General features: G+C 42.5%; 50 protein-coding genes, 6 tRNA genes, 1 rRNA gene, 3 pseudogenes and 1 riboswitch. Of the genes and pseudogenes, 52 read left to right on the forward strand and 8 right to left on the reverse strand.

The window, feature by feature from the left end:
* From ACTNBR_RS09875 to ACTNBR_RS10005, 27 genes and pseudogenes are all read left to right on the forward strand, one after another.
* A 23S ribosomal RNA gene (locus ACTNBR_RS09875) occupies positions 1 to 113 on the forward strand; the annotation flags it as partial.
* 277 nt (positions 114 to 390) lie between these two features.
* Positions 391 to 462 (forward strand) — tRNA-Asn (locus ACTNBR_RS09880).
* Positions 463 to 671: 209 nt separating this feature from the next.
* A complete protein-coding gene (locus ACTNBR_RS09885; protein WP_441018900.1) occupies positions 672 to 2,102 on the forward strand; it encodes an MFS transporter in 1,431 nt (476 codons plus the stop codon).
* A 258-nt stretch (positions 2,103 to 2,360) separates the two neighbouring features.
* Positions 2,361 to 2,591, forward strand: a complete 231-nt coding sequence (locus ACTNBR_RS09890; protein WP_427808766.1) for a hypothetical protein — start codon at positions 2,361 to 2,363, stop codon at positions 2,589 to 2,591.
* Complete coding sequence (locus tag ACTNBR_RS09895; RefSeq protein WP_441042700.1) at positions 2,561 to 3,649, forward strand: HAD hydrolase family protein; 1,089 nt, start codon at positions 2,561 to 2,563, stop codon at positions 3,647 to 3,649. Before ACTNBR_RS09890 ends, ACTNBR_RS09895 begins: the two co-directional genes overlap by 31 nt.
* A gap of 153 nt (positions 3,650 to 3,802) precedes the next feature.
* A tRNA-Glu gene (locus ACTNBR_RS09900) sits at positions 3,803 to 3,874 on the forward strand.
* 93 nt (positions 3,875 to 3,967) lie between these two features.
* Positions 3,968 to 4,041 (forward strand) — tRNA-Ile (locus tag ACTNBR_RS09905).
* Between the two features lie 19 nt (positions 4,042 to 4,060).
* Positions 4,061 to 4,134, forward strand: a tRNA-Asp gene (locus ACTNBR_RS09910).
* 35 nt (positions 4,135 to 4,169) lie between these two features.
* Positions 4,170 to 4,242, forward strand: a tRNA-Val gene (locus ACTNBR_RS09915).
* A gap of 23 nt (positions 4,243 to 4,265) precedes the next feature.
* Positions 4,266 to 4,351 (forward strand) — tRNA-Leu (locus ACTNBR_RS09920).
* Positions 4,352 to 4,589: 238 nt separating this feature from the next.
* The gene (locus ACTNBR_RS09925; RefSeq protein WP_441018896.1) at positions 4,590 to 4,736 is read left to right on the forward strand and encodes a hypothetical protein; all 147 of its coding nucleotides are present in this window, start codon (positions 4,590 to 4,592) and stop codon (positions 4,734 to 4,736) included.
* Positions 4,672 to 4,833, forward strand: a pseudogene (locus ACTNBR_RS09930) (AzlD domain-containing protein); the annotation flags it as partial. The gene ACTNBR_RS09925 and the pseudogene ACTNBR_RS09930, both read left to right, overlap by 65 nt.
* A 102-nt stretch (positions 4,834 to 4,935) precedes the next feature.
* Positions 4,936 to 7,278 (forward strand): ferrous iron transport protein B, encoded by a 2,343-nt coding sequence (gene feoB / locus ACTNBR_RS09935; protein WP_427808764.1) that lies wholly within the window; start codon positions 4,936 to 4,938, stop codon positions 7,276 to 7,278.
* Between the two features lie 47 nt (positions 7,279 to 7,325).
* Positions 7,326 to 7,478, forward strand: coding sequence for a FeoB-associated Cys-rich membrane protein (locus ACTNBR_RS09940; protein ID WP_427808763.1), 153 nt, complete (start codon positions 7,326 to 7,328; stop codon positions 7,476 to 7,478).
* A gap of 103 nt (positions 7,479 to 7,581) precedes the next feature.
* Positions 7,582 to 8,730, forward strand: a complete 1,149-nt coding sequence (locus ACTNBR_RS09945; RefSeq protein ID WP_441018894.1) for an aminotransferase class V-fold PLP-dependent enzyme — start codon at positions 7,582 to 7,584, stop codon at positions 8,728 to 8,730.
* A gap of 152 nt (positions 8,731 to 8,882) precedes the next feature.
* Positions 8,883 to 10,157, forward strand: coding sequence for a double-cubane-cluster-containing anaerobic reductase (locus ACTNBR_RS09950; RefSeq protein WP_427808761.1), 1,275 nt, complete (start codon positions 8,883 to 8,885; stop codon positions 10,155 to 10,157).
* A 22-nt stretch (positions 10,158 to 10,179) separates the two neighbouring features.
* Positions 10,180 to 10,440: a DUF3343 domain-containing protein gene (locus ACTNBR_RS09955; RefSeq protein WP_427808760.1), complete on the forward strand. Its 261-nt coding sequence runs from the start codon at positions 10,180 to 10,182 to the stop codon at positions 10,438 to 10,440.
* Positions 10,441 to 10,453: 13 nt separating this feature from the next.
* Entirely contained in the window at positions 10,454 to 11,218 is a 765-nt protein-coding gene (locus ACTNBR_RS09960; RefSeq protein WP_427808759.1) for an acyl-CoA dehydratase activase, read from the forward strand.
* Between the two features lie 125 nt (positions 11,219 to 11,343).
* Positions 11,344 to 11,532: riboswitch (cobalamin riboswitch) on the forward strand.
* Positions 11,533 to 11,761: 229 nt separating this feature from the next.
* Complete coding sequence (locus ACTNBR_RS09965; RefSeq protein WP_320813787.1) at positions 11,762 to 12,970, forward strand: sirohydrochlorin cobaltochelatase; 1,209 nt, start codon at positions 11,762 to 11,764, stop codon at positions 12,968 to 12,970.
* A 299-nt stretch (positions 12,971 to 13,269) separates the two neighbouring features.
* Positions 13,270 to 13,986 carry an ABC transporter ATP-binding protein gene (locus ACTNBR_RS09970; protein WP_320813788.1) on the forward strand — a complete coding sequence of 239 codons (717 nt, stop codon included), beginning with the start codon at positions 13,270 to 13,272 and terminating at the stop codon, positions 13,984 to 13,986.
* 14 nt (positions 13,987 to 14,000) lie between these two features.
* Positions 14,001 to 15,878 (forward strand): ABC transporter permease, encoded by a 1,878-nt coding sequence (locus ACTNBR_RS09975; RefSeq protein WP_441018892.1) that lies wholly within the window; start codon positions 14,001 to 14,003, stop codon positions 15,876 to 15,878.
* Positions 15,823 to 16,152 carry an FtsX-like permease family protein gene (locus tag ACTNBR_RS09980; protein WP_441042701.1) on the forward strand — a complete coding sequence of 110 codons (330 nt, stop codon included), beginning with the start codon at positions 15,823 to 15,825 and terminating at the stop codon, positions 16,150 to 16,152. The genes ACTNBR_RS09975 and ACTNBR_RS09980 overlap by 56 nt, the downstream gene beginning before the upstream one ends.
* Before the next feature lie 221 nt (positions 16,153 to 16,373).
* On the forward strand, positions 16,374 to 16,679 hold the full coding sequence (locus ACTNBR_RS09985) for a DUF2325 domain-containing protein (RefSeq protein WP_427808755.1): 306 nt from the start codon (positions 16,374 to 16,376) through the stop codon (positions 16,677 to 16,679).
* Entirely contained in the window at positions 16,664 to 17,215 is a 552-nt protein-coding gene (locus ACTNBR_RS09990) for a DUF3793 family protein (RefSeq protein ID WP_427808754.1), read from the forward strand. The genes ACTNBR_RS09985 and ACTNBR_RS09990 overlap by 16 nt, the downstream gene beginning before the upstream one ends.
* Before the next feature lie 31 nt (positions 17,216 to 17,246).
* Positions 17,247 to 17,669, forward strand: a complete 423-nt coding sequence (locus ACTNBR_RS09995) for a flavodoxin (RefSeq protein ID WP_427808753.1) — start codon at positions 17,247 to 17,249, stop codon at positions 17,667 to 17,669.
* 305 nt (positions 17,670 to 17,974) lie between these two features.
* A complete protein-coding gene (locus ACTNBR_RS10000; protein ID WP_427820802.1) occupies positions 17,975 to 18,424 on the forward strand; it encodes a MarR family winged helix-turn-helix transcriptional regulator in 450 nt (149 codons plus the stop codon).
* Positions 18,425 to 18,476: 52 nt separating this feature from the next.
* A pseudogene (locus tag ACTNBR_RS10005) lies at positions 18,477 to 19,756 on the forward strand (MATE family efflux transporter).
* Positions 19,757 to 19,851: 95 nt separating this feature from the next.
* Here the strand turns inward: ACTNBR_RS10005 and ACTNBR_RS10010 are convergent.
* Together ACTNBR_RS10010 and ACTNBR_RS10015 are read right to left on the reverse strand one after the other, a co-directional pair.
* Positions 19,852 to 21,546, reverse strand: a complete 1,695-nt coding sequence (locus tag ACTNBR_RS10010) for an AAA family ATPase (protein WP_441018888.1) — start codon at positions 21,544 to 21,546, stop codon at positions 19,852 to 19,854.
* 107 nt (positions 21,547 to 21,653) lie between these two features.
* A complete protein-coding gene (locus ACTNBR_RS10015) occupies positions 21,654 to 21,956 on the reverse strand; it encodes a hypothetical protein (protein ID WP_441026904.1) in 303 nt (100 codons plus the stop codon).
* Here ACTNBR_RS10015 and ACTNBR_RS10020 point away from each other — a divergent pair.
* The 7 genes and pseudogenes from ACTNBR_RS10020 (at position 21,944) to ACTNBR_RS10050 (ending at position 28,552) form a co-directional block, all read left to right on the forward strand.
* Entirely contained in the window at positions 21,944 to 22,717 is a 774-nt protein-coding gene (locus tag ACTNBR_RS10020) for a glycoside hydrolase family 3 protein (RefSeq protein ID WP_441042702.1), read from the forward strand. The genes ACTNBR_RS10015 and ACTNBR_RS10020 overlap by 13 nt on opposite strands.
* A 36-nt stretch (positions 22,718 to 22,753) precedes the next feature.
* Positions 22,754 to 23,323, forward strand: a complete 570-nt coding sequence (locus tag ACTNBR_RS10025) for an MFS transporter (RefSeq protein ID WP_441018671.1) — start codon at positions 22,754 to 22,756, stop codon at positions 23,321 to 23,323.
* Positions 23,324 to 23,368: 45 nt separating this feature from the next.
* Positions 23,369 to 24,280 (forward strand): 1-phosphofructokinase, encoded by a 912-nt coding sequence (gene pfkB / locus ACTNBR_RS10030; RefSeq protein WP_441018669.1) that lies wholly within the window; start codon positions 23,369 to 23,371, stop codon positions 24,278 to 24,280.
* An 11-nt stretch (positions 24,281 to 24,291) separates the two neighbouring features.
* Positions 24,292 to 25,858 (forward strand): annotated as a pseudogene (locus tag ACTNBR_RS10035) (PTS fructose transporter subunit IIABC).
* Complete coding sequence (locus tag ACTNBR_RS10040) at positions 25,845 to 26,102, forward strand: HPr family phosphocarrier protein (RefSeq protein ID WP_427820896.1); 258 nt, start codon at positions 25,845 to 25,847, stop codon at positions 26,100 to 26,102. The pseudogene ACTNBR_RS10035 and the gene ACTNBR_RS10040 overlap by 14 nt, the downstream one beginning before the upstream one ends.
* A gap of 26 nt (positions 26,103 to 26,128) precedes the next feature.
* Positions 26,129 to 27,775, forward strand: coding sequence for a phosphoenolpyruvate--protein phosphotransferase (ptsP, locus tag ACTNBR_RS10045; RefSeq protein ID WP_441018667.1), 1,647 nt, complete (start codon positions 26,129 to 26,131; stop codon positions 27,773 to 27,775).
* A gap of 36 nt (positions 27,776 to 27,811) precedes the next feature.
* Positions 27,812 to 28,552 carry a DeoR/GlpR family DNA-binding transcription regulator gene (locus ACTNBR_RS10050; RefSeq protein WP_427808863.1) on the forward strand — a complete coding sequence of 247 codons (741 nt, stop codon included), beginning with the start codon at positions 27,812 to 27,814 and terminating at the stop codon, positions 28,550 to 28,552.
* A 121-nt stretch (positions 28,553 to 28,673) separates the two neighbouring features.
* Here ACTNBR_RS10050 and ACTNBR_RS10055 read toward each other — a convergent pair whose 3' ends face one another.
* From ACTNBR_RS10055 to ACTNBR_RS10070, 4 genes are all read right to left on the reverse strand, one after another.
* On the reverse strand, positions 28,674 to 28,811 hold the full coding sequence (locus tag ACTNBR_RS10055) for a hypothetical protein (RefSeq protein WP_320813288.1): 138 nt from the start codon (positions 28,809 to 28,811) through the stop codon (positions 28,674 to 28,676).
* A gap of 142 nt (positions 28,812 to 28,953) precedes the next feature.
* A complete protein-coding gene (locus ACTNBR_RS10060; protein WP_320813287.1) occupies positions 28,954 to 29,139 on the reverse strand; it encodes a hypothetical protein in 186 nt (61 codons plus the stop codon).
* Positions 29,140 to 29,313: 174 nt separating this feature from the next.
* Entirely contained in the window at positions 29,314 to 29,478 is a 165-nt protein-coding gene (locus ACTNBR_RS10065) for a hypothetical protein (protein WP_320813286.1), read from the reverse strand.
* Between the two features lie 179 nt (positions 29,479 to 29,657).
* Positions 29,658 to 30,782, reverse strand: coding sequence for an AraC family transcriptional regulator (locus tag ACTNBR_RS10070; protein WP_320813285.1), 1,125 nt, complete (start codon positions 30,780 to 30,782; stop codon positions 29,658 to 29,660).
* A gap of 178 nt (positions 30,783 to 30,960) precedes the next feature.
* On the opposite strand from ACTNBR_RS10070, the gene ACTNBR_RS10075 reads away from it, so the two are divergent.
* The 3 genes from ACTNBR_RS10075 (at position 30,961) to ACTNBR_RS10085 (ending at position 35,740) form a co-directional block, all read left to right on the forward strand.
* On the forward strand, positions 30,961 to 33,372 hold the full coding sequence (locus ACTNBR_RS10075; RefSeq protein WP_320813284.1) for a glycoside hydrolase family 2 TIM barrel-domain containing protein: 2,412 nt from the start codon (positions 30,961 to 30,963) through the stop codon (positions 33,370 to 33,372).
* Between the two features lie 89 nt (positions 33,373 to 33,461).
* Entirely contained in the window at positions 33,462 to 34,703 is a 1,242-nt protein-coding gene (locus tag ACTNBR_RS10080; protein ID WP_441018665.1) for an AAA family ATPase, read from the forward strand.
* Positions 34,704 to 34,729: 26 nt separating this feature from the next.
* The gene (locus tag ACTNBR_RS10085; RefSeq protein ID WP_441018663.1) at positions 34,730 to 35,740 is read left to right on the forward strand and encodes an alpha/beta hydrolase; all 1,011 of its coding nucleotides are present in this window, start codon (positions 34,730 to 34,732) and stop codon (positions 35,738 to 35,740) included.
* A gap of 6 nt (positions 35,741 to 35,746) precedes the next feature.
* Here the strand turns inward: ACTNBR_RS10085 and ACTNBR_RS10090 are convergent, their stop codons facing one another.
* The gene (locus ACTNBR_RS10090; RefSeq protein WP_441018661.1) at positions 35,747 to 36,799 is read right to left on the reverse strand and encodes a helix-turn-helix domain-containing protein; all 1,053 of its coding nucleotides are present in this window, start codon (positions 36,797 to 36,799) and stop codon (positions 35,747 to 35,749) included.
* Between the two features lie 181 nt (positions 36,800 to 36,980).
* On the opposite strand from ACTNBR_RS10090, the gene ACTNBR_RS10095 reads away from it, so the two are divergent.
* The 13 genes from ACTNBR_RS10095 (at position 36,981) to ACTNBR_RS10155 (ending at position 54,145) form a co-directional block, all read left to right on the forward strand.
* Positions 36,981 to 38,357 (forward strand): MFS transporter, encoded by a 1,377-nt coding sequence (locus tag ACTNBR_RS10095; protein WP_441018659.1) that lies wholly within the window; start codon positions 36,981 to 36,983, stop codon positions 38,355 to 38,357.
* Positions 38,354 to 40,831: a glycoside hydrolase family 2 protein gene (locus tag ACTNBR_RS10100; protein WP_441018657.1), complete on the forward strand. Its 2,478-nt coding sequence runs from the start codon at positions 38,354 to 38,356 to the stop codon at positions 40,829 to 40,831. Before ACTNBR_RS10095 ends, ACTNBR_RS10100 begins: the two co-directional genes overlap by 4 nt.
* A gap of 182 nt (positions 40,832 to 41,013) precedes the next feature.
* The gene (locus ACTNBR_RS10105) at positions 41,014 to 41,727 is read left to right on the forward strand and encodes an ABC transporter ATP-binding protein (RefSeq protein WP_441018655.1); all 714 of its coding nucleotides are present in this window, start codon (positions 41,014 to 41,016) and stop codon (positions 41,725 to 41,727) included.
* On the forward strand, positions 41,721 to 43,319 hold the full coding sequence (locus ACTNBR_RS10110; RefSeq protein ID WP_427808640.1) for a putative ABC transporter permease subunit: 1,599 nt from the start codon (positions 41,721 to 41,723) through the stop codon (positions 43,317 to 43,319). The genes ACTNBR_RS10105 and ACTNBR_RS10110 overlap by 7 nt, the downstream gene beginning before the upstream one ends.
* 171 nt (positions 43,320 to 43,490) lie before the next feature.
* Positions 43,491 to 45,047 carry an amino acid adenylation domain-containing protein gene (locus ACTNBR_RS10115; RefSeq protein ID WP_441018653.1) on the forward strand — a complete coding sequence of 519 codons (1,557 nt, stop codon included), beginning with the start codon at positions 43,491 to 43,493 and terminating at the stop codon, positions 45,045 to 45,047.
* Complete coding sequence (locus tag ACTNBR_RS10120; protein WP_441018651.1) at positions 45,047 to 46,264, forward strand: diaminopimelate decarboxylase family protein; 1,218 nt, start codon at positions 45,047 to 45,049, stop codon at positions 46,262 to 46,264. Before ACTNBR_RS10115 ends, ACTNBR_RS10120 begins: the two co-directional genes overlap by 1 nt.
* The gene (locus ACTNBR_RS10125; RefSeq protein ID WP_427820727.1) at positions 46,230 to 46,457 is read left to right on the forward strand and encodes a phosphopantetheine-binding protein; all 228 of its coding nucleotides are present in this window, start codon (positions 46,230 to 46,232) and stop codon (positions 46,455 to 46,457) included. Before ACTNBR_RS10120 ends, ACTNBR_RS10125 begins: the two co-directional genes overlap by 35 nt.
* 1 nt (position 46,458) lies before the next feature.
* Positions 46,459 to 48,048: an MBOAT family O-acyltransferase gene (locus ACTNBR_RS10130; RefSeq protein WP_441018649.1), complete on the forward strand. Its 1,590-nt coding sequence runs from the start codon at positions 46,459 to 46,461 to the stop codon at positions 48,046 to 48,048.
* Positions 48,035 to 49,021 (forward strand): SGNH/GDSL hydrolase family protein, encoded by a 987-nt coding sequence (locus tag ACTNBR_RS10135; RefSeq protein WP_441018647.1) that lies wholly within the window; start codon positions 48,035 to 48,037, stop codon positions 49,019 to 49,021. Before ACTNBR_RS10130 ends, ACTNBR_RS10135 begins: the two co-directional genes overlap by 14 nt.
* A gap of 62 nt (positions 49,022 to 49,083) precedes the next feature.
* Positions 49,084 to 50,460, forward strand: a complete 1,377-nt coding sequence (locus tag ACTNBR_RS10140) for an alanine/glycine:cation symporter family protein (RefSeq protein WP_441018645.1) — start codon at positions 49,084 to 49,086, stop codon at positions 50,458 to 50,460.
* Between the two features lie 383 nt (positions 50,461 to 50,843).
* Positions 50,844 to 51,185 (forward strand): PadR family transcriptional regulator, encoded by a 342-nt coding sequence (locus ACTNBR_RS10145; RefSeq protein WP_441018643.1) that lies wholly within the window; start codon positions 50,844 to 50,846, stop codon positions 51,183 to 51,185.
* Entirely contained in the window at positions 51,172 to 52,500 is a 1,329-nt protein-coding gene (locus ACTNBR_RS10150; protein ID WP_441018641.1) for a permease prefix domain 1-containing protein, read from the forward strand. The genes ACTNBR_RS10145 and ACTNBR_RS10150 overlap by 14 nt, the downstream gene beginning before the upstream one ends.
* Before the next feature lie 193 nt (positions 52,501 to 52,693).
* Complete coding sequence (locus ACTNBR_RS10155) at positions 52,694 to 54,145, forward strand: 4Fe-4S dicluster domain-containing protein (protein ID WP_427808620.1); 1,452 nt, start codon at positions 52,694 to 52,696, stop codon at positions 54,143 to 54,145.
* Between the two features lie 63 nt (positions 54,146 to 54,208).
* On the opposite strand, the gene ACTNBR_RS10160 is transcribed toward ACTNBR_RS10155, so the two are convergent.
* Positions 54,209 to 55,090, reverse strand: a complete 882-nt coding sequence (locus ACTNBR_RS10160; protein WP_427820731.1) for a DUF4352 domain-containing protein — start codon at positions 55,088 to 55,090, stop codon at positions 54,209 to 54,211.
* Positions 55,091 to 55,321: 231 nt separating this feature from the next.
* Between ACTNBR_RS10160 and ACTNBR_RS10165 the strand changes: the two genes are divergently transcribed.
* A complete protein-coding gene (locus ACTNBR_RS10165; protein ID WP_441018639.1) occupies positions 55,322 to 56,341 on the forward strand; it encodes an alpha-hydroxy-acid oxidizing protein in 1,020 nt (339 codons plus the stop codon).
* 21 nt (positions 56,342 to 56,362) lie between these two features.
* A complete protein-coding gene (locus ACTNBR_RS10170; RefSeq protein ID WP_441018637.1) occupies positions 56,363 to 57,394 on the forward strand; it encodes a 3-deoxy-7-phosphoheptulonate synthase in 1,032 nt (343 codons plus the stop codon).
* The last annotated feature ends 95 nt before the right edge of the window (positions 57,395 to 57,489 follow it).

A 57,489-nucleotide genomic window follows, 5' to 3' on the forward strand; every position in this document is an offset into this window, starting at 1 on the left:
TATCCCTACGAAAGTAGTAAGACCCCTTGAAGACGACGAGGTAGATAGGGCAGAGGTGGAAGTGCAGTAATGCATGGAGCTGACTGTTACTAATCGGTCGAGGGCATAACCTGAGCAAACAGGCAAGAAGCGGAAAAGCATGAGTGGAAGAGACGGGAAGGATGCTTGCATCCGGAGCGGCTCTTGCAGGAATGTGAGTCCATTTGATACCAAATGGACAATGAGAGAACGAAGTTCTCGAATGGTTTCCGCGGAAAGTAAGTTTGAAATGGTAGGATAGGAAAGAAATGGATGGAGAGATAAAACTTTGTATGTGGTTTTGAAGGTACATAAAAGTATTTTCAAAAAGCACTTGAAAAAAATGAAGAAAGTGCTATAATATTAGAGTATTCCTCGATAGCTCAGCGGTAGAGCATTCGGCTGTTAACCGAAGGGTCGTTGGTTCGAACCCAACTCGGGGAGTTAAGATGACTTCCATAGACAGAGATGTTTATGGAAGTTTTTAGTTATAAAAATAGTAGAATAATAGAACTGACTTTATAGAAAAGACGAAGTATAAAACTGTTTTAGACTTCGTCTTTTCTGGCTATGTTTAATAATATGAGAGTTGTTTATAATAAAATCCTATAGATATAGATGAAGTATATTAAGTATATTAAGGAGGGAATGCAATGTCGAATCAACAATCACAGCAGGCAGTAACGATACCACTGCCCAAAGGGAAGAAAAACACAGTTCAGGCAGGATGTGTATGTCTCATGATGTCCATTTCCATGTATGGATTAGTATTTTTTACATTAACCTCACCGATTCTGGAGAGAGTGAACGCAATGGGCTATGTATCATTGTTTTCTATTTTTGCAGGACTTGGGGTTTCAATTATGACACCAATCGGAGGAAAACTGGGGGATATCATCGGACGGAGAAATATAGTTGTCATTCCGGGAATTATATGTGCAATAGCCGGTATAGCATTTGCATTTGCCAGATCGCTTCCGGTATTAATGATATTACGTCTTCTTGTGGGACTTGCACAGGGAGCTTTTACGTCAGCTCCGTATATTATTGCAGGGCTTATTTATGAAAAGAAAGATGTACCTAAGGCGATGGGGCTTTTAGCTACAGCTGTTGCGCTTGGAAGCTTTGGAGGCAGTATCATTGCAGGTTTTCTTACAGATATGGGAATGCTTGAAGTTGCGATTCTCATACCTGCGATCCCCTTACTTCTTGGGGTGGTGCTGGTTGGCATAAACATGCCGAATCAGAAACGAGAAGGAAATGTTTCTATTGATGTACCTGGAATCATTGCTTTGTCGATTGCTTTATGTGGTATTCTTATGGCGCTGAATTTCGGGTCTTCTATGGGATGGACACATCCTGCAATTCTGGCAGGTTTTGTGATTGGTATTGCAGCGCTGGTTGCTTTGATGAAAATTGAGGAAAAGGCGGAAGAGCCGCTGATTCCGTTAAGACTATTAAAAAATCGCGGATACACAGTATTGTTGGCAGTTGGATTTATTGCATATTTCTATCAGACAGCAATGAATGTTTATTCGCCGATCAGTACACTACAAGTATTGAAAGCGTCAGGAACCGTGACAGGTTCATTGCAGATGCCTCGTACGCTGATTACGATCGTATTGCCTACGATCGCCGGAGCATGGGTAGGTAAGAAGGCATCCAATTCGTGGAAAGCTATGGCATTCAGTACGGGACTTGCAATGATTCCGATGTTGATGCTGGGATTTACTACGCCTTCGACTTCTATCATACTTTATTTTGTTGCAATTGCAATTACCGGTATTGCGGAGAGCTTTCGTTCTGTTGCAATTACACCGGCAGCACAGTCCATGCTTCAGCCTTCTGATATCGGAGTAGGAACATCACTTGTCAATTTCTTCAATTCGCTGGCAAGCACAGTTTCAGCAGCTGTTTTCGGTGTGGTTTATAATAATTGTACGGCTTCTGATCCATCAAACGCTGCATTGATACAGAAAGGTGTCAATCAGGTGTTTATTACAGCGGCAATTGTTTCTTTTGTGGGAGTATTGATTGTAATTTTTATTGTAAGACCACAGATGAGTCAAAAAGAAGAAGGTTAGTATGGAAAATGTATATTATGATATAAATGGGTGTATTTTAAATTAAACACAATAAAAAGCGCCACTCAATCGTCTATAATGATGATTTTGTGGTACTTTTTATAGAGCTAATGAAAATAACTAATCATTCCGGCGACCAAAGGGCGATGGCCGTGTCATAAGCAACGCCCCCACTTAATTGCTTATCCTGCAGTGAAAGACGGACACAGCAGAGAATTCAACTGAAATTTGACAAATGTGAATGTGTTGTTATATACTATGACGAAATTACAGGATACCAATGTGCTCAACCGCGGCAGAGATTCTGGCATCAACCTTATTTTTGTGTTAGCCGGAAGAACTGGAGTTGTGACAGGTGGAAGACAGGAGGTCATGGAAATGGCAGAATGGAAGAGAAATACAATAGTTAAAGCAAAAGGCCGCATTCCAAAACCGGGTCAGAGGATCCTGCGTTCTGTATGTGCAGTATGCCTGCATTCTGGGGAATGATTGTTATTTTGATCGAGGTATATGCGTTGGGTGGAAAGCTTCAGGGGAATATTTTAAGCTATCTGATCATTGCATTGTTTACCGGAGTGGTGTTGTACTCGACTGTTTTACTGGATATCGCGAATACATCCTATTTTTCCTGTGTCGTTTTCCTGAGTATTACGGTCATGCATATCACAGACGAAAGCCCGATGCGGTTTGTTTTTAACAGAGTATTGGATACACTAATTGGAGTTGTACTGGCACTGATCGTTAACTCCATACATTTACCAAGGACAAAGAATACGGATATTTTGTTTGTTTCGGGAATTGACGATACGCTTCTTACCGATAAGGAACAGCTGACGCCATACAGTAAGGTGGAACTGAACCGAATGATCGAGCAGGGAGCTAAATTTACCGTATCCACGCTTCGCACGCCGGCGACGGTCAGGGAAACGCTGCAGGGAATCAATTTGAAGCTTCCGATCATTGCGATGGACGGAGCGGTGCTGTATGATATGAATGATAATTCTTTCCTTATGAGTTATGAGATGTCTTATTTGCAGGCGAGAAAGGTTATAGAATTTCTGGAAAATGAGCATATCAGTTATTTTGCAAATGTAGTGATCGATGATGTGCTGGTGATTTACTATAATGAGCTTGGAAACAGGGCAGAACAGGAAATCTATAAACAGATGCGTAAATCACCATACCGGAACTATATGAAACGGCCGCTTCCTGAAAATGAGAATGTAGTATATTTTATGATGATTGAAAAAAAGGAGAGAATTGAGAAATTATATGAAAAAATAAGCACTCAGGAATGGGCGGATGAGTGTAAAATACTGATGTACGATTCAACGGATTATCCAGGGTATGCCTATATTAAGATCTATCATAAAGATGCGACAAGAGAGAATATGCTCCGCAATCTTCTGGCGCTTCTGGATATGGAAAAGACGGTGACATTTGGCAGCATCGAAGGAACCTGTGATGTGTGTGTCGCAGATTCCAACAGGAATCTTATGGTGAAGAAGATGAAACAGTATTTTGAGCCTGTAAAAAGAAAAATGTGAATGCCCCGTAAGGATAGTCGATTGTCATCAGCGAAAACAGGCAATTGCAGAATAAAAAAATAAAAAAATTTCAAAAATCACTTGCATATTAGTACAAGATATGATAATATAATTTTCGGTCACTGCGAAACACAAGCTGGCCGAAAACAGTATGGCTCCGTGGTCAAGCGGTTAAGACATCGCCCTTTCACGGCGGTAACACGGGTTCGATTCCCGTCGGAGTCATTACATTAGCCAAGCATTCAGGGAAAGGTAAATGGCCTTTCGCTTGGTCAGAATGTAAGCCCGGTGTTATCTAAGCGGTGGGTAAATGAGCGTGGACCTTTAGCTCAGCTGGTTAGAGCAATCGGCTCATAACCGATCGGTCCCGGGTTCGAGTCCCTGAAGGTCCACTTTTTAAAAATTTCATATGGCCCGATGGCTCAGTTGGTTAGAGCGCCGCCCTGTCACGGCGGAGGTCGTGGGTTCGAGTCCCATTCGGGTCGCTGACATTTTCAGTGAATGTCTTTTAATTATATATGGGATCATAGCTCAGCTGGGAGAGCATCTGCCTTACAAGCAGAGGGTCATAGGTTCGAGCCCTATTGGTCCCATTTATAGCATTTATATGTTATATGCCGCAGTGGCGGAACTGGCAGACGCCCGGGACTTAAAATCCCGTGGGTAGCGATACCCGTACCGGTTCGATTCCGGTCTGCGGCATGAAAAAAACCTCGTAAATACGGGGTTTTTTCTATTTTGTGTTGCATGGCGTGTTGCATAGTTCCGAAAAATGGTCCAGTGAACCATTTCTGAGTTTTAATATTTCTTGCGGGTATTCAGAATAAAGATTATCTAACAGTAGAGCTTATAGATAGGTTGGAAAAATTAATTATGCAATGATATAATCACTTACGGTTCAATACATTTATTACCAAATTGACAAAATATCAAGGAGAACATGATGAAACGCAAAGCCTTCAAAACAGCCCTTTCCTATACAGTCCCAATTTTCGCCGGTTCGGCAGAATTTGTAGCGGTGAATCTGCTGCTTGGCGCTTTTAATCCGATTCAGGCATTTTTTACCATTTATACTATTTCCGGCTGACAAACCGGCTCCAAAGTATATCAAGTATCTTGGAAATGTATTATCGGCAGCAGTCTTTGGACTGTTAGTTGTGTATTGCCTGAAAAGTGTAAAAATGTCCGACTAATTTTATATAGTCTTGACGAATTTGTGTTAGTGTGATATAACTTAATTGAAAAAAATTATCATTCATTTTATATAGAAAGTGGGGGTGTTTTTAATGACACTAAAGAATCTGAAGATCGGTGAGAGTGCTGTCATTACGAAAGTGGGCGGAGAAGGCGCACTGAGACAGCACTTTCTGGATATGGGTGTGATTCCCGGAGCGGAAGTGACTGTCGTGAAGTTTGCGCCCATGGGCGATCCGATGGAACTACAGATTCATGGGTATGAGCTGACTCTTCGCCTGGCGGATGCAGACCAGATCGATATTCAGCCGATCAAGGAGCGGACGAACCAGCACAGCCGGATTGAGAAGATATATCCTTCCGAGCATCCGGGACTTGGAGAAGACGGAAAATATCATGCCAAAGGGGATGGAGATCCGCTTCCTGAGGATACCTTACTTACATATGCACTTGTGGGAAACCAGAACTGTGGAAAGACGACCTTATTCAACCAGCTTACGGGAGCCAATCAGCATGTGGGAAATTTTCCGGGAGTTACGGTAGACCGTAAGGATGGTCCGATCAAAGGGCATCCGAATACAAGAGTGACAGATCTTCCGGGGATTTACTCGATGTCCCCATACACCAGCGAGGAAATTGTCTCCAGAAATTTTGTGCTTGCTGATAATCCGAAAGCAATCATTAATATTGTGGATGCTACGAATATTGAACGGAATCTATATCTTACCATGCAGCTGCTGGAAATGCATATTCCAATGGTTATTGCCCTGAATATGATGGATGAAGTGATGAATAATAATGGCGCCATTGATATCAATGGAATGGAAGCGTTGCTGGGGGTGCCGGTAATCCCGATTTCAGCGGCTAAAAATGAAGGGGTGCGGGAACTGATTGAACATGCGGTGCATATTGCAAAATATCAGGAACGTCCGCAGAAACAGGATTTCTGCAGCAAGGATGACCATGGCGGAGCGATTCATCGTGCGATTCATGCTGTTGAATCAATCATTGAGGATCACACGGAAAGAGCCGGGTTGCCGCTTCGCTTCTCGGCAACGAAAGTCATCGAGGGAGATTCTCTGATTCTGGAACAGCTTCAGCTGGATCAGAACGAGATGGATATGATCGAGCATATCGTGGTACAGATGGAAAAAGAGGGAGGCATGGATCGAAGTGCTGCCATTGCGGATATGCGTTTTGATTTCATTGAGTATGTATGCGAACGTACTGTAAAGAAACCGAAAGAAAGCAAGGAACGTTTACGTTCGGAAAAAATCGACCGTATCCTTACGGGAAAATGGACAGCGATTCCATGCTTTGTCGCAATCATGGGAGCGGTATTCTTTCTGACATTCAATGTGATCGGGGCCTTTTTGCAAGGGCTTCTGGAATCCGGGATTGAGGCACTGACCGCAGCAGTGGATCAGTGGATGACGGCAGCTCATGTGAATCATGCACTCCATGGGCTTGTGATTGATGGTATTTTCGGTGGCGTTGGAAGTGTTCTTAGTTTTCTGCCGATTGTTGTTACGTTGTTCTTCTTTCTTTCCATTATGGAAGACAGTGGTTATGTGGCCAGAGTTGCATTTTTCATGGATAAACTTCTGCGCAAGATCGGCCTTTCAGGACGAAGCATTGTGCCAATGCTGATTGGATTTGGATGTACGGTTCCGGCGGTCATGGCGACCAGAACACTCCCGAGTAAGCGGGACCGAAAAATGACGATTTTCCTGACTCCGTTTATGAGTTGTACAGCAAAGCTGCCGATTTATGTGTTCTTCGTGAGCGCGTTTTTCCCGGGGAAAGGTGGCTTTATTATGACGGGGCTCTATCTTCTTGGAATCGCGGTCGGGATACTGGTTGCGCTTCTATTTAAGAATACGTTATTCAAAGGAGAAGCGGTTCCTTTTGTTATGGAGCTTCCGAATTATCGAATGCCCGGCGTGAAAAATGTGGCACAGCTTTTGTGGGAAAAGGCAAAAGATTTTTTAAGCAAAGCGTTTAGCGTAATCTTGATTGCAACAATCGTGGTATGGTTCCTGCAGAGCTTTGACCTGCATCTGAACATGGTGGCGGATTCTTCTGATAGCCTGATGGCGATGATTTCCGGATGGATTGCTCCGGTACTTGCTCCGCTCGGACTTGGCGACTGGAGGATCGTAACATCTCTGATCAGTGGATTTATGGCCAAGGAGAGTGTAGTGTCTACTATGGAAATCCTGTTTGGCAGCAGTATTCAGACTGCAATCTCGACCGTTTCCGCAGCAACGATGCTGGTGTTTTCTCTTTTATATACACCTTGTGTTGCTGCCATTGCTTCCATCAAGCGGGAGTTGGGCGCAAAATGGGCGGTCGGCGTTGTCTTCTGGCAGTGCGCGGTTGCCTGGATTGCAGCATTTATTGCAAGATTTATCTGTATTGCAGTCGGGATGTAAAGTGGATGATCTGTATCAAGGATGGTATGTAAAACAGGAGGTTTGAAATGAATATTGCAGATATAATCGTTATTCTTTTGGTAGTGGTCATTGTGGGCGGTGCGGTCGCGATACTGAGAAGAAATAAGAAAAATGGGAAAAGCTGCTGTGGATGTGACTGCGGACACTGCAGCCAGAGCTGTGGGAAAAAGGATAAATAAGGCGGAGTTTGAATTCACTTGGAGAGAATCCAAGTGAATTTTTTAAATTTGCTATAACGATAGAGACTGTGTTAATATAGAAAAAAACATATGGAGAAATGGTATGGAAGAAAAAATCTATTTTGACAATGGCAGTACTTCATGGCCAAAGGCTCCGGGAGTACAGGAAGCAGTTTCGGAGCTCTTGAAAAATGGAGCATTTAATATCAACCGGGGAAATTATGCAGGGGCGTATGAAGTGGAAAGTGTTGTACTGGAGACAAGGGATCAGCTTGTACAGTTGTTCCATGGAACCGATTCAAGAAATGTGATTTTTACGCCGGGAATCACCTATTCGCTGAATTATTTTATCAAGGGATTTTTAAAAACCGGAGATCATGTTCTGGTAAGCGGTCTGGAACATAATGCTGTGATGCGTCCGCTGGAACAGATGAAATTGGCAGGTGTGGACTACGATATTGTTCCGGTGGATGAAGAAGGAAATCTTGATCCGGAAGATTTGAGAGAACGGATCCGGATAAATACGAAGGCAGTTATCATGACGCACGCATCGAATGTGTGCGGAACGGTTGTGCCGATTCGTGAGATTGGAAGTATCTGCAAAGAGTATGGATTATTCTTTGCAGTAGATACGGCACAAAGCGCCGGGACGCTTCCGGTAGACATGCAGGAGTGCCAGATTGATTTCCTTGCATTTACGGCGCACAAAGGATTACTGGGACCGCAGGGGATCGGAGGATTTCTCATATCCGAACGGCTGGATAAGAAAATGGAGCCGTATATTGCCGGAGGAACCGGAAGTCAGTCCGATTCCCTTCTGATGCCGGATTATCTGCCGGATAAATATGAGAGTGGAACCATGAATCTGCCCGGAATCATAGGGCTTCATGCGTCACTTGACTATATCCGGGAGCAGGGACTGAAAGCGATTCATGATAAAAAGATGGAACTGACGGAATATTTACTGAACGAAGTCAAAAGGATTCCACAGGTGCGCATTGTAGGAAGAAAAGATGTGCAAGACAGAGTGGCGGTTGTCTCGCTGGATTTCCTGACAATCGATAATGCGGTTGCGGCATTTGAACTGGAACAGGAATGCGGTGTGATGACAAGAGTCGGGCTCCACTGTGCGCCGGCAGCTCATCAGTCTCTCCATACCTTTCCGCAGGGAACGGTCCGATTTGCATTTAGTGCCAGCAATACGTTTTCGGAAATTGATCGTTGTGTAGAAGGTATCCTAAAAATCTTATAAAGTGACACATATAGATGATAACTATATATAGTGATGTGCATTATAAATATCAATGGATAAATCAGGAAATGAAATTGCCTGTACTCCCAAAAAATGATACTCTATAGTTAGAGTTTTATTGAGAAATAATTTTATTAAGGAGGACAAGCAAAATGGCTGATAATCGCAAAATGTGGGAAGAACTGGGGATGAATCTGGAACTGCATGACCAGTTGTGTGCGGTACTTCCACAGGCATTCGGGGATGTGTTTTTATCACAGGAGAACAGACCGGAGGGAATGGATTACTATAACATGGTTGTAGCGGATATTCACGGAATCAGACCGGCGGAACTGATTGAGCATCAGAAAAAGGGCGGGAAAGTATTCGGAACTTTCTGTATCTATGTTCCGGATGAGATTATTTTCGCAGCGGATGCAATTGCAACAGGACTGTGTGGGGGATCTCAGTTCTGGGTACCGGGAGGCGAACGAGTGCTTCCGACCAATACCTGTCCGCTGATCAAAGCATCTGTTGGAGCAAGACTGGATCGTACCTGCCCATTCTTCCGAATCGCAGATATGTATATCGGGGAGACAACCTGCGACGGTAAGAAAAAGGCTTGGGAAATTCTTTCTGAAGACGTTCCGGTATATGTTATGGATCTTCCGCAGATGAAGCGGGCAAAAGATGTCAAAGCATGGGCAGAAGAAATTACGGCTCTGAAAGACAAGGTAGAAGAATTTACCGGAAATAAAGTAACGGCTGAAAAACTGGCTGATAGCATTAAGCTGATCAATAACAAGAGAAAAGCACTCGCAAGACTGTATGAATGCCGTAAGAGCGAGACACTTCCGATCAGCGGTACAGATGCGCTTGTGATTTCCCAGATTGCTTTCTATGATGATCCGGCAAGATTTACTCAGATGACAAATAAGCTCTGTGATGAGCTTGAACAGCGTATCAAAGATGGTGTCAGCATCGTTCCCGCAGGTACGAAACGTATCATGCTGACCGGAACACCGCTTGCAATTCCGAACTGGAAGCTTCATAATATCGTAGAGACAAGCGGAGCGGTTGTGGTATGTGAAGAAATGTGTACGGGAACACGCTACTTCGAGAACTATGTGGATGAGACAAAAGAAACGCTGGAAGACCAGATCATGGCTCTTTCTGAGCGGTATATGAATATCAACTGTGCTTGCTTCACGCCGAATCACGCAAGAATTGATGACATTTTACGTCTTGCGAAAGAGTACAAGGTTGACGGTATCATTGATGTGAATCTGAAATTCTGTAATCTGTACGATACAGAAGGCTACTTTGTAGAACGTGCGATGAAAGAAGCAGGTATTCCGGTTCTTGGAATTGAGACAGATTATACAGACAGTGATGCACAGCAGCTTCGTACCAGAGTCAGTGCATTTGTGGAAATGCTGAATAATTAAAAAATGTGAGGAACATAGAGCTATGCAGAAAATACAGCATTATGTATTGTTTCCCAATCATGATAATGGAATGCGTCTCTATAAAGAATTAAAAAAACTGGGGGTTTGGGCAGTGATTGCCCCGACCCCCAGAAGTGCGAGTAAATGCTGCGGTATTTCACTAATGGTGAAAGAAGAAGATCTTGAGGTGATCCGGCAGTGTATTCGTGAACATGATATAGAGATCTTGAAAATCACCGAAGTGGAAATGGATTTGAATCCACACAGAGATCAATATTGTTAGAAGAGGTAGGAATATGAATTACGTTGGAATAGATATCGGATCCACAGCATCCAAAGTTGCTGTGATCGGGGATAAGGAGCTTCAATTTGTACTGCCTACAGGATGGAGCAGCAAGGAGACCACCTTACTTATCAAGGAGAAACTTCTTGCAGAAGGAGTGGATGTCATGTCTGATGAGACAAAAGTTGCAGCGACCGGATATGGAAGAATTGCTGTAGATTTTGCAGATTATGTGATTACCGAAATAACATGTCATGCAAGAGGCGGAAGACAGATGGCAGGAGATAATTGTACGATTATTGATGTGGGCGGACAGGATACCAAAGTAATCCTGGTCGAGAACGGAACCGTGCAGGATTTCCTGATGAATGATAAATGTTCCGCCGGGACCGGAAAGTTTTTGGAAATTATGGCAAATCGTCTCGGAATCACGCTTCAGGAGCTTTTTGATATGGCTGAAAGCGGAACAGTCTTACCAATCAGTTCTCTTTGCACCGTATTTGCAGAGTCCGAAGTCATCAATTATATCGGTGTCGGGAAAAATCGTGAAGATATTGCGGCGGGGGTCGTTGATTCCGTAGCATCTAAGGTGGCACAGTTGAGCCAGAAGAAGGCACTGTCAGATAAGATTATTCTGACAGGAGGGTTGAGTCACAGTACATATTTTACCAGAATCCTTTCTGCAAAAATCAGAAAGACGGTGGAACCTACTGAAAACGGACGGTATGCCGGCGCGCTGGGGGCAGCACTACTGGCGAAGGAGAAGAAGAATAAATAGTAGCAAAGAAATATAAGTGAGCATAAAGAGCAGGAGCAAGGGGATACTCATCAGTACCCTTGCTCCTGCTTTCCTTTCTGTAAGATATTTCTATTTCCGGAGTCTTTACATTTTTTGCAGTATATGATAAGGTAAGCTTGATAGGTTCAGACAATCACCGGTTGTCTGATTAAAAGGGAAACAGGTGCAAATCCTGTACGAACTCGTCACTGTGATCGGGGAGTGCAAGGCCATTTATGTCACTGAGCAATTGGGAAGGCGGCCTTAGATTAAGATCCGTAAGCCAGGAGACCTGCCTATTGAAAAACGGAGTGGGGAAGGACCCACAGATCACGAGTAACTGGTCGCAACCGATCATAATGGAAATGATACATTCCCGGGCGATGCCTGTATCTGCCGGGAGTGCTGTTTTGTTATGTATTCATTACGCCCTTTTACCATTTTTATGGAAAAGGGCTTTTTTGTCTACGAGATTTTTATCCTGCAGACTTAAAAGCGAATGAGAATATATCGGAAATGGCCAGAAAATGAAGGAGGAGCAGGATGAAGAAAAAACTGGTAACCATTTTACTGGCTGTTTCATTGGTGGGAACCCTGGTTCTGTCAGGATGTTCCGGAAAAAGCGATGAAAATGCGGAAACAACAGTAGAAAACGACAAGGAAGAAAGTACAGAAAACGAGGATCAGAAGGCTGCGGATGAGGTGGCAGCGCTGATTGACGCAATCTATGTACAGCAAAGAACGGATGAGACGGATGAACAGTGTAAGAAAGCGAAAGAAGCCTGGGACGCACTGACAGACGCCCAGAAGGAACTGGTAGAAGGTGAAAATGCAGATCCGGATTACTTTGGAAGAGATACAGGCGATGCATCCAAGGATGATCCGCTGAATCAGGATGATATCGGAGAAAATGAGATTCTTGTTGTCAGCTTCGGAACATCTTTTAATGACAGCCGTGTAGAGGATATTAAAGGAATTGAAGATGCACTTCAGGAAGCGTATCCGGACTGGTCTGTAAGAAGAGCCTTTACCGCGCAGATCATTATCAATCATATTCAGGCAAGAGACGGAGAATGCATTGACAATATGGATCAGGCACTGGAGCGAGCGGTCGCAAACGGCGTAAAGAATCTGGTTGTCCAGCCGACACACCTGATGCATGGCGCAGAGTATGATGAATTGATGGAATCTGTTGAGGCATATGCGGACAAATTTGAGAGTGTAAAAGTTGCAGAACCTCTGCTTGGAGAAGTGGGTGCAGATGCGGAAACTGTCAATGACGATAAGGCAGCAGTTGCTGAGGCAATTACTGCGGAAGCAGTCAGCGAAGCAGGCTATGACAGCCTGGATGCTGCAAAAGAGGATGGTGCTGCTTTTGTGTTCCTGGGACATGGAACTTCTCATACCGCGAAGGTGTCTTACAGCCAGATGCAGGCACAGATGTCTGCCCTTGGATATGAGAACGTGTTTATCGGAACTGTCGAAGGAGAGCCGGAAGAAACTGCATGTGAAGCTGTCATTGAAGCTGTTTCCCAGGCAGGGTATAAAAAAGTAATCCTTCGTCCGCTGATGGTAGTGGCCGGCGATCATGCCAATAATGACATGGCCGGAGACGACGAAGACTCATGGAAGAGTATGTTTGAAGCTTCCGGAGAATTTGAAAGTATAGAAACACAGATTGCTGGTCTTGGAGGAATTGCTAAGATTCAGGAAATTTATATTGCACATACTGCAGCAGTGATCGGTCAGTAATCGCATGAGTCAATAAATAATATAGATCTAATATCTTTTGTTTCGTGGCAATGTATGGAGAGAGGGGCTCCTGCATTGCCACGATTTTTTTGTATGCAAACATGCATTATTGAGAAATGTTTTCATGACTGAGTGAATCATTAGAAGATATATATGATATAATGAATTAGCCTTAGCTAACCCCATATTCGTTTATCAGATGGAAATAGAAGGAGGAATGAAAGATAATTGATGGAAATAACACAGAAACGAGAACGGGAAAAAGAAAAGCGAAAACTGAAAAGAGAAAAGGAGTAGTTATGTCAGAGGAAGAGAGATATTTTTTGGAAGTTGTAGATTTAAAGAAAGGATTTGGAAGTGGGGACACCCGCCAGGAAGTATTATGCGGGATGAATTTTTCGGCCGCAAAAGGGGAGTTCTGTGTTCTGCTGGGACCTTCCGGTTCGGGAAAATCCACACTTCTTAATATTATTGGAGGAATCGACAGTGCCGATTTCGGCTATATTTCCATAAACGGTGACAAACTGGAGGATATGGGAGAAAGGGAATTGACACAGTACCGCAGGAAGCATCTGGGATATGTGTTTCAGATGTATAATCTGATCGGCAATTTAAATGTGAAAGAAAATATTGAGGTAGGTGCATATCTGTCGGATCATCCGCTTGATATTGATGATCTGTTACAGACTCTGGGACTCTATGAACACCGTTATAAACTCCCGAACCAGCTCTCCGGCGGGCAGCAGCAGAGAGTTTCTATCGGACGCGCTATTGTGAAGAATCCGGATATCCTGCTTTGCGATGAGCCGACAGGTGCATTGGATTATACGACTTCCAAGGAAATATTGAAGTTGATTGAAGACATCAATCGAAAGTATAAGAATACGGTCATTATGGTTACGCATAATGAAGCTATCAAAAATATGGCAGATCATGTGATCAAGCTGAGAGATGGAAGAGTGCGCCATAATGAGAAAAATACAAATAAAATTTCGGCAGTGGAGCTTGAATGGTAAGGAGTGTGGCAAGTATGAGGGACAGGAAAGTGAAAAATCCGCTTCAAAAGCGCATTCCCAGAGAATTAAAAGGTGACTGGAAAAAATATCTGGTGGTTGCGTTGTTTTTAATCCTTACAATTGGATTTGTTTCAGGGATGTATGTTGCCAATGGGAGCATGATGCAGGCTGCAGTGGATGGTAAAGAAAAGTATTGTCTGGAGGATGGGCACTTTGAACTGAATGAGAAGGCGGATCAGGAGCTGATTCATGCAATCGAAACAGGTGAAAAGGCAGTCCCTGTAACTGTATATGAGAATTTCTATCGGAGTGAGGTGGAAGATCACGATAATGACGGAAAGTCGGATGGCACAATACGGGTGTATGAAAAAACAGAGGATATCAATCTGGCCTGCCTGATGGAAGGAAGTTTCCCGGAAACGGAAGAGGAGATTGCCATTGACCGGATGCATGCAGACAATGCAGGAATTCAGGTTGGAGATACCATTTCCGTCAGTGAGCAGTCCTATCAGGTGACAGGGCTGATTTCCTATGTGAATTATTCTACTCTTCATGAGAAAAGTACAGATCTGATGTTTGATGCACTGAAATTTAATGTGGCGATGGTGACGAAAGATGGCTTTGAACGCCTGTCCGGTTCGTTGCATTATACCTATGCATGGAGATATGAACAGGAACCGATGGATGAGATTGAAGAAAAGAAACAGTCGGACGATTTTATGAGGGCTTTGCTTACCCAGACGGTCATGTGGGATAATGAACTTCAGGATTATTTGCCCCGTTATGCAAACCCGGCAGTCAACTTTGCAACGGATGATATGGGGTCAGATGAAGCGATGGGCGGAGTCCTGCTGGATATCCTGATTGTGATCATTGCATTTATTTTTGCGGTCACCATCAGTAATACCATTGCGAAAGAATCACAGACGATTGGCACCCTGCGGGCATCCGGATATACAAAGGGTGAGCTCGTGCGGCATTATCTGGCAATGCCTGTGCTTGTAACAATGATTGCAGCTGTTGTTGGTAACCTGTTGGGCTATACTGTCTTCAAAGATGTTGTAGTATCCATGTATTATAACAGTTACAGCCTCCCTGCTTATGAAACAATATGGAATCCGGATGCATTTATTAAGACGACAGTGATACCAGTATTCCTGATGCTTGCAGTGAATCTGATTGTGATCATTTACATGATGCAGCATACGCCTTTGCAGTTTTTACGGCGTGATCTTAAAAAAACAAGACGGAAGAAAACGATACGGCTGCCGAAGTGGAAGTTCTTCAGCAGATTCCGTCTGCGTATCATATTTCAGAACATGCCAAATTATGCTGTTCTTTTTGCAGGTATTTTCTTTGTTATGGTTATGCTGGCAATGGCGGTCGGAATGCCGTCTACGCTGAAGTACTATCAGGATCATGCAGAAAATCTGATGTTTGCAAAATACCAGTATGTATTGAAATCTTGTGAAGACGAAGAAGGACAAATGATTCAGATGGATGTTACAGATGCAGAGCAATTTTGCATGAAGGCACTGAAGAAGACAGGGGATGCACTGGATGAAGAAGTATCTGTTTATGGGGTCAAGGATGACAGCAAATATATCCGGATCGAAGATTTAGCATCGTTGAAAGAAAATGAAGTATATCTTTTCCGGCCATTTATTGAAAAGTATAATCTGAAAGTGGGAGATGTCATCACGCTGGATGAAAAATATGAATATAAGCAGTATCAGTTCAAGGTGGCAGGAATTTACGAAAAATGCCAGAATATTGCAGTATTTTCAGATTTTGTGTATTCTGTTGTCAGCGGTCCTGATCTATCTTCTGACGAAGTTGATTATCGAAAAGAACGAAACGGCAATCTCCATGACGAAGATTCTTGGTTATGAAAACCGTGAAATCGCAAGTCTGTATTTGCTTTCTACAACAATGGTAGTGATTGTGGCAGATACGGTGAGCGTGATATTAGGCGCTATGGTTATGAATCAGGCATGGAAAAGTATTATGTCTGAATACAGTGGCTGGTTTGCTTTTGTGATAGAACCGATAGGATATATAAAGATGTTTGTCTTTGTGCTTCTTGGGTATTTGATGGTGCGGGTGCTGGATTTTCGGAGGATCCGAAAGATTCCGATGGAAGAAGCGTTGAAAAATGTTGAATAATTTTTTTAGCTGGATTCGAAATGAGAAAAATAATCAATACGAGAATATGGATTGACAATGGGAGCAGAAACAGATAATATATAAATAGTTAGTAAAAGCTAACTTAAATGTTTATATCCGTACTGAACGGCTATACAAATTAAGACAAAGAAACGCCTACATGGCGTTTTCTTTAAAACCCGATGTTAGGCAAAGCTAACAAAAGAAAGGAGATACATAAAATGAGCGTAGTGATTATCGGAGGAAATGAATGCATGGTTCGTCAGTACAAGGATCTATGCCAGGAATATCAGTGTGATGCGAAAGTATTTCCAAAACAGAAAAGCAGTTTGAAAGGAATCGGATGTCCCGATCTGATGGTATTATTTACCAGCACAGTATCACACAAAATGGTGCGAAATGCGTTGAATGAAACAAAAGGACTTGATGTAAAGGTGGTGCGGTCACATACCAGTTCTATGTCGGCGCTCAAAAATATTTTAGATGATAATATCAAACAGGAGGAAGCAGTATGTCTGATGAAATGATTGTCCGTCATTGTTCGCCCACATTGGCAGGGTTAAAGACCGGCAACTTGTTCAACTGTCCGTGTTCGGATAAAAAAGAGTTGATTCTGGCAGTGCGATCATTGAACAAACGACTTGCACCGAAGGGAATACGGGTGATCCCGATTCAGGTATGTGAACAGCGGGTACTAATCTACCTTTATCGTCCTGACAAATTGGAAAATGATCTGGCTGTAGAAGAGGCAGGGGAAATTCTGAGAGCATGTGGATATTCCACCGGGGACTGTGACAAATGTGTGGTACGGTTAAGCAGACGTTTGCAGGAGTCGGGGGATTTCCCGCATGAAATCGGACTGTTTCTGGGATATCCGCCCGAGGATGTGCGTGGATTTATCGAAAATCATGCCGAAGGTTATAAATTTGTAGGATGCTGGAAAGTATATGGAGATGAAAAAAGTGCAAAAAAACAATTTGCACGCTATAAAAAATGTACAGACGTATATTGCTCTCAATGGGCAAACGGCAAAAGTATTGAACGGCTCACAGTAGCTGTTTGATGATAGAAACTAAGAAAGGTTGGTATACAATATGAGTAAAATTGCAGTTGTTTTTTGGAGTGGAACCGGCAATACCGAACAGATGGCATACGCCGTAATGGAGGGAATTAAGGAAAAAGCAGCAGAAGCCGCATTATTTGCAGCGTCGGAGTTTGGTGCTTCTATGGTAAAGCAATATGATGCGATTGCATTCGGGTGCCCGGCTATGGGAGCGGAGGTGTTGGAGGAAACAGAATTCCAGCCGATGTGGGATGCCTGCGAAGGAGCACTTGGCGGGAAAAAAGTTGCTTTATTCGGTTCTTACGGATGGGGCGACGGTGAATGGATGCGAAGTTGGGAAGATGCCTGCGGCAGCGCCGGAGCAGTGCTTGCATGCGAGAGTGTGATTTGCAATGAAGCACCGAATGAGGAAGCTTTGGAGGCCTGCAGAGCATTAGGGGGAGCGCTTTGCTAAATCGCCAATCGGAAGTAATGTATGGATGTATAGGCTAGACAAACGCCGAGGTATGAAAATGGCTATCATGCTTCGGTGTTTTTCTTTTTATTGGGTTGCCTGTATAGTGTTGATGAATAGCGAAAATGACTGAATGGAAATGGCAAACATATTGAATAGTACCGGTGGATAGGAAAAGAATGGTACAACCGGATTTAGTGCAAAAAAGAGAAGAATAGAATAAGTACAGAATTTGACTTGACAATAAAAGAACTACACCATATAATTACCAATGGTAACTAATAGCGGCAATAAAGAGAGGGTTTATGGAAACTGAAAAAATAAAAAGAATGATGGATGCCTGTTATATGGCAAAAAGAATCCGGGATATGCTTCCTGAATTACCGGATGGGGTAGCACCTTCTTATATCCAGTTTTTGGATACGATTCATAAACTGGAAGCTCAAAATAGAAAAGTGAAAATTTCGGATGTCAGCGAGGAACTGAACCTTCCGAGACCGGGAGTTACCAGAACGGTTAAGGAAATGGTGGCAAAAGGTTATCTTGCTAAATCTTCATCGGAAGAAGATGGACGTATCACTTATATTTCTATTACAGAAGAAGGAGAAAAACTGTCTGATAAATACGATAGAAAGTATTATAGTGAACTGTCGAAGTATTTAGACCATATTTCAGAAGAAGAGGCTGATTGTATGATTTCTACTATAAAGAAATTGTATCAGGTTATGTGTGAAAGGAGGATTCATCTTGAATAATTCCAATTCGGATTTTACGCAGGGGAGTATTATTAAAAAATTAATCACTTTTATGATACCGATACTGGGAGCACTTATTTTACAAGCGGCTTACGGGGCGGTAGACTTGATGGTGGTGGGGAGATTCGGTACTACATCAGGGCTTTCGGCAGTATCTACAGGAAGTCAGGTGCTGAATCTTGTTACGTTTATTATTGTACAGCTTGCGATGGGAATTACTGTTCTAATCGCAAGGTTCATAGGCGAAAAGAAAGAGGAGCAGATCGGCTCTTTGATCGGAGGAGCAACAATCGTATTTGCTATTATGTCAGCAGTGCTTTTTGTTCTAATGGTATGCTTCTCGCGTCCGATTTCATTGCTTATGCAGGCGCCTGAGGAGGCAATTGGATTAACTTCTGTGTATGTGCGTATCTGTGGGGCGGGTATATTTTTTATTGTTGCTTATAATGTTCTGGCCGCAATTTTCAGAGGACTTGGAGACAGCAGATCGCCTTTGATTTTTGTGGCAATAGCATGTGTGGTCAATGTTATAGGTGACCTGGTGTTGGTGGCAGGATTTCATCTGGATGCTGCAGGTGCAGCGATTGCAACGGTAACCGCGCAGGCGATCAGTGTTGTTTTTGCATTGTTCCTGCTTGTTAAAAAGGAACTGCCATTTAAGATTTCGAAAGAAGATTTCAACATAAACAATCATGCAGGCGGGCACTTAAGATCGGATTTCCGCTTGCACTTCAGGAGTGTCTCACGCAGATGTCATTTCTTGCTCTTTGTGCATTTGTCAACAGACTGGGCTTAGAGGCGTCTTCAGGATATGGTGTAGCATGTAAGATTGTAAATTTTGCATTGCTGATACCAAGTTCGCTGATGCAGTCGATGGCATCTTTTGTTTCGCAGAATGTGGGTGCAGGGAATGAAAAACGTGCCAAAAAAGCAATGTTTACAGGCATTGGCATCGGTTTGACAATTGGTTGTTTCGTATTTATATTCATACTGTTTAGGGGAGACCTTTTGACCGGAATCTTTACCACGGACGCGGCGGTCGTTCAAAATGGGTTTGACTATTTAAAAGGATTTGCTTTGGAAACGATAGTCACTGCGATTCTATTCAGCATGGTAGGCTATTTCAATGGGCATGACAAAACGCTTTGGGTGATGATACAGGGGTTAGTGCAGACACTGCTTGTACGTCTTCCGTTGGCATATTATATGAGTATTCAGCCCAACGCAAGCTTAACAAAAATCGGTTTTGCCGCACCGGCTGCTACTATGTTTGGAATTGTTCTAAATGTAATATTCTATTTTGGGATGCATAAGAATGAGAATAGTAAATAAGGAGATAAATGAACATATAAAACCCTCTTCGTATATTCGATTATTTCTTACCGAATAACGGAGAGGGGGCTGCCTGTATTATGTGATTGTGAGAATCATGATAGCTTTTCAATCAGGACGGTTTTCCCTTCAAATGCAAAGCCATATTTGCGGATCCGCTCTGCCGGGATCCCTTTGGCGATCAGAGCCTCTGCGTATTGTTTTTCTTCAATCTGCAGCAAAGCATTTTGCGCAGTATCCTGCAACGATTTTTCCCTTTGCGGATTTCTTACTTTGAATTCAATGATAATCGCATCGGATTCATCCGTTTTGGGTTCCAGAAGGACATCATATCTTCCAAATCCACTTTCACGATTAGAAGTAATTGTGTATTGATCAGCTAAATCCACCATCAGTCCTAACACAAAGCCGTGATAGAAACGTTCGGGTTCGGATTTCCTTGCAGGATGTTTTCCAGTATCAAAGGCGCTGAAAGTAATGAGCGCAACCTGATTCATGTAATGGTTCATGGCTTCGATATCATCTAACAGCATTGCTTTTACAAAATCATTGTAACCGCTGTCCGATTCGGCAAACCATCCATGTACCATGTTGGTAAACATGATATAGGATTCTTTGTTGGTTAAGGCCAGATCGTAATACATTTGTCCGGTAGATTCCCTGAATTCGGTATCTGTAACCTTTAAGTAGCCGCTTGCCAATAAGAGGCTCCATATAGCACTTTCTTTCATAGAAAGCTGATTATACACAATCTGTTCATCGATGCTCTCTCTTATCGTTTCCCCATGCAATAACTGTTCAAATTTCTGTTTTATAGTTTTGCTTCCCTCACGAATCAGTTTTTCAATCAGAGCATTGGAACTTGTGTTTGCCCAGAAAGGACGCAATTTCAGGGTATCCAGGTAATTAATGATAGACCAGGGATTGTAAATGTCGGATACATTTCCAAAAGTGAATCCATCATACCATTGTTTGACTTCTGGCATTTTATCAGTTAATCCATACTCTTTTAATGCAGAAAAGACCTCTTCTTCTGTGAAACCAAAGCAGTCGGCATATTCATCTGAAGTGGCAGTAATTACTTTCAGATTGTTTAAATCTGAAAAAATCGATTCACGGCTGATTCTGGTTATGCCTGTCATGACTGCACGTTCCAGATAGGGATTGGTTTTAAAGGTGGCATTAAACATGCTTCTCATATAATCAGTTAAGTCATTCCAATAATCGTTAACATAAGCCTCTTGCATTGGAGTATCGTATTCGTCAAGAAGAATAATCACTTTTTTATGATAATATCGATAAAGATATTCTGATAATTTATGAATTGCCATAGTTGCTATGACATCATCCATGTTCATATTTATATTTTTATAAGCTGTTTTTTCGTCGTCTGACAGATAATCACTTTCCAGAAGAAATCTGTTTTTATTATACAAATCTGTTATAATCTGACCTAATCTGCGCTTTGTTGCGCGAAAAGTGGACTCTTTTACATTTGCAAATGTAAGATATATAACCGGGTAACTTCCCTGAAGAGCTTGAAAATCTTTGTCCTTCCAAATGGCTAAATTAGCAAATAATGCTGATTTTTCAGCATAATCTACGGAGAAAAATTGCTCTGTCATACTCATCGTGAGGGTTTTCCCAAATCGCCTGGGACGGGTAATCAAAGTCACTTTATCACCACTATTCCACCATTCCTTGATGAAATGTGTTTTATCAATATAGAAAAAGTTCTGTGATATTAATTCGTCAAATTCCTGATAACCTATGGAGACTGTTCTTGCCATATTTCCCCTCCTTTTGGGTTCATATTATAGATACACTTTCATTATATCTGTGATTCATCTAAACAACAACCCCTAAATGGATTGACCAAGGGGACAGGTTCCGTGACTCATTTATGAGTCACGGAACCTGTCCCCGTATGACACAAAAACTGTTTTATCTCTTCCGGCTGCAGCAGTGCATAGACACTTCCCTGGAAGGAAGCGGCAATTTCCAGTTCACCATAGCTGCTGGATTCGAAATCACAGTATCCGTCGAAGGCATCCTGAAGGAGAAGCCGGAGTTCCTGGCCGTCGTCACTGCTCATGTAGTCTTTCAGCATCATGCAGCAGGTATGGATATTTTCATAGTATTTCCGATAATCGGGATGAAATTCTAGCATCCAATGACTGGCGGAAAATGCAAATCCCATACGTGGCATGTTGCGACGCGGATGGAAATGTGACAGAGGAATCGTTGAAAGCGGCAAAGGAAGCGGCTGCAAAGCATGAAATAGCTGTGGTCGTTGCAGGACTTCCGGATGCTTATGAATCGGAGGCTCTTGACCGGGAGAATATGATGCTTCCTAAGGGGCATAACCGAATGATCGAAGCGGTTTCTTCCGTAAATGACAATACGGTCGTCCTTCTTCTTGGCGGGAGTGCCATGGAGATTCCGTGGGAAGAAAAAGTGAAAGCAATTCTGTACATGGGACTCCCCGGTCAGGCAGGAGGAGAGGCGGCATATAATCTGCTGACGGGAAAAGCAGTTCCGTCCGGAAAATTGACAGAGACCTGGCCGCTGTCCTATCAGGATGTGGCTTCAAGGGAGACGTTTGAAAAGAAAAATGTAGAATACCGGGAAGGTATCTATGTGGGATACCGCTATTATGACAAGGCAGATAAAGAGGTACGCTATCCATTTGGATATGGACTTTCTTATACCACATTTGCCTACAGTGATATGAAGATTCAGTATAAAGTAACGGAAAATATTATTGCAAAAAGTTATGGCGGAAAAAAAGATATGTCAAATCCGTCTTATCGCATGACACTGATCTGTGCGGTGGACTGTCCGCTTCGTGCAGCGATCATTAACAGTGGAGGTACAATGAATGATTCACTTGCGAAGGGATTACTTCAGATGGCTAATGGACACTATCTTAAGGGGATTGCAGCAATGCTGGGAAAATAATGATAGCAAGCTATATAAAATAAGGAGAAGATAAAAATGAGGGATACAAAAAAGAATTGGCTTCCGGCCAGCCGGATCAAATCGGCAGATGTGACAAAAGGTGAGAAATGGTTGGGGTATTTGGTGGGACCGGCAGGAGCACTCTTGCTGAATGCAGTACTTGCATCTTATCTAAATGTCTATTATGCGGATGTACTGAAGCTTACAGGCGTCTGGGGCGGTGCATTCTTGATGGTATTTCCGATTCTGTCCAAAGTAATTGATGCAGTTACAAACATCGCAATGGGACAGCTGATCGATCGTACAAAGACAAAAGAAGGAAAAGCACGTCCATGGATGCTTTTGTCGGCAGTGCTCTTGCCGATTACCGGAATACTCCTGTTTGCGGTACCGAATGCTTCTGTGACGGTACAGGTTATTTGGGTTATGATTACCGGAATTATCGTAGCGATGCTGTCCCCACCTCTGCTTCTGTCCCCACCTCTGTTTCTGCGAAAACGGAGAAAAGACAAAACAATCATAAATAATCAAAATGAATCAAATTTGTGCAATATATCTAAAACGGAAATTGAATGTTTGCGGATTAGTATGATTGACTATGACTGAAAATGAAGATATAATACAATCATAAAAAAGACAGGAGGTAAAAAGATGATTTATACGGTTACGTTTAATCCATCGCTGGATTACATTGTTTCTGTTGACAATTTTAGATTGGGTTTGACCAATCGTACGAATTCTGAGTTACTTCTTCCGGGAGGAAAAGGAATCAATGTATCAACTGTACTTGGAAATCTCGGAATTGAGAATACCGCATTGGGATTTGTTGCCGGGTTTACTGGTAAAGAGATTATCAGATGTATGAAATTGTCAGGAGTAAAATCGGATTTTATTGAACTTGATCATGGAATATCAAGAATTAATCTGAAGCTAAAATCGATTGATGGAACGGAGATTAATGGATCTGGTCCTGATATTAATGAAGAAGCGGTTGAACAACTAATGAAGAAACTGGATATTCTGGGGAAGGATGACATCTTGATTTTAGCAGGAAGTATTCCGAGTACGATGCCTGATGATATTTACCGGAGAATCATGGATAAGCTTCAGGGAAGAGGGGTTACATGTGTCGTGGATGCGACTCGGGAGCTGTTGTTAAATGTATTGGAATACCATCCGTTTTTGGTGAAACCGAATAACCATGAATTGGGGGAGATATTTCAGGTGGAATTAAAGACAAGAGAGGAAGTTATCCCTTATGCTAAAAGACTTCAGGAAATGGGAGCTGCCAATGTATTAGTATCTATGGCTGGCGAAGGAGCGGTTTTGGTTGCAGAAGATGGAAAGATTTATGCTACGTCCGCACCTAAAGGAGTATTAAAAAATGCTGTTGGTGCAGGCGACTCAATGGTGGCAGGATTTGTTGCGGGATGGATGGAGAAACAGAATTATGAATATGCATTTCATATGGGCGTTTCAGCTGGAAGTGCAAGTGCTTTTTCGGATTTACTGGCAACTAAAGAAGAAATCCAACGTGTTTATCAACAAGTATGTGATCGTTAGGAGGAATGAAGATGAGAATTACAGAATTATTGGATAAGAGAAGTATTTCTCTGGATGCAGCACCGAAAAATAAGAGTGAGGCATTAGATCAGATTGTGGAACTGATGGTTCAGAGTGGCAAGATTGCTGATACAGAGGCTTATCGTAAGCAGGTTTACTTAAGAGAAGAAGAAAGTACAACAGGGATTGGCGAGGGAATTGCTATCCCACATGGAAAATGTAATGCAGTTACAAAACCGGGACTTGCTGCTATGGTGGTGAGAGACGGCGTTGATTTTGATTCTTTGGATGGAGAGCCGGTTACCCTGATATTGTCGCAGCGGATGCGCAGGTTCCAATGGAGCGTTTTGATGGGAAAAAAGTAATTGAATGTCAGGTGTCAGATGGTATTAGTAAAGCAGAAGAACTGATTGACAGAGCAATTGCAGGAAATGCACCAATTTACCATGCGGCTTCAGGAACCAGATCGGTGGCAAAAGCGAAGAAAACCAGTGGTGGTGTTGGACATCAGATTTATACACAATTGATGAATGGAGTTTCTCATATGCTTCCGTTTGTTGTGGGAGGAGGAATTCTAATTGCAATTGCTTTTTTAATCGATGGAATTTGTGTTGATATGAATACCTTAGATATTGTTGAAAGAGCTAATTTTGGTACGATTACGCCGCTTGCTGCATGGTTTAAGAATCTGGGTGGTATTGCTTTTGGATTTATGCTTCCGATATTGGCGGGATATATCGCTATGGCAATCGGAGACAGACCGGCACTTGCACTTGGATTTGTCGGGGGACTGATGGCTGCAAACGGGAAATCCGGATTCCTTGGTGCGCTTGTGATAGGATTCGTAGCTGGATATACGATAATCTTACTTCGGAAAATATGCGATAAATTACCGGAGGCTTTGGAAAAAATAGCTCCGGTTTTGATTTATCCGTTAGTAGGTATTTTACTTGTAGGTGTGATTACATTATTTGTAGTGGAACCGGTTATGGGTGGTATTAATATGGCACTTAACAATGGGTTGACAAGTATGGGTGGCACCAGTAAAGTGATATTAGGTATGATCCTGGGAGGAATGATGGCAATCGATATGGGGGGACCGTTCAATAAAGCTGCATATGTATTTGGAACAGCAGCAATTGCAGCCGGAAACTATGATATTATGGCAGCGGTTATGATAGGTGGTATGATTCCTCCTTGCGCTATAGCAATAGCTACGCTTTTATTTAAAAAGAAGTTTACAAAAGAAGAAAGAGAAGCAGGACCTACAAATATTATTATGGGACTTGCATTTATTACTGAAGGAGCGATTCCATATGCAGCATCAGATCCGATTCATGTATTGCCTTCCTGCATTATAGGATCTGCAGTTGCAGGAGCACTTTCTATGGCATTTGGCTGTACGCTTATGGCACCTCATGGTGGAATATTTGTGTTCCCGGTAGTTGGAAACGCGTTAATGTATGTTCTGGCTTTGGTGGTCGGTACAGCCGTACTACCGTACTGCTTGGTGTATTAAAAAAGAATATTGAAGAATACCCACAGGGAAAAGAAGAGAAAAGATATGAAAGAATTTAAATATGTGATCACAGATGCAGAAGGAATCCATGCTCGTCCGGCAGGAGAATTAGTTAAGGCGGCAAAGGCGTTTGAATGTAGTATTAAGCTTACAAAAGAAGGAAAAACCGGTGATTGTAAGAAAATATTTGGAATTATGGGACTTGGGGTTAAGAAAGACAATGAAGTAACTATTACGTTTGAAGGCGCAGATGAAGAGGCTGCATACGAATCAATTAGCAAATTTATGAAAGAGAACCTGTAAACCATAGCATTGAGGAGATATGGACGATGCAGATATATAAAGGAAAAAGTGTATTCGGCGGAATTGCCATAGGAAAAATTAGTGTTTATAGTAAAGCAGAGCAACAGGTAAAGCGGTTAAAAATAGAGAATGTCGAAAAAGAAGTAGAACGTTATCATGAAGCGACAGCAACTGCAATTCAGCAGCTTCAGGAATTATATGACAAGGCATTGAGAGAAGTCGGCGAGGCAAATGCGGCAATTTTTGAAATTCATCAGATGATGCTGGAAGATGATGATTATGCAGAATCCATAGAAAATATGATTCAAATGCAGAAAGTCAATGCGGAATATGCAGTAGCACAGACCGCAGATAATTTTGCCCGGATGTTTTCTTTGATGGATGATGATTATATGAAAGAGCGTGCGGCGGATGTAAAAGACATATCTGAACGATTATTAACTGTTTTGCAAGGTGAAGAATCTCAAGGTGTAGAATCTCAAGAACCTTCAATTATCGTTGCGGATGATCTGGCACCGTCCGAAACAGTACAGCTTGATAAGGATAAAGTGTTGTCTTTTGTAACCGTGCACGGTTCGCTGAATTCACATTCTGCAATACTTGCCAGAACGATGGGGATTCCGGCATTAGTCGGAACAAAGCTTCCGGTAGATGATACGGTAAATGGAAAACTTGGGATTGTAGATGGCACAAACGGCATTATCTATGTAGATCCGGATGAAGTGACTTTAGGTAAAATGAAAGAGTTTCAGAAGATCGAATTAGAGAAAAAGAAATTACTTGAAACCTTAAAGGGTAAGGAGAATATCACACTTGACGGTCAAAAAATTCTGTTATATGCTAACATTGGTAATACAAAAGATCTGGCAACAGTTTTACAGAATGATGCAGGTGGAATTGGGCTATTTCGAAGTGAGTTTATTTATCTTGAGAGAGAGGATTACCCGACAGAAGAGGAGCAGTTTCAAATATATAAGGCTGTAGCAGAAACTATGGCTGGAAAACGTGTTATTATCCGGACATTGGATATCGGTGCAGATAAACAATGTGATTATTTTAAGATGGAAAAAGAAGAGAATCCAGCCATGGGATGTCGAGCAATACGAATTTGTTTGAAACGTCCGGAAATATTTAAAATACAGCTTCGTGCACTTTTCAGAGCTAGTGTGTTTGGTAAGATTGCAGTCATGTATCCTATGATAACCAGTGTAAAAGAAATACAAAGAATCAAGGATATTGTTTCACAGGTGAAGGCTGAATTGGAAGAACAAGGTGTTGAGTATAGAGAGCCAGAGCAGGGAATTATGATTGAAACTCCTGCAGCGGCTATGATTAGTGATCAACTGGCAAAGGAAGTGGATTTCTTTAGTATTGGAACGAATGACCTGACACAGTATACACTGGCGATAGACAGGCAGAATACAGCACTTGATGAATTCTATGATCCCCATCATCCGGCAGTACTGCGGATGATCTCAATGGTAGTGAATAATGCACATAAAGCCGGTATTTGGGCAGGAATTTGCGGAGAACTTGGTGCAGATCGCGAACTTACAAAGGAATTTCTGGTTATGGGAGTTGATGAACTGTCAGTATCTCCTGGAAACATTTTACCTATCCGTAAAATTGTGCGAGAGACAAATGTGAAGGAGTACAAAGAATACCGAAAGTAGACTTTTCATGAAGCCGGAAAAGAATCGGAGGATCATATGCTATCAGAACAGCGTTATGCGTTGATATTAGAAGTTTTAGAGAAAAAACGCAGCATAACTGTAAATGAATTAACAGAATTATTGAATATTTCAGAATCGACAGCAAGAAGAGACATTACAGCTCTTGATAAAGCCGGTAGACTTGTGAAAGTTTTTGGAGGTGCCATCGCACTGGAAGATTCAGTTTTGTCATCAGAGCCTACAGTAGCACAAAAGACAGAAGTTCAGATAGAAGAGAAAAAGAGAATAGCGAAATATGCAGCGTCCTTGATTGAACCAAAAGATTTTGTGTATTTGGACGCAGGAACTACAACAGGATATATGATTGAATATCTTGAGGAAAGAAGTGCAACATTTGTGACAAATGCAGTTGCACATGCACAGAGACTTGCGGCAGAAGGAGTACGTGTTTTCATGATCGGTGGAGAATTAAAAAGCTCTACAGAAGCGATTATTGGAAGTGAAGCTGTGATGGCACTTAAAAATTATCATTTTACAAAAGGATTTTTTGGTACAAATGGAATAAGCAAAGTGCATGGGTTTACAACACCTGATATTAATGAAGCACTTGTGAAGAAAACAGCAATGAATCAATGCAAAAGAGTATATGTCCTGGGAGATTATACAAAGTATAATGTGATAAGTTCTGTTACTTTTTCGGAATTAAAAGGAAGAAACATTTTAAGTGATCAAATTCCAGAAGAATTTACAGATATGCCGGAAATAGTTTTGTGTTAATAGGGACGGAGCTTTTGCCACGAGCAGCGCCCTTTGGTCATCCGGATAAAAAATAAGGTGTAAAGTCTTGAACATTCAATAAAGACTTTACACCTTAGATGTTATTTATCAGTTACTATGTTTAATGGCCGTCTTCCCTGGGGTCATGAGTTTCGATATATTCGATAATTTCAAGTATTTCATCGCTGCTTAAGCCTTTTTCGCGCAGCTTTCTAATGAGATTTACAACTTCTTTGCCGGTCATACATTCATCGCTCACTTTCAATCACCGCCTTTCGTTGGTGATATTATATCATAGTGTAAAGTCTTTATTCAATTATCAAGGTAGAAAAAAGGTGTAAAGTCTTGATAGTTTAATAAGACTTTACACCTTGAAGCTTAGTAATAGGTTATTCCGGTAATTAGTTTAAAGTAATATCTTCGACATTAACCCCCATAGATGATAACTTGGCGGTTGTGACTTTAATCTGGTAATCAAGTGTTTTATTTTCGTGATTACCGTTGCTTTGCTTGATTTGTTGAAGAATAGAATATAAATCAATCAGATTATTTATCATCTCTTTGTCACTTGACATGTATTCGTTCATCCTTTTGTGCTCCTTCCATGTAAGAATATACTTACATTATAGGAAAGTTTGAAAATAGTGTAAAGCCTTATTAAACTATCAAAGGACAAATGGAAGATTAAATTAAAAATAAGGTGTAAAGTCTTGATAATTTAATAAGACTTTACACCTTAATCTACTAGTGTCTGCTTCGGTTTAATCTTGCAAACTTTCGCGGACTCTTTTTAAATCACGTTCCAGTTTCTTTTTTAACTTTTCATATTCTTTGTTTTCAAGTAATTCAAGTTCATTTTCGATTCTGATTTCTTCTTTTCTCAACTCATCTTTAAACTGAATGTCAGTTGGCATGTATTCGTTCATCCCTTCGTACTCCTTCCATGTAAGAATATACTTTACATTATAGGAAAGTTTGAAAATAGTGTAAAGCCTTATTAAACTATCAAAGGACAAATCATGGAATGATTGAGAGTTATGATTCAGATTTCCATAGAATGGAGAATTGAATTGTTTATTTGAAAAATGTCTATGTTTGACATCGCTTAGCCTCTGGAAGAGCGGTATTCGCCCGGGGATACTCCGTATTTTTTCTTAAACATCTGATAAAATGAAGTTCTGTTTTCAAATCCCAGTCTGTGGATGATCTCAGAGACGGACAGCTCGGAGTTCAGCAATAGTGATGCCGCTTCCTGAAGGCAGACGTCCCGGATATAGTCAGCGAGGGTAATGCCGGTGTGTTTCAGAAAAACATCGCTTATGTAGTTGCCGTTATAGTGGAGTGCTTCGGCAATCTGTGACCGTGTGAGCCTGTATTTGTGGGAATGAACATAATCCAGTGTTTTCTCAAATAACGTATTTTCCCCTTCCGGATAGAAACGGGTATTCAGGCAGGTATAACAGCCGGGAGTCTGCAGTATGGCGAAGAAACGTTTCAGGTAACCGTATACGATATCCATGCAGCCGGGTTCTTTTTCTACCAGTTCCATTATGATCTGCTCAAAACATTGCAGAATGCGGAACGTGTTCCTGTAAAAAACGTCAGAAGCAGAGGCGATAAAGTCAAGATAATCCACCTGGTCGTTCTGTAAAGTGTTCCGCTTTATGAAATTCAGAAGATCCGGAATTTCACGCTGGGAGGAAGAGGGAAAATCGTAGAAGAATCCGGGGCGAAAACTGAGATAAAGAGCGCAGAAGGCACGTTGATAGCTTTCTACATGGCGGACTTTCTGGTTGATGAAGCAACAGTCACCGGCGCGATAGCGTTTGTGTACTCCCTCAATGACGAAATCAAGTTCTCCCGAAATAACATAGACCAATTCCAGATAATTATGCCTGTGAAGCTGACTGAGTTTAATCTGATCCATTTGTAAAACAGAAGTCGGAAAGCTGATTCCGGATGCATTTTCCGGGGAAATTAAAAAATGACGCATTGCCGTGTCGGTGTAATCGATGAGATAAAGGACCAAATTGGATGCAATGGTCTGATAGCGGCAGGAATCACAGTCCCGGATTTCGATGAAGGCGTTGGGGAGAGCGGCGCTTCCCGGAATATCAGTGGCAGCAGTGAGCGAAAAAGAGGGGATGTTCTTCTCTGCAAGCTGTATTAAGCGGATTCTGTTTTCGGAATAGATCTTATCAAAGTTTGGTGTCTGATTTCTCTCATTCATAGGAGCACCCCTCAATCTGTGAAAATAATACAAATAAAACTGTGCAGGTGTATCGATGGCATTGATAGTCGGATAAAAGAAAATTATTATATTACTATAATAAGTAATCCGACAGATAAATGCAAGGATTATGTGATATGGGATACATGTGAAAATAATACAGATTGGGAGGAAAACAATGAGAAGACAGGATTTTAATGAGGACTGGATATTCTATACCGAAGGAAGTGACAGGAAGGAAAAGGTAACGCTTCCGCATGATGCGATGCTGCATACCGGAAGAAGTGAGACAAGTCCGGGAAAGGATGCGAATGGATTCTATCTGGGAGGAATCTATATCTATGAGAAGGAAATATTTGCACCCGTAGAATGGAAAGACCAGACGGTGCGGATCGAGTTTGGCGGAGTATACCGGAACACAACTGTGTTTGTGAATGGGAAAAAAGCAGGATTTCGTCCATACGGGTATGTGCCGTTTACGGTATGTCTGGATGAGATGCTTGTATATGGGGAGAAGAATAAAATCCGGGTGGTGGCAGATAATTCCCGGCTGCCGAATTCACGCTGGTATACCGGCGGCGGGATTTATCGTCCGGTAAGTCTGATCGTGGGCAACAGAGCTCATATTGCATGGGAAGGGGTGAAGGTATCCACACTTTCTTATCATCCGGCAGTCATTCGGGTTGAAACAGAACTGGAATATAGTCAGATCGAACCGAGGGAAAAGGAACAGGAAGTTACGGTTGAGATTCTTGAGGAAGGCCGTGTCATCGCACAGACTGTGGGAAATGATGTGGAAATCCCAATCCATGATGCGAAACTCTGGAGTGATAAAACCCCATACTTGTATCAAGTGAAGGTTTCGTTGAAAGAAAATGGAAAGACTCTGGATGAGGTGGTGGAACAATTTGGAATCCGGAAAGTGGAATGGTCACCGAAAGGGCTGTTTATAAACGGGCAGGAAACGCTTCTCAGAGGAGGCTGTGTGCATCATGATAATGGGATTCTGGGTGCCTGCAGTTATGCAAAGGCGGAAGAACGCAAAGTGCGAATCCTGAAAGAAAATGGATTTAATGCACTGCGGATCTCCCATAATCCGGCTTCACGCTATCTGCTGGAGGCATGTGATAAATATGGAATGTATGTCATGGATGAGACCTTTGATATGTGGTATCAATGCAAAAATAAGTTCGATTATGCTTCGGATTTTAAAGAGTGGCATTTGACAGATATTCAGTCCATGATCGATCAGGACTTCAATCATCCGAGCGTCATTATGTATTCGATTGGGAATGAAGTTTCGGAACCGGTGAAACCGGAGGGGATGAAGTATGCAAAAGAGATGATTGAATTCATTCATCAGAGAGATAAAAACCGTGCAGTTACAGCAGGAATCAATCTAATGATTCTTCTCATGAGCAGTAAGGGAAAAGGGATTTATGATGAGGGAGGCATGGCCAAAAATCATGCAGAACAGGATAATAAAAAAGAGAAAAAATCTGCAGCAAAAGAGAATGTATCCGGAAGCCTTCTTTTCAATACGATGATGTCGGTAATGGGAAAAGGGCTCAATCGCATGGCAAATTCGAAAAAAGCAGATCAAGTGACGAGTCCTATTCTGGATACTTTGGATATTGCCGGATATAATTATGCTTCAGGAAGATATCCGTTGGAGGCGAAAGCACATCCCGAACGTATTGTTGTCGGAACGGAGACATTTCCCCAGGACATTGCGGATAATTGGGCAATGGTAAAAAAACTTCCTTATCTGATCGGTGATTTCATGTGGACGGGGTGGGATTACCTCGGTGAAGCAGCTATTGGAAGCTGGAATTATGAGGGCGCCTCTATGCAAAATGTACCATATAAATGGCTTCTTAGCGGAGCAGGTGTGATTGATATTCTGGGAAGGGCAGGTGCGCAGGCAAGGTACGCTGCATGTATCTGGGAACAACTGGACGAGCCGTACATTGGAGTGCGCCCGCTGAATCATCCGGGTGTTCGCGTGACAAAGTCTGCATGGAGAGGAACGGATGCATTTGACAGTTGGGCATGGAACGGTTGTGAGGGTAATAAGACAATCGTTGAAGTCTACGCAAATGCAGACGCTGCTGAATTAAGGCTTAACGGAAAGAAACTGGCCAGAAAAAAACTGAAGAAATCAAAAGCATTATTCAAAGTTAAATATGAACCCGGCATCCTGGAAACAATCACCTATGATGCTTCCGGAAATGAAATGGGAAGACAGAAATTGCAATCGGCAGAAGGGACGATCTCCCTTGTGGCAGAACCGGAAGAAAAGGAAATCATGGCAGGAAAAATCGGATATATTGATGTGAAAATGATTGGAGAAAACGGTGTCATAGAATCAAATTCCGATGCAAAGCTCACCATTTCCGTCATAAACGGAGAATTGCTCGGCTTTGGAAGCGCAAAGCCGAATCCGGAAGAAGATTATCCGACCAACCGGTGCCAGTCCTATTATGGGCACGCACAGGCGGTTGTACGCGGTAATCAGGCTGGGGTAATGACCATTGTCATTGAGGATGAAAAGGGGAGAAAAGCAGAAACAAAAGTGGTTGTACGTTAAAAAATGCCGGTTCTGGCTTTCGTTACTTGTATTTTCTTCTGGAAATCTCTATACTAAATATAGGTGAAATATTTTCGGGAGGTGGCTGAATGGGCATTTATTTAAACCCTTCTAACGATAAATTCAGTGAAGCAAGAAATTCTGAAATATATGTGGATAAATCTGAACTGATCAAATATACGAATAAAGTTTTGCATACCTCACAAAAATGTATCTGTGTCAGCAGACCACGCCGGTTTGGAAAGTCAATGGCGGCAAACATGCTGGCTGCATATTATAGCAGAGGATGTGATTCGGAAGCGCTGTTTGATGGATTGAAAATTAAAAACAGTCCTGATTTTCATGATTATCTGAACCGGTATGATGTTATCGCACTGAATATGCAGGATTTCTTGAGTCGAACTCATCATGTTTTGGAAATGCTGAAACTGCTGATGCAGCTGGTAACACGTGAACTGAAACGGGAATATCCGGATGTGGATTATTTTGATCTTGAAGATTTGATTCAGACTATGCAGGATATCTATGCAGAAACGGGACGGAGTTTTATTATTCTGATAGATGAATGGGACTGTGTATTGAGGGAATGTAAGGATGATTTGGCCGGACAAAAGCAATATCTGGATTTCCTTCGGGATTTTCTGAAAGATAAAGGATATATCCATCTTGTATATATGACGGGAATTTTGCCTATTAAAAAATACGGAACCCATTCTGCTTTGAATATGTTCAGAGAATTCGCTATGACAGATGCCGGAGAATTGGCAGAATTTGTGGGATTTACAGAAGCGGAGGTTCAAAATCTCTGTGAAACATATCATGCGGATTTTGAAGAAATGAAGCAGTGGTACAATGGTTACAGGCTAAGAAATGTTGGGGCTGTATATAATCCACAATCTGTGGTATTTAGTATTCTATCAGGTGCGTTTAATAATTATTGGAATCAGACGGAAACGTATGAAGCATTGAAAATATATATTGATTTAAATTATGATGGCCTGAAAAATCAGATTATCCGTATGATGCAGGGGGATTCTGTCAGTATCGATATAGGCAGTTTTAATAATGACATGACTTCATTTGCTTCTCGGGATGATGTACTGACGCTTTTGATACATCTTGGATATTTGGGATATGATTCGCAGTATCAAGAAGCGTTTATACCCAATAACGAAATCTTGAATGAATTTGCAAATGCGGTGCGTAATTCTGATTGGGGAGAAGTAACGAAAGCTTTGGAAGAATATCAGGGGAATCTTCTGTTGGTTGGAATCAGTTATGATAAAAAAACAAAGGAACATAAATGTAAAATAGAAGAACTCAGGTACTGAATGCGTAATAAAAAAGGAGCACAGAAATGAAAAAGCAGACCATTAATTTATGGAACAAAGAGGATTATTCTTATCCATGTGCGGGAGAATTTCTTCCCAATATCACGGCTTATCTTCATGAAGATGAAGAGGTTCGTCCGGCAATGATCGTGGTGCCGGGCGGCGGATATGCTTTTGTCAGTCCGACAGAAGGTGAAATTGTAGCGAAACGATTTTATGAGGCAGGGTATCAGGCATTTGTTCTTACTTATACGATCAATTTGTTTCAGCTTGCACCACTTAAAAAACAGCCGCTTCGGGACATTTCCAGAGCTGTGCGTTATATCCGGAACTTTGCAGAATGTTTGCGTATAAAGTGTGATCAAGTTGTCTGCTGTGGATTCTCGGCAGGTGCTCATCTTACAGGAAGTCTTGCGGTTCATTATCAGGATCAGGAGCTTGCGAAGGAGCTGTACGCTGAGATTTCTAATCGTCCCGATGCAGTGATTCTCTGTTATCCTGTGATCACAAGTGGAGAAAAAGCGCATCGCGGCAGTTTTGATCTGCTTCTTGGAAAAGATGCATCTGAGGAGGAACTGGCATGGGCAAGTCTGGAAAAACAGGTGACAGCCGACACGCCTCCGGCTTTTCTGTGGCAGACATTTACGGATGCGACGGTGCCGGTGGAGAATAGTATCATGTATACAAAAGCATGCCACAATGCGGGAGTTCCGTGTGAATTACATTTATTTATGGAAGGAAGACATGGAATGAGCCTTGCAAATGAAGAGTGGGCAACGAACAATATCGGGGAGGACAGTATTTATACGATGATGCAGCAATGGCAGACATTAAAGACGTTGTACTTTGAGCGGCCGGAGATGGTGCCGACGATGCTCGCTCCTTCTGCCAAAGCAGAAACACTGAAAGAGTTTGCCGTGGAATGGAGGAAAGCAACTGTGGGAATCCAGCAGATGGAGGAACAGCATGCAGATGAATCCGCCATGCAGTGGCCGGATCTGGCACTTACATGGCTGGATAAGATTTTTGTAAGTTAAATTAGTTTATCTTAATTTTTCCCGATATTCTCCTGGAGTAATGCCATATTTTTCTTTAAAAATTTTATAAAAATGTGTTCGGTTGTTAAAACCAAGTTGCAAAGCAATAGAAGAAATGGAAGCGGTTGTATCAGATAGAAGATGCTCCGCTTTCTTTAGTGTAAATGTCATACCATAATCATAAAGGCACATACCGGTATATTTATGAACGATAGTATTAATATAGCTGCCGCTGTAACAAAGAGTATGTTCCAGAGCAGAACGTGTCATTCGGCCATTGGTATCTTCCATCAAATGGCTTATTCGAGAAAAAAGAAGTAAATCAGTGCCTGAGTTGAGTTGAACATTACTAATATGATAGTATTCTTTTGTGTCGAGATATTGAAATAATTCACAGATTAACGCTTTTATGGCAAATGTTGAGCCTAATTTTGGAAACAGCATTGCATGAAGCAAATGATCAGATAATTTATGCAGGTCTGAAAGATGACTTTGATTCTGGAAGGCCGGAAAAAAATCTAAATAGTTTTTACCTTTCTCTTTTTGTAAATTTGAGGACATAAACTGAAATACTGAGTTTTCAGAAGCAGTTTCTTCTTTAGGAAAATAAGCTGCCTTGTGAGATTCCAGTAACTCTTTGACAAAATCTATGGACAGACCAATAAACAGAATCTTAGCTTCACCAGTAAATTTTTCAATGTGAACAATGTTCTGATTAATCAGACAACAGGCACCTGCGGGATATAGATAATCTTTTCCCTCTAATTTTTGAGTAATACTGCCTTCAAGGACGATTAATAGCTCAAAAAAGCTATGCTGATGTGGAACACGTGCATTGAATTTGTGGAATTTTTCATCAATTGGTGTATTATAGAAAAACTTGTCGTGTGGGGAGATGGTCATGATATTGAAAAAATCTCCCTCACAAAGGCCACTGCAATAGCTTAATGTAAACTGTATCGGTGCAGTCATATCATAAAAAGAATTAATTGTACTTTGTGCATTATGTACTTTGAGGGTGTTGCTTTCTTTATTTGAGGAAAGTGAAAGGTTTTGCATAGTGCCTCCTTCTAAACAAAATGTGATATGGGTGATTGAATACACGAATATGATACAGGTATTGGGTGTACTATTATGTTGGTGACATTGTCGTTTATGGTCAAAATTGCTAAAATTGAAGCATATCAAGATAAAGTATATACATTATCACGAAAAAAGTAAAGGAGTAAAGGTGGTTTCAATGAGTGAAAAAAGATATTTAAAGTGGTATCAAAAGGTAGCATATGGTTCTGGTGATATGGCCGCAAACTGCGGATATGCACTGATTTCAAGCTTTGTAATGCTTTATCTTACAAACGCGGTGGGGCTCAATAGTGCCATTATCGGTACATTGATGATGGTGTCTAAATTATTGGATGGTGTATCAGATATATTCTTCGGCGGATTGATGGATAAGACAAAAAGCAAACTGGGGCAGGCTCGTCCGTGGATGTTATATGGACAAATCGGTGTATCTGTGAGTTTATTTTTGGTATTCTGTATTCCTAGTATGAGTCAGACAATGCAGTATGTATATTTCTTTGTGTTCTATACAGCGTATAATGCGGTATTCTTTACTGCAAACAGTATTGCATATGCATCTTTGGCAGCCAAGATTACGAAAAATGGACAAGAAAGAGTTCAGCTCGGGTCAATCCGATTTATTTTTGCTACATTTACTACTTTAGTGATTTCATACAGCGCAATGGGATTAGTTGAAAAATTTGGCGGCGGAGCAAAAGGCTGGCGTACAGTTGCACTGATTTTTGCAGTGATTGCACTTGTTGTAAATACATTTTCTGTATTGATGGTAAAAGAAGTACCGGATGAAGACGATGGCAGAGCAAAGAAAATGGATCAAGATAGTACGAAAATCAGTTTTGGACAATCCATCAAGCTTTTACTAAAAAATCCGTATTATCCTATTATTCTTGGACTTTATCTGGTAAACTACATTTACAGTGGTATTACACAGGGAGCCGGTATCTATTTTATGACATATTATATGGGCAATCCGGCATTGTTGGGAACATTTTCTTTGGTCAGCCTGATTCCGGTTATGATTATTTTGATGCTGACACCAACACTTGTAAAGAAATTCGGTACCATGAGAAAGGTGAATCTCTATGCCAGAGTGATTACAATATTAATGGGACTGATCTTTGTGGCAGCAGCAATGAATAAGAATCTTCCACTGATGTTGGTGGCAGCATTTTTTAGAAATATGGCAGGTGGGCCACTTACGGGTACTTTAAATGCCTTGGTTGCAGAGACAAGCGATTATACTTGGCGTACACAAAAAGTGAGAATTGATGGTGTTATGTTCAGCTGTTCCTCTATTGGCGTGAAGCTTGGCGGTGGAATTGGAAGTGCTGTTGTTGGATGGCTTCTTGCATGGGGCGGTTTTGATGGAAAAGCAGCTGTTCAGTCTGCAAGTGCAGTAAATGTGATTTTCTTTATGTATGCAGTAATACCGGTTATCTTTGGCCTTATCATGGCAGTACTTATTTACCTGCTGAAAGTTGAAGATGCAAACAGAGAATGGGATAGGAAACATTTGGAAGGAGAAAATGTATGATCCGTAAAAATTTTAATCATGACTGGAAAGTAGTAAAAGGTGGCAGCGCTGCAAGTACAGCTGCATTTATTGGGACGGCGACGGAGCAGAATGTCCATCTTCCACATGATGCAATGATTCATGAAAAGCGAACGCCGGAAGTGGAAAGTGGGGCACAGACCGGTTTTTATCCTGGCGGAGAGTATATTTACCAAAAAACAATGATGGTACCGGAAGAATGGAAGGAAAAATCAGTATTTCTGGAATTCGAAGGGATTTATCAGACAGCGATGGTATATATAAATGGAGCATTGGCTAAAATAAATTTGTATGGATATTCGAATTTCTATGTACATATGAATCCATGGATAAACTATGGAAAAGAAAATCAGATTAAGGTTATTGCAAACAATAGTCAGGTACCGAATAGCCGATGGTATACGGGAAGCGGAATATACAGGAACGTAAAACTTATTGTTGGGGACAGGATTCATGTCCCCAATGATGGGGTAAGGATTACGACATTGTCAGCAGACAAAGAATCTGCAATTATAGAGATAGAAACGAAAATTAAGAATATCGGACGGGAGAGAGAGAAGATCGTCTTACAGATTGAGATTGAGAAGGATGGAGAAAAGGTTGGGGAGGATCGACAGATTGTGATATTATACCCAGACATGATGGAAAAAGCCAGAAGTAGCATTTGTATCATGAATCCTGAATTGTGGGAGTGTGAAGCACCAAATCTGTATCAGTGTCGGGTTCAAATTCAATCTCAATCTGAGAATGAGGTGTTGGATGAAACAATAGAAACGTTTGGTATTCGGACCATAACTTTGGATTCTTTGCATGGATTTCGTATGAATGGAAAAGAAGTGAAATTGAGAGGGGCATGCATTCATCACGACAATGGAATTTTGGGAGCTTCTACGTTGGAAAAAGCAGAAGAGCGCCGATGCAGACAACTGAAAGAAGCCGGTTTTAACAGTATTCGAAGTTCGCATCATCCGATTAGTAAAGCAATGCTGGGGGCATGTGATCGTTATGGAATTCTGGTTATGGATGAAGTAAGTGATATGTGGACTGTTCATAAGAATCCTTGTGATTTTGCTTTACATTTTGATAACTGTTGGGAAGAAATGGTGGAAATGATGGTTGCCAAAGATTACAATCATCCTTCCGTTATTCTCTATTCTACAGGGAATGAAATTACGGAAGCAGGCTCCGAATCCGGTGCTGCCATTAACAGAAAGATTAGTAACAAGCTGCATGAGCTTGACCATACAAGATATACAACGATGGGGCTCAATGGACTTATGACAGCGGGACGTCATTTGAGAGAAATCATGGGGGATGTCATACAGAAATTTGGAATGCCAGATTCGGATGGACAGGGAAATAGTGATGGCAGCAATGCATTTAATGGGTTCATGAGTCTGATGGAAGGAGAGAGAGGAGAATATTTTGCAAAACATCCTCTTCTCACAGAAGCATTGGAAGGATGCTCGTCCTCCAGTGATATTATTGGTTTGAATTATTTGACAGATCGTCATGTTCTCGAACACGATATTCATCCCAATAAAACAGTTCTGGGAACAGAAACTTATCCGGCAGATATTGTAAGACTTTGGGGAATTGTAAAACGATATCCGCATGTACTCGGAGACTTTACATGGGCTGGATATGACTATTTGGGAGAAGCAGGATGTGGTATCTTCCATTACGATGGAAGTGCAAATTTTACCAGTATATATCCGGAGAGAACAGCTTATATTGGTGACATTGATTTGATCGGATACAGAAGGCCAATTAGCTATCTGAGAGAGATTGTGTATGGGTTACGTAAGGAGCCGTATATTGCTGTGGAACGTCTTAATCGTTTTGGGATGAAGTGTAATAAGACGCCGTGGATGTATAAGGATAATATTTCCAGTTGGACATGGCCGGGATATGAAAGAAAACCTGCGATTGTAGATATTTATGCAGATGCTGAAGAAGTGGAATTATTTTTAAATGGGCATTCGCTTGGAAGAAAGCCTGCGGGTGAAAAAGTCGATTTTACAGCAACGTATAAAGTGATGTATGAGCCAGGTGAACTGTTGGCTGTCAGCTATGAAAATGGCAGAGAAACCGGTAGATTTATGTTGTCGACGGCGGAAAATGAAGTTGAACTCTGTGTGGAACCGGATAAACAGGTTTTGTGTGCTGATGGGGAAGATTTATCGTTTATCACCGTGAAATTGATTGATAAGAAAGGAACTGAGAATTTATTCCTGTCAAAAAAAATAACTGTATCTGCTGAAGGGGCTGGCAGAATTGAGGCCTTTGGAAGTGCAGATCCAAAGTCTCTTTCTGAATATGATGACAGAACATGGGAAACTTTTGATGGACATGTAATGGCTGTTGTCCGGGCAGGGATGGAAGAAGGAACGATAAAAGTATGCTTTGAGGCTGATGGATGTAAGGAACAGACTGTGAACATTATGGTTTCGTAGGGACGGAGCATTTGCCACGAGCAGCGCCCTTTGGTTATTTTCGTATAACAGCTGCAATATCTCTAAAATTGACACATATCTATAAGAAATCCACCTAGTATAAAGGTGGATTTTTTTGTATGATGGTATTAACAAAATAATAAGTTCAAAAGTAACATCAGAAGAAATGGGAGAATAAAACTATGCTGTATATTGAACATTTAACGAAAACATTTGGAGAGAAAAAGGCAGTCGATGATCTGAGTCTTCATATTGCGCCGGGCGAGATCTACGGTTTCATCGGCCATAACGGTGCCGGAAAGACGACGACGCTGAAGTCTGTGGTCGGCATTCAGCAGTTTGATGCCGGTGAGATCACGATTGGGGGGACATCCATACAGAAGGATCCGCTGACCTGTAAAAAGCAGATTGCCTACATTCCGGATAATCCGGATCTTTATGATTTTATGACTGGGATCAAATATCTCAATTTTATCGCTGATATTTTCGGCGTATCCTCTGAGGTGAGACAGGCACGTATCCGGAAATATGCAGATTTGTTTGAACTGACGGATGATCTGGCACAGCCCATTGCTGCGTATTCCCATGGAATGAAGCAGAAACTGGCAATTATTTCGGCATGGCTTCATGATCCGAAGCTGATCATTATGGATGAGCCATTTGTTGGTCTGGATCCCAAGGCTTCCCATCTCCTGAAAGGGATGATGCGTGAGGTGTGTGATCAGGGCGGAGCAATTTTCTTCTCTACGCATGTACTTGAGGTGGCGGAAAAGCTCTGTGATAAGGTGGCCATTATCAAAGGCGGAAAGCTCATCCGTTCCGGAACGATGGAAGAAGTCAAAGGAGATGACTCTCTGGAAGAAGTATTCCTTGAATTGGAGGGAGAATCATGCTAAAAACACTCGTCAAAAAACAGATGATGGAGATTTTTCGTGGATATTTCTATGACGCGAAGAAGAATAAAAAGCGGTCTAAACTATCGATGATTGGATATATGATCTTATTTGGGGTTATTATGATCGGCCTTCTGGGAGGAATGTTCACATTTCTTTCTATGACGATCTGTCCGGCTCTCTCATCAGCCGGTATGGGCTGGCTTTATTTTGCGATTATGGGGCTGCTTTCTATTTTTCTGGGAGTATTCGGAAGTGTGTTTAATACATACTCTGGATTATATCTTGCCAAAGATAACGATCTTCTGCTTGCCATGCCGATTCCCGTTCGCACGCTCATGGTGTCACGCCTTCTTGGAGTCTTTCTGCTGGGATTTATGTACGCGGCGGTGGTTATCGTGCCGGCAGTCATTGTGTACTGGATCTTTGCTCCGGTAAATGTTTCAGTAATTCTGGGTGGAGTCGTGCTGATCGCGCTGATCTCGATTTTTGTACTTACACTTTCGGCGGCACTTGGATGGGTCGTTGCAAAGATCAGTCTGAAGCTGAAGAATAAGAGCTTTATCACCGTATTTGTATCGCTTGCTTTTCTCGGTGCATATTATTTCTTCTATTTTAAGGCGCAGTCCATGATAGGTGTTCTGATTGCAAATGCAGCGGAATACGGCGGAAAGATCAAAGGAAAAGCATATTTGCTTTACTTATTCGGAAGAATCGGGGAAGGGGACTGGTTGGCGATCACTCTGATGGCAGCGATCATTCTTGCGTTGTTTGCTGTAATGTGGACATTATTGTCACGGAGCTTTCTTAAGATAGCGACAGCTTCCGGCAAAACTGCCAGAGCAGTATATAAAGAAAAGACGGTAAAAATGAGGAGTGTTTCCCGGGCTCTTCTTGCGAAGGAATTCGGTAGGTTTACTGCGAGTCCGAATTATATGTTGAATTGCGGACTGGGCATTCTGATTCTGCCGGTTTGCGGCATACTTCTTCTTGTAAAAGGAGGCATGATTATCAGCATTCTGAATCAGGTGTTCGGTGCAGAAACGGGGACGACTCCCGTACTGGTATGTACCATGATCTGTGTGCTGGTTTCTATGAATGATATGGTGGTTCCGTCTGTCTCACTGGAAGGGAAGAATATCTGGCTTGCACAGTCTCTTCCGGTTACGCCATGGCAGGTCTTGCGCGCCAAGTTATCGGTTCAGTTGTTTCTGACGGGAATTCCGGCACTGTTCTGTTTGGGATGTACTCTGTTTGTACTTCCATATTCACCGGTTCAGATTCTTCTTGTGCTCTTGACGGTAAGCGCTTATGTCGTATTTTCTGCTCTGCTTGGACTTACACTGGGATTAAAAATGCCGAATCTGACCTGGACCAATGAAATTGCACCGATTAAACAGAGCGTGGCCGTGATGGTGGCGATGTTTGGCGGCTGGATTTATTCGGTGGCGTTATGTGGCATCTACCTGATGTGGGCATACAAAATCGGAATGGTGATATATCTTACCATAGTTGCTGCACTGACATTATTGATTTCTGCAGGACTCTATACCTGGATTAAAAAGAGAGGAACAGAAGTGTTTGCGGCGCTGTAAAAGGAAGAAAATAGTATTGGGAAATGATTGGGTAAAATCCGAACTTCGGATTTTACCCATTTTTTCTTTGGAATTTCTTAAGGGTTTGTGTCTGAAAGGATTAAGATATGGGGGTTATAATGGCCTCATCAAAGGGAAAATACTTTGAAATATCTTAAGAGGAGTAGAAATATGGAGGATTTTCAGACGAAAACAGGAATGAAATCAGATAAGAAATGTAATGTCCTGGAATTTCTGGAAGAAACTGAGAGAAAATATCCGGACAGAACAGCGGTGGATGATGGTACGTTTTGTCTTTCGTGGAGAGAACTGAAAGATCTATCGCAGAGAATGGGAACGCTGTTCTGCGAAATATGCGATCAGGGGGAGCCGGTCGTTATATTGGCAGAAAAGAGTGCAAGGACACTCGCGGCTATGTTCGGTGTGGTTTATGCCGGATGTTTTTATGTGATGGTTGATCCGTCCCAACCGGCGGCGAGAGTTCGGGAAATATTGAAAATACTCGAACCGCAGCTTGTTGTATTGAATAACGAAAATGAAATGCTGTTGGACGAGGCGGGTTACACAAAAAGAAAGTATATTCTCCGGGATACTATCGAGAGAGAAGCCGATATCGGGCGTTTGCAGCAGATACGCCGGCAGAGTCGTGGTACCGATTTGTTGTATGGGATTTTTACATCAGGGTCGACGGGAACACCGAAGGGAATAGTAGTCAGCCATCAGGCAGTGATTGATTTTATCACTCATTTTGTAGAGGCGTTTGGATTTCATGATAAAGACAGAATCGGAAATCAGGCGCCGTTCGATTTTGATGTGTCTGTAAAAGACATTTACACAAGTATATCAACAGGTGCTGCGCTTGTATTAATACCGAAAGAATTATTTTCATTACCTTCGAAGCTGTTAGATTATCTTTGTGAGAAGGAAGTGACTGTTCTCATTTGGGCGGTATCGGCGCTTAGCATGGTGACGGCATTGAAAGGACTTGATTATCGAGTGCCTCGCGGCGTACGGCTGATTGGATTCAGTGGAGAGGTCATGCCGGTCAGACAGCTTAGGATGTGGCAGAAAGCATTGCCGGATACTTCGTTTGTCAATCTGTATGGTCCAACGGAAATCACCTGCAACTGTACTTATTATCCGGTTGAGCGGATGTATGCAGATGGGGAAAAGCTTCCGATCGGAAGAGCCTTTCCGGGGCGAAGGGTGTTCCTTTTGGATGAGCAGGAACAGATCCTACAGGTGCCGGGAAAAATCGGAGAAATCTGTGTGGCAGGGGAATCCTTGTCTGAAGGATATTACAGGAATCCGGAGGAAACGAAGAAACGGTTCCGGATGATTCACTTTTCCGGACAGAAAGAAGAGAGGTGCTATTGCACCGGAGATCTTGGATATTACGATGATGAAGGAATGCTTTATTTTTCCGGCAGGAAGGACTTTCAGATCAAACATATGGGACACCGCATTGAACTGGAAGAGATCGAAAGCACACTGAATCAGGTGGAAGGTGTAGAGAGAAGCTGCTGTCTGATGGATGAGCGGAGAAACAGACTGATCGCATTTTACCTGGGTGGGGCGGATCCGGGAGATGTCAGAGCATATTTGAAAAAGCATTTTCCGGTTTATATGATTCCCCACAAAATACAAAAAACGGAGGAAATGCCGTTAAATAAAAACGGAAAGACTGACAGAAATTATTTCAGAAAAAAACTGGAGGTGGGAATGTGATGGAAATGGAATGTCTGGAACATGGCATCATGAAGTATGGAACGCCGCTTTATATCTATGATATTGACCGGCTCTCCGAAACGGTCGCGTTCTTTCGGGAGAAGCTTCGGGGAAGAGCAGGAATCTGCTTTGCGATGAAAGCAAATTCATTTCTTGTGAAACAAATGGCTGCGCTTACGGATCGGATCGAGGTATGCTCCATGGGTGAATTTGAGATTTGCCGCAAGCTTCAGATCGAACCAGAAAAACTTTTCATATCAGGTGTCCTGAAGAAAAAAGAAGATCTATATGAAATTATGAATTTCTACCGGGGAGCGTGCACATATACAGTCGAATCATTGAATCAGTTCCATTATATGGCTGACTGGTGTGATATCAATCATGAGGTTATTCCGGTATATCTAAGGCTGACCAGCGGAAATCAGTTCGGGATGGATGAGGAGACGATTCGGAATCTGATCTCGATCCGAAAGATGTGTCCGTATCTGAAGATCCAGGGGATTCATTATTTTTCCGGGACACAGAAGAAATCGGCTGAAAAGATCAGGAAGGAACTGACATATCTGGATCAGTTTTGCTGTGAACTGGAAGAAAGAACGGGCTATCAGATCGAAGAACTGGAGTACGGACCGGGACTTGCGGTCTCGTATTTCGAGGGCCAGACGGATCATTTAGAAGCGGATGTTGAAGAAATTGCGGAGACACTTGCAAAAATGCGATGGAAAGGAAGTGTGATGCTGGAAATGGGGCGTGCACTTGCGGCAACCTGCGGGTACTATCTTACCACGGTCAGAGATACAAAGAAAAATGGGAATCATTATTACTGCATCGTAGACGGAGGAATCCATCAGATCCATTATGACGGGCAGATCCGTGGCATGTATTTGCCGAGGATCCGCGTCAGTCCTGAAAAAAGTCAGGGAACAAAACGCGAATGGACGATCTGTGGATCTTTGTGTACGGTGAATGATGTGCTGGTACAGAGGGCTGAATTCACAGATCTGAAAGCAGGGAATGTGTTGATATTTGAACGGGCCGGAGCATATGCAATGACGGAAGGAATGGCTTTATTTTTAAGCCATGAACTGCCGCAGGCTGTGTTCTACAGCAAAGAGATGGGCTGGCGGCTCGTACGGGAAGAACAGCAGACTTACGAATGGAATATGGAAAGGGAGACAAAAGATGGAAAAATTATTGGATATATTAATGGAGATTGATGACAGTATTGACTGGAAGGCACAGAAGGCGCTTGTAAATGACAGACTTCTGGATTCGTTTGCGGTGATTTCACTGATTGCGGAACTGGAGGAACAGTTTGACATTGAAATTGAAGCAGCGGAGATCATTCCTGAGAATCTGAATTCTGTGGATGCGATCTGGAAGATGATACAAAGGCTGAAGGAGAATTAACATGGCTTATCATACGTCGATTTATCTGTTCGTGTTTCTGCCTGTTGTACTGCTGGTCTATCAGCTGACTCCGAAAAAGCTGCGGTGGATGACACTGCTCCTCTCCGGATATGTGTTTTTCTGGACGATCAGCGGAAAACTGGTCCTGTATCTGATCGGCACAACATTGTTTACTCATTACATTGGTGTCTGGATGTCCTGGATGAAACTGCAGTGCGAAACTGCAGTTTCCGGACTGACTAAAGAAGAGAGCAGCATCGTAAAAAAGCGATATAAACAGAAAGAAAAATGGATCCTTATAGGTGGGATCCTTGGATTACTCTTGGCACTTGCATACTTGAAATATTATAATTTCTTTGCAAAGAATATAAATGTAATAATAGGAGCTTGGGGAGGCTTGTATGCATTACAGACAAAAGAGCTTCTCCTTCCTATTGGTATCTCTTTCTATACGCTTCAGGCAATCGGCTATATGGCGGATGTATATTGGGGAAAATTGAAAGTAGAGCAGCATCCCGGAAAGCTTGCTCTTTTTCTGGGCTTTTTTCCACAGATCATGGAAGGTCCGATCAGCATGTATTCGCAAACGGCAGACACGCTCTGGCAAGGGGCACCGATAACCGGAGAGAATCTCTCAAAGGGCAGCGTGCGCATTCTCTGGGGACTATTCAAGAAAATGATCATTGCGGACCGACTTTATGTATTTGTGCAGGCAATCTTTGAACATTATGAAATGTATCACGGTGTTATGATTGCGGCAGCGGCAGTTGCCTATACGGTTCAGCTCTACATGGAGTTCTCCGGATGTATGGACATCATTATTGGAAGCGGAAGGATGTTCGGAATTACACTTCCCGAGAATTTTCGACAGCCGTTTGCTTCGCGGAGCGCGGCAGAATTCTGGAGACGCTGGCATATTACACTTGGCGTATGGTTTAAGACTTATGTATTTTATCCGGTTTCCGTTTCCGGACTGGTGAAAAGATGGAATAAATTCGGAAGAAAGCATTTGGGAAAGTATTTGACCAAGCTGGGCGTATCAGCTTTGTCACTGTTCCCGGTATGGATCTGCAATGGGCTTTGGCATGGAGCAAGGTGGAGTTACATTTTTTACGGAATGTATTATTTTGTGATTCTGCTCGGCGGTATTGCGATAGAGCCTGTCAGAAATAAGGTGCTTGACGCATGTCACATCAATGAAAATGCATGGTATTTCCGGTTGATTCAGATCCTCAAAACGTGGATGATCATTTTTACCGGAGAATTGTTCTTTCGGGCAAACGGACTGCGTGCAGGAATTTCGATGTTCTTCAGCATGTTCCGGAATTTTGAACTACAACGACTGTGGGATGGAACCATGCTGACATTTGGACTCGATCAAGCAGATTATCTGGTCGTTGTGGTCGGGTGCGTGGTTGTGGCAATTGTAGGAATGATGAAAGAAAGGAATCTGCTGGGAGAGGCAGGACTTCAGAAATTATGTCTGCCGATGAGATGGGCGATTTATTATGGCCTGATTTTGGCAGTTGTAATTCTGGGAGCATATGGAATCGGTTATCAGCAGGTGGATATGATTTATGCAGGATTTTAAAAATATAGGAAAGAGAGCAGGAAAAGTTGCCCTCTTTCTGGCAATCTTATTCGTGATTTTTGAATTGATGGCAGAAAGAATGGAGATTGCCCTGATTAAAAATGACAATCTCGTGCAGAGCAGGAACAAAAGTCTGTTTCGGATCCAGAGGGAACCCCAAGACAGCATTGATGTGATTGTTCTGGGAGACAGCCTGAGTTATGCGTCTATTTCACCGATGGAATTGTGGGAGGAGCATGGAATTACAGGATATGTATGCGGACAGTCAGGACAGAAGATCCAGGAAACCTATCATATGCTGGAAACTGCTTTTGAGACGCAGTCTCCGAAGCTGGTCATACTGGAAACGAACACTTTGTTTCGGGGAAGAACGGGGCTGGAAGGGATCAAGGAAACCATAGAGGCATGGGGAAATTATTATATTCCGATTTTTCGCGGACATGATATCTGGAAATCATTTCTGATCGACAAAAAGTATCCGGAAGAGAGTTATAAAGGGTTTTCGTTCCGCTGTGATGTTCAGCCATATAAAAAAGGAAATTACATGCTGGAAACAGAACAAAAAGAAGAGATGCCTGATATCGTGGTTAAATATATGGAAAGTATTCAAAAACTCTGTTATAAAAAGGGTGCCGAGCTTCTTCTAGTGGGAACACCATCGCCGGTCAATTGTAATTACCGACGACATAACAGTATCAGTGCTTATGCAGAATCTAATTCTCTGGATTACCTGGATATGAATCTCAGGTTGGATGAAATAGGAATCGACTGGGAAACGGACAGCCTGGATAAGGGAGATCATCTGAATCTGTCAGGAGCAGAGAAAGTGACAAAGTATCTGGGAGACTATCTGGAGGAGCACTATGAGCTTCCGGATCACCGGGGAGAAAATTCTTACAGAGGCTGGGAAAAAGAGGCGCAAGAGTATGAACAGAAGGCGCAATTACATTTGGAACAAATGGCAGCAAAGTAAAGGAATCGCAGGGATAGTCTGTGCATATAATGTGGAAAAGAGATGGGTGAGGAGGAAAAACTATGTTATCAATTGTTCAAACAATTAATGCTTATCTGTCGGACTATATTCTGGTGTTTCTTTTGGTGGCAGTTGGACTTTGGTACACAATTAAGACAAGGTTCGTTCAGGTGAGGTGTTTTGGAGCCGGTCTTAAGAAAATTTTCGGTGATATTTCTTTTAAGGGAGGAGCACACGGAGGCGGAATGAGCTCATTCCAGGCTGTAGCAACAGCAATCGCAGCTCAGGTAGGTACGGGAAATATCGTAGGAGCTGCTGGAGCGATTCTTACCGGTGGACCGGGAGCCATTTTCTGGATGTGGATCATTGCATTTCTGGGAATGGCAACGATTTATGCAGAAGCAACTCTTGCACAAAAGACGAGAATCAAGGATTCAGAAGGGAATATCCAGGGAGGCCCGGTGTACTATATAACCAGGGCATTCCAGGGCAGATTAGGAAAATTCCTGGCCGGATTCTTTGCAGTTGCAATCATTCTGGCGCTTGGTTTCTTTGGGTGTATGGTACAGTCCAACTCCATTGGCTCCACAATCCACACAGCATTTGGCATCCCTTCATGGATCGTTGGTGTTGGCCTAGTTGTGATCTGCGCTTTTATCTTTATGGGTGGGGTAGACCGTCTTGCTTCTGTTACTGAAAAGCTCGTTCCGGTCATGGCAGCTGTTTTCTTATTAGGAGCGCTGGGGGTGCTGATTGCCCGTATTAAATACGTTCCTGCTACATTTTTCATGATCTTCCGGTATGCATTCCAGCCACAGGCAATCATTGGCGGTGGCCTGGGCGCAGCTTTAAAAATTGCTGTCAGCCAGGGGGCAAAGAGAGGGCTTTTCTCAAACGAAGCCGGCATGGGTTCTACACCGCATGCTCATGCGCTTGCGCAGGTTAAGAATGCACATGAACAGGGAACAGTTGCTATGGCAGGTGTGTTTATTGACACATTCGTTGTTTTGACTTTAAATGCGTTGGTTATTATTTCCACATTATATACAGCTGATGGACCTCTTGCGGGAGGATATACAGGTGGCGTGGTGGAAACATTAAATAAAGCGAATCTCGCACAGACCGCATTCGGAGTAGTCTATGGAGAAAAACTGGGATCCGCTTTCGTGGCAGTCTGCCTGTTCTTCTTCGCATTCTCCACGATTCTCGGATGGAATCTGTTCGCGAAAATCAATGTGAATTATCTGTTCGGACCGAAAGCAATCAAGCCGTTTCTTATGATTGCTTTGGTGTTTATTTTCCTTGGAACACTTGCATCCAACGATCTTGTATGGGAACTTTCTGATATGTTTAACCAGTTAATGGTTATTCCGAATGCAATCGCCCTATTTGCGCTGACGGGTGTGGTTGTAAAGAGTATGAAGGAAGACGGAAAATAAAAAGCCGATACAGATTGCATCGGCTGAGAGAAAAGAGAGGATCTATATAAAAGGTGCCGGCCCTTTGGGCGGGCACCTGATTTTTTAGGCGGACATCCTGACATCCATACAGAGTCGGTATCATCTATGATTGCCGGCGTCCTTTTAATTTATGCTTTAAGTATAATAGTAAAATATGGAAAGAATGTGACCATGGACTTAAGAAATTTTGAAAAATATTAAGAACATCTAAAGTACTTCTAAAAAAAGTATTCTCCCTGATATGTTACTTCGGAAATCAAAAAGAATCGCTTGACATATATAGATTGCCGATATATAATGAAAATGCAAAATATATAGATTGTCGATATATCGAAGATCAACATATGAAAGGGGAAGTATTTATGACAGTAGATAAAAGTTTGATTTCCGGAAGCACAGCAATGCTGATACTGAAACTCCTGGAAGAGAAAGATATGTATGGCTATGAGATGATTGAGACGCTCAGGGAGAAGTCGAATCATGTATTTGAACTGAAGGCGGGGACTCTTTATCCGCTTCTGCACTCCATGGAAGAGAAGGGATGGCTGACTGGCTATGAACAGGAATATGGCGGTAAGCTTCGTAAATATTACCGGCTGACCAGGGAAGGAAAGAAACAGCTTTCTGCAAAGAAAGCAGAGTGGAAGGAGTATTCCACAGCGGTTGTGAATGTGCTGGGAGGTGTGCTTTATGACCCGGCTTGATTATCTGAAGCTTTTGACAGAACAGATTCGCTGCAAAAAGGCAAGACCGATGATTGAAGAAGAATATCAGGCCCATATTGACGATCAGAAGCTGGACTTCATGGCGCAGGGCATGAGTGAAGCGGAAGCAGAAGAAGCGGCTGTGAGGGAGATGGGAGATCCGGTAGAGGCAGGCGTACAGCTTGACAGGATCCACAGACCGAAGATGGATATGAAGCTGATCGCTATGATTGTCATACTTGGTATATCGGGAGTTGCCATACAGGTTTTCCTGGAGAGAACAGCAATACTCTGCGGAGCAGGTGATTATCTCGCAGAATCTTATAATCCGGCGGGGCTCAAGTGTATTTTGTGGACGGCAGCAGGAAGCATTTTGATGTTGGGAGTCTGTTTTGTGGATTACACGCTGCTTGGTAAATATGCACTCCGGATCTGGGCTGCAATGATGATACTGATGGCGCTATATCGGGTGTTAGGCAGAACTGTGAATGGAATATATCCAAAACAGGGACTGTTTTACTGTGTTCTGGTTCCGGTTTTTGCGGGCATTGTTTTTCGTTTTCGCGGAGCGGGAAAACAAGGGATGATGAAATGTATTCTCATATTGGTATTATCAACGGTACTTCCACTGGTTTTAAATTCAAGTGTGTATATGATTTTGTTCTATATGACAGGAGTATGTATTTTAATACTGGCCGTTCATAAACGGTGGTTCGGGAGAGAGAAAAAGCGGCAGTACATATTAATGGCTGGGGTGACGGCCGTGATACCTGCGGGGATTTTGGGAATCATGGTGTCTACAGGTCAGCTATTTCTTGCAGCGTACCAGAGCGACAGATTGAAGCAGATATTCAGCTTCCGGTCTTCTGAAAACTATATGTATCAGATTGTTCTGGAGAATCTGAGAAAAGCAGCGGATGCAGTTGCGGGAAGAGAAGGGGTCATAATTGATGAATCAACAAATATGATCTGGAGTGAAGTGAGAAGTGATTATGTCTGGGTGTTTATTTTTAAAGTGATTGGAACATGGCAGGGAATTTTGTTCACATTTGCATTGGCGGGATTTCTGGGAGCTTTGATCTGGATCGTACGAAAACAAAAAAATCAGCTCGGCTATGTGGTCGGAATGGCCTGTGTTCTGATGATGGCAGCGGAGATTTTGGTGTATCTGGGGATGAACTCAGGAGTTTTCTATCCTGTATCGGTGTATTTGCCGTTTTTCAGCTATGGAGGAAGTAATATGATGGTCACCTATTTGTATATGGGGATTCTGCTGTCTATTACCAGAAATCAGAATATTGTGAAGGCGGGATAACCTTTTGAATCTATGAGTTTTGGTTACTTTTTGCGAAATCAGAACCTTGTGTTTGAAGCTTGTACATTGTATGCAAAATAGTACAAGATTGTTAAAAAAATGACTGGGAAAAGAAGAAAACTCATGTTATGATTTGAATCAGAAACGAGATACATTATTATGATTGAGAAAATTCTTTTTGGAGGGTAAGAAGTTGAGAAACGCAGACGCAAATGTAATCAAGATCAAACATGAAGTGTTGGAAGAAGTAGCACGTCTGGCTTTTGACGGGGAACTTGAGGAGCATAAGGACGATATTGCAATGAAGTTGATTCCGGGCCCGCTCCCGCAGTTCCGTTGTTGCATTTACAAGGAACGTGAGATTATCAGACAGCGTGTTCGTCTGGCTGAAGGAAAAGCGCCTGGAATTAAGAATGATGGAAATGTAATACAGGTTATCAGTTCGGCATGTGAGGACTGTCCCATTTCCAGCTATGTTGTGACAGAAAACTGTCAGAATTGTCTGGGAAAAGCATGTATCAATGCCTGTAAATTCGGTGCAATTGAAGCGGGACGTGACCGTTCCCACATTGATGCTTCCAAATGTAAAGAATGTGGAAAATGCGCACAGGCCTGTCCGTACAATGCAATTGCTCATTTGAAGAGACCATGCAAATTCAGCTGTCCGGTAGATGCGATTTATTATGATGAAAATGGTATTTCCGTTATCGATGATTCAAAGTGTATTCGTTGTGGAAAATGTGTTCACAGTTGTCCGTTCGGAGCAATCGGATACAAATCCTCCATTGTAAATGTAATTAAAGCAATCAAATCCGGTAAGAAAGTATACGCGATGCTGGCACCGGCAACAGAAGGACAGTTCGGTGTGGACATCACCATGGAAAGCTGGAAAAAAGCAATGAAAGAAGTTGGATTTACGGACTTCATTGAAGTGGGACTTGGTGGTGATCTAACTGCGAAATATGAAGCAGAAGAATGGGTTGAAGCCTATAAAGACGGACGTAAAAAAGTAACCTCCTGCTGTCCGGGATTTGTCAATCTGGTACGGAAGCATTATCCGGAATTGAGTGATATGATCTCTACAACGGTTTCTCCGATGTGTGCAGTTTCCCGCCTGGTGAAGGCAAAAGAACCAGATGCGGTTACCGTATTTATCGGACCATGTCTTGCAAAGAAATCAGAGATTGCAGATCAGAGGATTGAAGGAAATGCAGACTATGCCCTGACTTACAGTGAAATCCGTGCAATTATGCGTGCGAAGGGCGTTGCTCTGGAACCGGCAGACAATACTTATCAGGAATCTTCTGTATTTGGAAAGCGATTCGGAAATTCCGGCGGTGTTTCAGATGCTGTGATGCAGAGTATGAAGGAAGCCGGTGAAGAACTGGATATTAAAGTGTACAAGGCAAATGGTGCAGTTGAATGTAAGAAATCACTGCTGCTTATGAAAGTCGGACGTCTGCCTGAGGATTTCATCGAAGGAATGGCTTGTGAAGGCGGATGTGTCGGAGGACCAAGTGCTTTTAAAGATCAGATGCTCGCAAAGAAATCCAGAGATTCGCTGATCAAAGAAGCAGATGCGAGAGGAATCTGTGAGAACCTGAAGAATTATGATGAGACTTCATTCTCTATGCACAGAGAATAAACATTATTAAAAAGGGAGTGCTGAGGCGCTCCCTTTTTTTAGATTCTAATTTGAGACCATGGATTATTTTGATATTTTAAATACGACACCCTCATCCTTCCAGACCTGATCGGTATAGTGAATCTCCAGATTCATCCAGTCTGTCGGAACTTCCAGACAGAGATACCCACTTAGTGAAGAACCGGGAGCAATGGAACCATCCATCTGCTGACGGTCCGTGTTCGCGGCAAGGGCGGTAAAAGCATTGACGCTATAGTCAAGCTTTATTTCATTACAATAGGATTCAAAACTTGCCATGCTGCTGACGGTGATATCCTTTTCCGCCTGATTGGTAATCGTAAGGTTGACAAAGACAAATACATTGCCTTCCTGAGGGGAAGCCCATTCGTCACCTTTGGATTCCTCGTAATCGGTTACCTGAATGGAGATATCATTCAGCGTAGCGGTGTCGCCAAGTGCATAGGAGGTGTCATCTCCACCCGTTTTTGTGGTATCATCTGTCTGAGGATCCTGAGAATCCTGGGATGACTTTGTAAACGGAAGTAGATCTTTGCTGATTAGACCGGATTTTACGGCGACAACTACGATCAGGATGACTGCGAGCAGGAAAATCAGAATCATTCCTGCTAATTGTTTCTTTTTCTTTTTGGACCTTCTTCCGGATCTGCTTTGACTGGATGAAGAACGTTTGCCTGATTTGGGGGAAGAACCTTTTGATTTCCGGTTGCTGCCTTCTGACCGTTCAGTCTTCCGTCCGGGCTTTTCCGGTTCCGAAGGTTCTATTGCATCTTCTGTATCATAAAGTGTATAATCTGTATGATCATCATCAGTCTCATCTGGTATCAGGGATGTTGCCGGATAACGTTTCCGGCAGGAATCGCAGAGATAATATCCCGGATACTTTTTACTGGGACGTACATCAGATCCACATCTGGGGCATTTCATATGGTACTCTCCTCTATATATTTCTCTAATTTTGCTGTATGCAAATTTAAGTGCCTATGTGGACATTATAGCATATCAAAGTAAAAAAACAAGTAAAGGTCACAGAATATTTAGAAATCCATGGAATGGATTTCTTGTTTTCCGGATAGGAAAGTGTTATGATTATCATAAGTATCGGCTTCATTTGGGTAAGAAAAATACCGATGGATAGAAGAAAGCGAGGCAGAGAACATGGATTATAAAGAGGTACTTGAAAATGCAAGAGAATCGATAGGAAATTATTGTAAAGCCTGTCCGGTATGTAATGGAAAAGCATGTGGGAAACAGATACCGGGACCGGGAGCGAAAGGTGTTGGGGACACGGCTATTCGCAATTATGAGAAATGGCAGGAGATCCGTGTAAACATGGATACCATCTGTGACGGAGGAGTAATAGATTCATCCTGTGAGCTGTTCGGACAGAAGTTTGCGTATCCGTTTTTTGCCGGTCCGGTTGGTGCAGTGAATTTACATTATAGTGAGAAATATGATGATATTTCCTATAATCAGGTTCTTGTATCTGCATGTGCGCAGAATGGAATTGCGGCATTTACCGGAGACGGAGTGAATCCGCTGGTTATGGAAGGAGCGACTGCGGCAATCAAGGAGAGCGGCGGCATGGGTGTTCCGACCATCAAACCGTGGAATCTGGAAACGATTCAGGAGAAAATGCAGTTGGCGATCGAATCAGGAACATTTGCGGTTGCCATGGATGTGGATGCTGCCGGACTTCCGTTTCTGAAAAACATGACACCGCCGGCAGGAAGCAAGAACGTCAAGGAACTTGCGGAAATTGTGAATATGGCAGGCGTGCCGTTTATCGTGAAAGGTGTTATGACGGTCAAAGGAGCGCTGAAAGCAAAAGAAGCAGGAGCAGCAGCAATCGTGGTTTCCAATCACGGAGGACGTGTTCTGGATCAGTGCCCGGCGACGGCAGAAGTCCTGGAAGAAATTGCAGACGCAGTAGGAGATTCTATGAAGATTCTGGTGGACGGCGGAATCCGCTCCGGAACAGATATCTTTAAAGCACTTGCACTCGGAGCAGACGGAGTTCTGATCTGCAGACCGTTTGTTGTTTCTGTGTATGGAGGCGGGGCAGAAGGCGTGAAGACCTATATTGAAAAACTGGGAGCTGAACTGAAAGACACGATGCAGATGTGCGGGGCACATTCTCTGAGTGAAATCACCAGAGATATGGTGCGTTACTGCTAGATAAAGGAGATACAAAAAGTTATGGGGATGAAAGTGAATGCAGAACTGCCATTGCCGTCAGATTTGAAAAATGAATATCCGTTATCGGAAAAGATCAAGGAGATCAAGGCAAAAAGAGACGCGGAGATCAGAGATATTTTTACTGGAAAATCCGATAAATTTGTTGTCATTATCGGACCTTGTTCAGCGGATAATGAAGATTCTGTCTGCGAATATGTGAATCGTCTGGCTGAAGTAAATGAAAAAGTTTCTGAAAAATTGATGATCATTCCAAGAATTTATACGAATAAACCCAGAACAACAGGAGAAGGATATAAAGGAATGCTGCATCAGCCGGATCCGGATAAGGCTCCGGATCTTCTGGCAGGGATTATCGCGATCCGAAAAATGCATATCCGTGCGATTGAAGAGACGCATCTGACCGCTGCCGATGAGATGCTGTATCCGGAAAACAGAAGTTATCTGGATGATATCTTATCTTACGAAGCAATCGGGGCCCGTTCCGTTGAGAATCAGCAGCATCGTCTGACAGCAAGCGGTATGGATATTCCCATCGGCATGAAGAACCCGACCAGTGGAGATCTGGGAGTCATGCTGAATTCCGTTGTGGCTGCACAAAGCGGACATCGCTTTATTTACCGTGGACAGGATGTGTCGACAGACGGAAATGAGCTTGCACATGTGATTCTACGAGGCGGTGTTGATAAATACGGAACCTGTATTCCGAACTATCACTATGAAGACTTGAGAAGATTGGAGAGTCTGTATTATAAGAAAGATTTGAAGAATCCGGCGGTTATCATAGATGCCAACCATTCTAACTCGAATAAACAGTACAAAGAGCAGCTGAGAATTGTAAGCGAAGTGCTGCATACACGGAAATACAATCCGGATCTTCGCGGACTGGTGAAAGGGGTTATGGTAGAGAGTTATCTGCTGGAAGGCCGCCAGGATATCTGTTCTCATATGGAATACGGAAGATCGATCACAGATCCATGTATTGGATGGGAAGATACGGAAAAATTAATTTATAAGATAGCAGAAGAATGCTAAAGAGACAGCGGGGAAGGAGAGTCGGGGGGGGGGGGGGGGGGGGGGGGGGGGGGGGGGGGGGGGGGGGGGGGGGGGGGGGGGGGGGGGGGGGGGGG

This window comes from Bariatricus sp. HCP28S3_F11 (genome assembly GCF_052065395.1).
Taxonomy (GTDB): domain Bacteria; phylum Bacillota; class Clostridia; order Lachnospirales; family Lachnospiraceae; genus Allocoprococcus.

Bases quoted from the DNA above. Each gene is read 5' to 3' on its own strand.
- ACTNBR_RS10010 (WP_441018888.1), bottom strand. From the start codon at position 21,546: ATGGCAAGAACAGTCTCCATAGGTTATCAGGAATTTGACGAATTAATA.
- ACTNBR_RS09970 (WP_320813788.1), top strand. From the start codon at position 13,270: ATGTCAGAGGAAGAGAGATATTTTTTGGAAGTTGTAGATTTAAAGAAA.
- ACTNBR_RS10110 (WP_427808640.1), top strand. From the start codon at position 41,721: ATGCTAAAAACACTCGTCAAAAAACAGATGATGGAGATTTTTCGTGGA.
- ACTNBR_RS09990 (WP_427808754.1), top strand. From the start codon at position 16,664: ATGTCTGATGAAATGATTGTCCGTCATTGTTCGCCCACATTGGCAGGG.
- ACTNBR_RS09965 (WP_320813787.1), top strand. From the start codon at position 11,762: ATGAAGAAAAAACTGGTAACCATTTTACTGGCTGTTTCATTGGTGGGA.
- ACTNBR_RS10080 (WP_441018665.1), top strand. From the start codon at position 33,462: ATGGGCATTTATTTAAACCCTTCTAACGATAAATTCAGTGAAGCAAGA.
- ACTNBR_RS09955 (WP_427808760.1), top strand. From the start codon at position 10,180: ATGCAGAAAATACAGCATTATGTATTGTTTCCCAATCATGATAATGGA.
- ACTNBR_RS09940 (WP_427808763.1), top strand. From the start codon at position 7,326: ATGAATATTGCAGATATAATCGTTATTCTTTTGGTAGTGGTCATTGTG.
- pfkB (WP_441018669.1), top strand. From the start codon at position 23,369: ATGATTTATACGGTTACGTTTAATCCATCGCTGGATTACATTGTTTCT.
- ACTNBR_RS09890 (WP_427808766.1), top strand. From the start codon at position 2,361: ATGACGAAATTACAGGATACCAATGTGCTCAACCGCGGCAGAGATTCT.
- ACTNBR_RS10015 (WP_441026904.1), bottom strand. From the start codon at position 21,956: ATGGGATTTGCATTTTCCGCCAGTCATTGGATGCTAGAATTTCATCCC.
- feoB (WP_427808764.1), top strand. From the start codon at position 4,936: ATGACACTAAAGAATCTGAAGATCGGTGAGAGTGCTGTCATTACGAAA.
- ACTNBR_RS09885 (WP_441018900.1), top strand. From the start codon at position 672: ATGTCGAATCAACAATCACAGCAGGCAGTAACGATACCACTGCCCAAA.
- ACTNBR_RS10120 (WP_441018651.1), top strand. From the start codon at position 45,047: ATGGAAATGGAATGTCTGGAACATGGCATCATGAAGTATGGAACGCCG.
- ACTNBR_RS10040 (WP_427820896.1), top strand. From the start codon at position 25,845: ATGAAAGAATTTAAATATGTGATCACAGATGCAGAAGGAATCCATGCT.
- ACTNBR_RS09950 (WP_427808761.1), top strand. From the start codon at position 8,883: ATGGCTGATAATCGCAAAATGTGGGAAGAACTGGGGATGAATCTGGAA.
- ACTNBR_RS10075 (WP_320813284.1), top strand. From the start codon at position 30,961: ATGAGAAGACAGGATTTTAATGAGGACTGGATATTCTATACCGAAGGA.
- ACTNBR_RS09895 (WP_441042700.1), top strand. From the start codon at position 2,561: ATGTGCAGTATGCCTGCATTCTGGGGAATGATTGTTATTTTGATCGAG.
- ACTNBR_RS10140 (WP_441018645.1), top strand. From the start codon at position 49,084: ATGTTATCAATTGTTCAAACAATTAATGCTTATCTGTCGGACTATATT.
- ACTNBR_RS10125 (WP_427820727.1), top strand. From the start codon at position 46,230: ATGGAAAAATTATTGGATATATTAATGGAGATTGATGACAGTATTGAC.
- ptsP (WP_441018667.1), top strand. From the start codon at position 26,129: ATGCAGATATATAAAGGAAAAAGTGTATTCGGCGGAATTGCCATAGGA.
- ACTNBR_RS10130 (WP_441018649.1), top strand. From the start codon at position 46,459: ATGGCTTATCATACGTCGATTTATCTGTTCGTGTTTCTGCCTGTTGTA.
- ACTNBR_RS10025 (WP_441018671.1), top strand. From the start codon at position 22,754: ATGAGGGATACAAAAAAGAATTGGCTTCCGGCCAGCCGGATCAAATCG.
- ACTNBR_RS10105 (WP_441018655.1), top strand. From the start codon at position 41,014: ATGCTGTATATTGAACATTTAACGAAAACATTTGGAGAGAAAAAGGCA.
- ACTNBR_RS10070 (WP_320813285.1), bottom strand. From the start codon at position 30,782: ATGAATGAGAGAAATCAGACACCAAACTTTGATAAGATCTATTCCGAA.
- ACTNBR_RS10060 (WP_320813287.1), bottom strand. From the start codon at position 29,139: ATGAACGAATACATGTCAAGTGACAAAGAGATGATAAATAATCTGATT.
- ACTNBR_RS09925 (WP_441018896.1), top strand. From the start codon at position 4,590: ATGATGAAACGCAAAGCCTTCAAAACAGCCCTTTCCTATACAGTCCCA.
- ACTNBR_RS10050 (WP_427808863.1), top strand. From the start codon at position 27,812: ATGCTATCAGAACAGCGTTATGCGTTGATATTAGAAGTTTTAGAGAAA.
- ACTNBR_RS10150 (WP_441018641.1), top strand. From the start codon at position 51,172: ATGACCCGGCTTGATTATCTGAAGCTTTTGACAGAACAGATTCGCTGC.
- ACTNBR_RS10000 (WP_427820802.1), top strand. From the start codon at position 17,975: ATGGAAACTGAAAAAATAAAAAGAATGATGGATGCCTGTTATATGGCA.
- ACTNBR_RS10095 (WP_441018659.1), top strand. From the start codon at position 36,981: ATGAGTGAAAAAAGATATTTAAAGTGGTATCAAAAGGTAGCATATGGT.
- ACTNBR_RS10170 (WP_441018637.1), top strand. From the start codon at position 56,363: ATGGGGATGAAAGTGAATGCAGAACTGCCATTGCCGTCAGATTTGAAA.
- ACTNBR_RS10090 (WP_441018661.1), bottom strand. From the start codon at position 36,799: ATGCAAAACCTTTCACTTTCCTCAAATAAAGAAAGCAACACCCTCAAA.
- ACTNBR_RS09945 (WP_441018894.1), top strand. From the start codon at position 7,582: ATGGAAGAAAAAATCTATTTTGACAATGGCAGTACTTCATGGCCAAAG.
- ACTNBR_RS09960 (WP_427808759.1), top strand. From the start codon at position 10,454: ATGAATTACGTTGGAATAGATATCGGATCCACAGCATCCAAAGTTGCT.
- ACTNBR_RS10135 (WP_441018647.1), top strand. From the start codon at position 48,035: ATGCAGGATTTTAAAAATATAGGAAAGAGAGCAGGAAAAGTTGCCCTC.
- ACTNBR_RS09985 (WP_427808755.1), top strand. From the start codon at position 16,374: ATGAGCGTAGTGATTATCGGAGGAAATGAATGCATGGTTCGTCAGTAC.
- ACTNBR_RS10065 (WP_320813286.1), bottom strand. From the start codon at position 29,478: ATGAACGAATACATGCCAACTGACATTCAGTTTAAAGATGAGTTGAGA.
- ACTNBR_RS10145 (WP_441018643.1), top strand. From the start codon at position 50,844: ATGACAGTAGATAAAAGTTTGATTTCCGGAAGCACAGCAATGCTGATA.
- ACTNBR_RS10085 (WP_441018663.1), top strand. From the start codon at position 34,730: ATGAAAAAGCAGACCATTAATTTATGGAACAAAGAGGATTATTCTTAT.
- ACTNBR_RS10165 (WP_441018639.1), top strand. From the start codon at position 55,322: ATGGATTATAAAGAGGTACTTGAAAATGCAAGAGAATCGATAGGAAAT.
- ACTNBR_RS10115 (WP_441018653.1), top strand. From the start codon at position 43,491: ATGGAGGATTTTCAGACGAAAACAGGAATGAAATCAGATAAGAAATGT.
- ACTNBR_RS10020 (WP_441042702.1), top strand. From the start codon at position 21,944: ATGCAAATCCCATACGTGGCATGTTGCGACGCGGATGGAAATGTGACA.
- ACTNBR_RS10100 (WP_441018657.1), top strand. From the start codon at position 38,354: ATGATCCGTAAAAATTTTAATCATGACTGGAAAGTAGTAAAAGGTGGC.
- ACTNBR_RS09975 (WP_441018892.1), top strand. From the start codon at position 14,001: ATGAGGGACAGGAAAGTGAAAAATCCGCTTCAAAAGCGCATTCCCAGA.
- ACTNBR_RS10160 (WP_427820731.1), bottom strand. From the start codon at position 55,090: ATGAAATGCCCCAGATGTGGATCTGATGTACGTCCCAGTAAAAAGTAT.
- ACTNBR_RS09995 (WP_427808753.1), top strand. From the start codon at position 17,247: ATGAGTAAAATTGCAGTTGTTTTTTGGAGTGGAACCGGCAATACCGAA.